Genomic DNA, 56,959 nt, shown 5'->3' on the forward strand with positions numbered 1-56,959 from the left:
GCGGCGAAGGCCGGACGCAAGGCCGTGCTGATGCAGATCACCCGCGACGACAACAATCGTTTCGTCGCGCTGCCTGTCGCCAAGGGCTGAGGTACGGCTCCGGAGCGTTCTTGCCTCTCCAGGCGGATGAGGACGCTCCGGCGGCAGGTTCGACTTTTCCAGTGCGGCGATTTCAAACACCCCCGAGCCGCCGCGCGGGAAAGCAAGGAGGAGCGCGCGTTAGTCAGTCATCGTGCTCTCCCCCGGCGGCAGCGGGCTTCCCATCGCCCGCTGCCGCACACGCTGGCATGTCATCAAAAAGCGTTTGAGCGGTCTTGGCGCACGACATCGGGGACAAGGACTTTATCGCGCACGGCTTCGGATAATCTTCATCGCGATGCGCTTTGGCAAAGGCCACAATGCAGATGTCTGCCACTCAACCTTCCAGCGAAATCGCGTATAACAGTCCTATGAAGATTCTCGTCATAGAAGACGACCGCGAGGCTGCGGATTACTTGCAGAAAGCCTTCACCGAGGCCGGTCACACCGCGCATGTCGCCGGTGATGGCGAAACCGGCTTCGCGCTCGCCGATGCCGGTGACTACGACGTGATGGTCATCGACCGGATGATGCCGCGCCGCGACGGCCTGTCGGTGATCGCTGGTCTCAGGTCCAGGGGCAACACGACGCCGGTGCTGATCCTGTCGGCGCTCGGCGAAGTCGACGACCGGGTCACCGGCCTGCGTGCCGGCGGCGACGATTATCTGACCAAGCCCTATGCCTTCTCCGAACTTTTGGCTCGTGTCGAGGTGCTGAACCGGCGCGCCAGCGCCAAGGAAGCTGAAACCGTCTACCGCGTCGGCGATCTCGAACTCGACAGGCTGTCGCATTCAGTCCGCCGCGCGGCGCGCGAGATTACGCTGCAGCCGCGCGAATTCCGCCTGCTGGAGTATCTGATGCGCCATGCCGGCCAGGTGGTGACGCGCACCATGCTGCTGGAAAATGTCTGGGACTACCATTTCGATCCGCAGACCAATGTCATCGACGTCCATGTTTCGCGGCTGCGCGGCAAGATCGAAAAGGGCTTCGACAAGTCCATCCTGCATACGGTTCGTGGCGCCGGCTATATGCTGAAGAGCGGCTAGCAGCAGCATGGCTCTTTCCGTGCCAGCCATCATGAAGACGACGGCAGCGCGGCTTTCGGCGCTCTACCTCCTGCTCTTCGCGCTTTGCGCCGTGGCGCTCGTCTTCTACATGACCTCGCTGTCGGCGCGCATGCTGACCGCACAGACGCAGGAGACCATCAACGACGAGGTGCTCGGCCTTGCTCGCGCCTATCAGCGCGGTGGCCTGCCGGTGCTGGTCCGTGTTGTCGAGGCGCGCTCGCGCCAGCCGGGTGCAAACCTCTATCTGATCGCCGATGCCAACGGCCAGATCCTGACCGGCAATGTGCAGAGCCTGGAGCCGGGCGTCCTCGAAACCGAAGGCTGGACCAACAGCCCGTTCTCCTATCAGCGGTTTGGCGAGGGAGAACTCGAGCGGCAGCGCAATCTGCCGGCGGACCAGAGCACCACCCAATCCGACCAGAACGAACCGCAGGCGCAAGGCGAAAAGGGCCACAACGCCATCGCGCTGGTGCTTCGGCTGCCGAACCAGATGATCATGCTGGTCGGCCGCGACCTTGGCGAGCCGGAGCGGTTCCGCGCCGTCATCCGCCGCGCCCTGATGCTGGCGCTCGGCATGATGGGGCTTGGCGGACTGCTGATCTGGTTCTTTGTCGGCCGCGCGGCGCTGAAGCGCATCGACAGCGTGTCGGAAGCAAGCCGCCGCATCATGGGCGGCGATCTTTCCGGCCGGTTGCCGGTGACCGGCGCCGGGGACGAGTTCGACCGGCTCTCCGAAAATCTCAATGCCATGCTGGCCAGGATCGCCACGCTCAACGAAGGCCTGAAACAGGTTTCCGACAACATCGCGCATGATTTGAAGACGCCGTTGACCCGACTGCGCAACCGGGCCGAAGCGACGCTTTCCGGCAAGCACAAGCCCACCGACTACCGCCAGGCGCTGGAAGGCACCATTGCCGAGTCCGACCAGCTCATAAAAACCTTCAACGCCATCCTGATGATCTCCCGGCTGGAGGCAGGCTACTCCTCCGAAAACACCAACCGCGTCGATCTTGCGGAAGCCGTGCGCGATGTCGTTGAACTCTACGAACCGGTGGCGGAAGAGGCAGGCGTCTCGCTGGAGACAGACGTGCGGGAGGCAGCCTTCGTCAACGGCAACCGCGAACTGATCGGCCAGGCACTGTCGAACATCGTCGACAACGCCATCAAATATTCGACCGACGCCAGTGCCCAGCCGGCCGTGCGCGTGGCTGTCGAGCGCGTCGGCACGGACGTGCGGCTGTCTGTCGTCGACAATGGCCATGGCATTCCCGACGATGGCGACCGGGCCCGCGCGACGGAGCGTTTCGTGCGGCTGGAAAAGAGCCGTTCGCAGCCGGGTTCCGGTCTTGGCCTGAGCCTCGCAAAGGCGGTAATGACATTCCACAATGGCCGGCTTGATCTCTTGCCTGGCAATCCCGGATTATCCGTGGTCATGAGTTTCCCCTTATGGGAGGATCACTGATGAGCGCGGCTGCGAAGCAGGTGGAGACGGATTGGCTGCTGAAGCCGGTTGCCAGGCCTGCTCCGCTGGACGAAAACCGGGCGCGACAAGAGCTGACCGAGATCGCTTCCGCGGCGCGGGAAGAAGGGCTGGCGCGGCTGGCCAAATTCCTGGCCGGCAAGGGGTCAGGCCAGGATTTCCTGGCGGCGGTCTTCGATCTGTCGCCGTTCCTGCGCCATACGGCACGTCGCCGGCCGCAGATTTTGGACGGCCTGTTCGAGCAGACGGTCGAGGTGCGGCTGAAAGCGATTGGCGGCGCCATCGACCAGGCGCATTTGGCCGAGGCGGTCTCGGAATCCGGCCTGATGATGGACCTGCGCCAGTGGAAGGCCGAGGCGCATTTCCTAATCGCGCTGGCCGATCTTGCCGGCGAAGCCGAAACGGCGCTGACGGTACGGCGGTTGAGCGATCTCGCCGACGCTTGCGCCCGTGCTGCCGTCGACTTCCTGCTGCGCGACGCGCATGGCCAGGGCAAGCTCAAGCTGCCGGATCTCGACAATCCGTCGAAGCAATCGGGTTGGATCCTGCTCGGCATGGGCAAGCTTGGCGCGCACGAGCTGAATTTCTCCTCCGACATCGATCTTGTCGTCTTCTTCGATCCGGAAGCGCCCGCCGTCGTCGATCCGCTTGATGCCACAGAGCTGTTTTCACGCCTGACGCGCCGCCTGGTGCGCATCCTGCAGGACCGCACCGAGCACGGTTATGTCTTCCGCACCGATCTGAGGTTGCGCCCCGATCCCGGTTCGACACCGCTGGCGATCCCGGTCGAGGCCGCGTTGCGCTACTATGAGGCGCGTGGCCAGAACTGGGAGCGCGCCGCGATGATCAAGGCGCGTCCGGTGGCCGGTGATCTCGCCGCGGGGGCGGCCTTTCTCAAGGAGCTCCAGCCCTATATCTGGCGCAAATACATGGACTACGCGGCGATTGCCGACGTCCATTCAATCAAGCGCCAGATCCACGCCCACAAGGGCCATGGCGAGATCGCCGTGAAGGGTCACAACGTCAAGCTCGGGCGCGGCGGCATCCGCGAGATCGAGTTCTTCGTCCAGACCCAGCAACTCATCGCCGGCGGCCGTTTCCCGGAACTGCGCGGGCGCGAGACCGTGCCGATGCTCGGCCAGCTTGCGGCACGCAACTGGATCACATCAGACGCGCGCGACGCGCTGGCTCGTCAATACTGGTTCCTGCGGCGTGTCGAACATGCCGTGCAGATGGTTGCCGACGAGCAGACGCATACGCTGCCGGAAGACGATGAAGGGCTGGAGCGTATCGCCCGCATGCTCGGCTTTGCCGATGCGGCTGCCTTTTCCCAGGCGTTCCGCGCCTCGCTGCAACAGGTCGAACGCCACTACGCAGCACTGTTCGAAACCGCGCCGGAGCTTTCGACGGGCATCGGCAATCTGGTCTTCACCGGCGATGTCGACGATCCCGATACGTTGCAGACATTGCACGGCCTCGGCTTTCAGCGGCCGAGCGACATCTGCCGCGTCATCCGCGGCTGGCATTTCGGCCGCTATCGCGTCACCCAGTCGGCGGAAGCACGCGAGCGGCTGACGGAACTGACGCCGGCGCTGCTGCGGTCTTTCGGCCAGACGCGCCGGGCGGACGAAGCCTTGCTGCGCTTCGACGAGTTTCTCGCCGGCCTGCCGGCCGGCATCCAGCTGTTTTCCCTGCTGCAGTCCAATCCGGCCCTGTTGAAGCTTCTGGCGACGATCATGGGTGCGGCACCCCGGCTGGCGGCGATCATCACGCGCCGGCCGCATGTCTTCGATGGTCTGCTCGACCCGGCCCTGCTGACCGAACTGCCGGACCGAGCCTATCTGTCGGCGCGGCTTTCCGCCTTTGTCGAGGGGGATCGGCTTTACGAGGACGTACTCGACCGGCTGCGCATTTTCGCCTCCGAACAAAAGTTCCTTATCGGCGTCCGGCTGCTGGCCGGTTCGATCGATCCGGCTCGTGCCGGCCGCGCCTTTTCCGATCTGGCGGACCTCACCATCGAGGCGGCGTTGCAGGCGGTGACCGCCGAATTCGCGGCACGCCACGGCACGATTGCCGGCGGCGTGGTTTCCCTGCTCGGCATGGGCAAGCTCGGCAGCCGCGAGCTGACCGCCGGATCGGACGTCGACCTCATCCTGCTCTACGACCACGCGGCGGATGCAGAGGAATCCGATGGCGACAAGCCGCTGGCGCCTTCGCATTACTACACTCGCATGACGCAGCGGCTGATCGCGGCCGTGTCCGCGCCGACGGCGGAAGGCGTGCTCTACGAACTCGACCTGCGCCTGCGGCCATCCGGCAACAAGGGCCCGGTCGCCACCCACATCGATGCCTTCAAGAAGTACCAGCGCCAGGAGGCCTGGACGTGGGAGCACATGGCGCTGGTGCGGGCCCGCGCCATTGCCGGCGACGCCGGCCTGTGCAGCGAGGTTGAGGCGGAAGTGGCGGCAGTGCTTGGCCAGCCGCGCGAGGCGGCAAAAGTGATGGCCGAGGCCTCGGATATGCGCGCCATGATCGCAAAGGAAAAGCCGCCGCGCGACCTGTGGGACATCAAGCTGATCCCCGGCGGCCTGATCGATCTCGAATTCATCGCCCAGGTGGCCGTTCTCACCGCGCATGTCGAAGCCGGGCCGCGTGCCCTGGCCGTGCCAATTGCACGTGCCCCGGCCGTGCCAATTGCACGTGCGACCGGCACGGCGGAGATCCTGTCGCGCCTGGCGCCGGGCTTCGCCGATGCCGGTGTCAGGCAGGAGCTTGGCGATGCCTATGCGCTCTATCTGGCGCTGACCCAGATGACGCGGCTGTGCCTCACCGGGGCCTTCGAGCGCGACGATGTCCCGCCGGGGCTTTCGGATCTGCTTCTGGCGGTCACCGACCTGCCGGATTTCGGTGTGCTGGAAGCACACCTCAAGGAGACGTCGCAAAAGGTCAGGAAGGATTTTGACCTTTTGCTTCGTGCCGGACGATCGTGAATCCGTTGTCCGGCCGCATCGGGGGTGACGATGCAACAGGAGAAAGACCATGAGAACAACGACCAAACTTGCCCTTGCCTTCGTCGCCTTGGCCGGCGCCGTCGGCACCACGGCCTACGCCGAAAACAATGCCAGCGAAAAAATGCGCGAGGGCACGATGATGCGCCTCAGCAAGGCAATCCGCGATTCCAACGGCACCATCACCTTCGATCAGTTTTCCGGCGCCATGAACGCGCGGCTGAAGAAGCTCGTCGCCGACAATGGTGGCAAGCTGACCGTTGCCCAGGTCGCCGACGCGCTGGAGAAGGCGCGTTTTGAGCAGATGGCCAAGCGCATCATTGCCCGCTACGACACCAGGGGCGATGGCACGCTGACATCAGACGACATCACCAGTCGCCAGAAGAAGGTCTTCGCCATCCTCGACAGGAACAATGACGGCAAGATCGAAAAGAGCGAACTGCCGAAGGGCGGCCGATTTGGTCGTCATCACCAATGGGGTGGTGACGGCAACGACGGCGAAGACATGCAGTGAGGTTGTCGACGCAGGTTCCGGCGACTCAGCCGGAGCCTGTGGTTGCTAAGCCGCGACCTTGATCGCCGGTGCGGCCTTCTTGACCGGAATGCGCACCGACACGATCGTGCCGACACCTTCGGTCGAACGGATCTTCAGCGCGCCACCCTGGAGCTCCGCCAGCGAGCGCGAGATGGCGAGGCCAAGGCCGGACCCGGCATGGCTCTTGGAGAACTGGTTCTGCACCTGTTCGAAGGGACGGCCGAGCTTGCCGAGCGCATCCTTCGGGATGCCGCAGCCATTGTCCTCGATGGTCAGCACCAGCGCGCCGGAGGTGTTGCGGGCCCTGACTGATATATGGCCTCCCTGGCCGGTGAATTTCACCGCGTTCGACAAGAGATTGATGACGATCTGCTTGATCGCACGGCGATCGGCGAACAGCGTCAGCGCGTCGGCGATGCGCGTTTCCACGGTGATCGCCTTTTGCGCCGCCTGAAGCGAGACGACGCGAACCGTCTCGCTGATCAGCGGGCCGAGGTCGATCTGTTCCTGGTCGAGCGAGAACTGGCCAGCCTCGATCTTGGACATGTCGAGAATGTCGTTGATGACGCCCAGAAGATATTTGCCGCTGCTGTTGATGTCGGTGGCATATTCCTCGTAGCGCTCCGACCCCAGCGGACCGAACAGGCCCTGTTCCATCAGTTCGGAGAAGCCGATGATGGCGTTCAGCGGCGTGCGCAATTCGTGTGACATGTTGGCCAGGAATTCGGACTTTGCCCGGTTCGCCGCTTCGGCGCGTTCGGTTTCCTTCATGTATTTGCGGTTCAGGTCGACCAGTTCGCGCGACCGCTCTTCTTCTGCCCGGCGGGCGAGGCTCAGATCATGGATCGTCGCCATCAGCCGGCGCTCGCTGTCGACCAGCTTCTCCTGGTGCAGCTTGATCTGGGTGATGTCGGAGCCGACCGAGACGATGCCGCCGTCCCGGGTCTTCAGTTCGTTGACCTGCAGCCAGCGACCGTCGGCCAGCTGCCGCTCGAAGGTGGCGCCGCCCTGCAGTCCGCTGGTGTGGGCAAGCCGCCGTTCGGAAGCAAAGGCCAGCATCCGTTCTTCCAGCACAGCGCGCGCGGTGCCCGGCATCACGTCGCGGTCCGAAAGTCCATTGTCCTGCTGGTATTTGGAATTGCACATGATCAGACGCTGGGCCGAATCCCACAGCACGAAGGATTCGTTGATGTTTTCGATCGCCGTTCTGAGGCGAAGGTCGGCCGCCTCGGAACGCAGCGCCAGATGGCGCTGTTCGGTGACGTCGACGGCGATGCCGATCAGCTGGATCTCCGGCGCTTCCGGATCGATGACTTGGGCCCGTGCACGCATCCATACCCATTGGCCGTCGGCATGCCGCATGCGGAACACCTGGTCGATATGGTCGATCTCGCGGGCAACGATCCTGTTGGCGAGCTGGAACAGGTCGCCGTCCTCGGGATGGATGATCTCGTCGACCTCGCCGAAGGACAGCATCGTGTCGCAGGGCTTGTAGCCGAGCATGTCGTACATCGAGCGCGACCAGTACATCTTGCCGCGCACCATGTCCCAGTCCCACAGGCCGCAGCGGCCGCGGACCAGCGCCATGTCGATGCGCTGATGCGCTTCGAGGTAGATGCGATCGGCAGCCTGCGCCCGTGCCGCCTGGCCGAAATAGGCGTAGAGGATGATGATCAGCACGCTGGCCGTCAGCACGAACAGGGTGACGTTCAGCGAGACGGTCTTGCGCCAGGCGTCGAAAACCGCGTCCTGCGGTACCAGGGCTGCCGCGGCACCCTTTCGCCCATTCGCCAGGCTGACCGCCGCATACCAGTCCTGTCCGCCGATGTTGACCTCCATGACCCCGGCACGGTCGCCGAACATGAACAAGGGCTGCCCGCCCTCGACGAGGCCGTCGAGCAAATGGCCTTGCCATGGCATCGAGCGCGGCGTCACCGCGACGATCTTGAAGGCGCTGTCGGTGATGACGAGCACATGGCTGCGGCCCATCGCGCCCTGGCGGCTGGTGGTCTCCAGCAGATCCTGGACGGCGCCCGGCACCGTGTCCGAAGTGGTGGCGAGCGAACTCGCCAGCTGACCCGCCGCCAGCGTGAGGATCGCCTTGGCGTTGCGCTCGACATCGTCGCGCTCGTTCATCAGCGACAGGACCCGCAGCGCCGCGATGACGATCAGGAAGGTGATGATGAGGGCCGGTATCGATCGGCGCAGCAGCGGTTCGGCGGCCAGAAGCCGCCGGTAGGCCGGCTCGGCGATGAGCCGCGCATTGCCGGCAAGGCCATCGCTTCGCGTCTCGCGATGCGCAAAAGCCTTCCCTCCGGGCGCGCCCCACGCGTCCGCCTTCGCCATAAATGGCACTCCCCGAATTTGCCTATGCTGCTTGATCCGGCAAACGCCGCACATCCGAATCGTCAGTAAAGAATCAAAGGTGATTCGCCTTGTCCAGTGGCCCGGCGAAAAAAGATTAAAAATCGACTAAAATAATGCTGAAACGGCCGTTCCCGGACAAGAGTGCACGCCTACGCCAGCGTGCGCTCGACAATATCCCTCAGATCCGCCGACAGGTTCTCGGCATTGGCGATCGAAAGCAGCGCTTCCCTGGCCTTGGCTTGCCGGCCAGGTTCGAGCGAGCGCCACGATCTGAGTGCCGTTGCCAGCCTTGCCGCCACTTGCGGGTTGCGCTTTTCGACCTCGAGCACGGTCTGCGAGAAGAACCGGTAGCCCTCGCCGTCGGCACGGTGGAAGCCGGTCTGGTTGGCGCTGGAGAAGGTGCCGATCAGCGAGCGCACCCGGTTGGGATTGCCCATCGAGAAGGCCGGATGGCCGGTCAGGGCGCGCACAGTATCCACGGTCCGCGGCCCGGGCACGCTGGCCTGGATCTGGAACCATTTGTCCATGACCAGCGGGTCGGCCCCATAAGTCGTCTCGAAAGCCGCCAGCGCCTGGATAGCCTCGGGAGAACCGTGGTGGCGATAGGCAAGCACGGCAAGTGCTGCCGCGCGGTCGGTCATGTTGGTCGCCGACTGGAAATGCCTGACGGCCAGTGCCGCTCCGCCCGGCAGCAGCGAGAGATAGTCCAGCAGGGTGTTGCGCAAGGCGCGTCGTCCGGCGCTCGCCGCATCCGGACTGAACGCGGCCCTGTCGGCAAGGCGGTCGTAGAGGTCGGCAAAAATATCCCGGTTGGCCGTGGCGATCGCCAGGGCAAGCGCTTCGCGGGCAGCGTAGATGGCGTCGGGGTCGATGTTCCTGCCGATGTCGCGGGCAATGTCGGCTTCGCCGGGCAGCGCCAGCGCCAGCGCCCGGTAGGCCGGTTCCAGCGCCTCATCGCCGGCGATGCTGCCGGCGAGTTCGGTCAGCCGCGCAGCGAAAACTGGCTGCTTGCCGCCGAGGATCTCGCGGAAGGCGGCGATCAGCGCATCGGTCAAGATCGTGTTGAAGGCCTGCCAGCGCGAGAAGGCGTCGCTGTCATGGCGGGCGAGGAAGAACTGGTCGTCCGCCTTCTGCTCTACGGACAGCGTCACCGGTGCCGAAAAGCCGCGGTTGAGCGACACCGCCGGGCGTTCGGCAACACCTGAAAACCGCACCATGTGGCGGCGCTTGCGGACATGGATGACGCCGTCCTCGACGACAGCGCCCTCGACGCTGGTATAGTCGACCGGCTTGCCGCCAGCGCCGATCAGGCCGAAGGCGAGCGGGATGTGCATCAGCCGCTTGCGGCTTTCGGAAGGTGTCGGCGGCACCGACTGCTCGATTTCGAGTGTGAATTCCTGCGACGCCGGATTGTGCGTCGAACTGATGGTCAGGTTGGGCGTGCCGGCCTGATGGTACCAGAGCGCGAACTGCGACAGGTCGCGGCCGGACGCATCCTCGAACACCTTGATGAAATCCTCGATCGTCGCCGCGTCGCCGTCGTGCCGCTCGAAATAGAGGTCCATGCCGGCGCGAAAGGCATCGGTCCCGAGAATGGTGCGGATCATGCGCACCACTTCGGACCCCTTTTCGTAGACCGTTGCCGTGTAGAAATTGTTGATCTCGCGGTAGCGTCGTGGCCGCACCGGATGCGCCAGCGGGCCCTGGTCCTCAGGAAACTGGTGGGCGCGCAGCGTGCGCACTTCGGCGATGCGCTTGACCGCCCGCGAGCGCTGGTCGGCGGAGAATTCGTGGTCACGGAAAACCGTCAGGCCTTCCTTCAGGCAGAGCTGGAACCAGTCGCGGCAAGTGATTCTGTTGCCTGTCCAATTGTGGAAATACTCATGCGCGATGATCGCCTCGATATTGGCGAAATCGGCATCCGTCGCGGTCTCCTGATCGGCCAGCACATATTTGTCGTTGAAGATGTTGAGGCCCTTGTTCTCCATCGCGCCCATGTTGAAGTCGGACACCGCGACGATGTTGAAGACGTCAAGATCGTATTCGCGGCCAAACGCCTCCTCGTCCCATTTCATCGACCGCTTCAGGGCGTCCATCGCGTAGCCGGCCAGCGTCTCCTTGCCGGGCTCGACATAGATGCCGAGCTCGACCGTGCGGCCGGATAGGGTGACGAAACTGTCGGCGAGCTGGCCGAGATTGCCGGCCACCAGCGCGAACAGGTAGGACGGCTTGGGGAAGGGATCGTGCCATCTGGCATAGTGCCAGCCATCGCCGAGGTCGCCCGTGTCGACCGGGTTGCCGTTGGACAGAAGCAGCGGTGCCTCCTCGCGCAGGGCCTCGATCCGCACCGTGTAAACGGACAGGATGTCGGGCCGATCGAGGAAATAGGTGATGCGGCGAAAGCCCTCGGCCTCGCACTGCGTGCAGTAGACATGGTTCGAGCGGTAGAGGCCCATCAGGGCTTCGTTGCCTGCCGGCGCCAGCTCGGTCTCGATGAGCAACTGGAAGCGACGCGCCGCCGGCGGCTTGAGGATGGTCAGCTGGTCAGGCGTCGCCAGTATATCGGCCGGTTTCGCTTTCTTGCCGCCGATCTCGATGCGCTTGAGCGTCAGCCCGTCGCCGTCGAGCACCAACGGAGCCGACGCGGATACGCCGTCACGGCGCTCGACCGTGAGCACCGCGGTGACGCGGGTTGCATCTGGCGAAAGGCGGAAGGTGAGGTCGGTTTGCGGAATGAGGTAGTCGTTGGGGCGGTAGTCCTCGAGCTTGAAGACCTGGCCGGTGTCCGTGCGCATTCCGTGGGTTTTCCTGTCGATCGCGTTGGTGGCGGATGTTTCCGCTGGTCCAAGAAGTTTGAAGTCCGCGCTCTTTACACGAAACGGCCCCTCGACAAAACTGAGCCAATGCCTATTTCAGGCGTTCCTCCTCCAGGCATCATCACGAGGCATCCATGACCGTCGTCACGCCGAAATTCGGGATGGGCGCATCCGTGCTGCGGCGCGAGGATGCAGCCTTCATCCAGGGACAGGGCCGCTATACCGACGACATCCAGCCTGCCGGCGTCCTGCATGGCTATGTCCTGCGCTCGCCGGTCGCCAAGGCCAGCTTCACCATCGGTTCGACGGAGGCGGCCAAGGCAGCGCCCGGTGTGCATCTGGTGCTGACCGGCAAGGACCTTGCCCATCTCGGCGATCTCAGGTCCGGTGTCATGCAGCAACAGCCGGACGGCACCAAGGCGCCGACCCGCGACATTCCGATCCTGTGCCGTGACCGCGTCAACTATGTCGGCGACGCCGTTGCCTTCGTCGTCGCCGACAGCCGCGCTTTGGCGCAGGATGCCGTCGAACTGATCGACGTCGATTATGACAGCGAAGATGCTGCGTCCGGAACGGCGACGGCGCTTGCCGAAGGAACGCCGCTGGTCTGGCCGGAACTCGGCTCCAACCGGGCCTTCAGCTATCACATCGGCGACAAGAAGAAGACGGACGCGGCTTTCGCCAGGGCCGCCCATGTCACCCGCATTGAATTCGTCAACAACCGGCTGGTCTGCAACTACATGGAGCCGCGCTCGGCGATCGGCGAGTGGAACGTTGAGGAGAGCCGCTTCGTGCTGACCACGGGGTCGCAGGGCGTGCATTCCATGCAGTACATCCTCGCCAGCCTGTTCAAGATCAAGAAGGGCCAGCTGCGCGTCATCACCCCGGATGTCGGTGGCGGTTTCGGGCCGAAGAGCTTCGTCTACCGGGAATACCCGCTGGTGCTCGAAGCGGCGAAGCGGCTAGGCCGTCCGGTGAAACGGGCGGGCGACCGCACCGAACATTTCCTGACCGATGCACAAGGCCGCGACAATGTCGTGGCGGCCGAGATGGCGCTGGACAAGGATGGCCGCTTCCTTGGCATGAAAGTGGACCTGCTCGCCAATATGGGCGCCTATGTCTCGCAATACGGCCCCTATATTCCGTATATCGGCGTCACCATGTCGACCGGCGTCTACGATATCCAGGCGCTCGATGTTTCGGTCACCGGCCTCTACACCAACACCTGCCCGGTCGATGCCTATCGCGGCGCCGGCCGGCCGGAAGCGGCGTTCCTGCTGGAAAAGCTTGTCGACGCCTGCGCCCACGATCTTGGCCTGCCCGTCGAAGAGATCCGCCGCCGCAATTTCATCCGGCCCGAGCAATTTCCCTACCGAACCCAGACCGGCCGTCTCTACGACAATGGCGAGTTCGAAGGGCATATGGACCGCGCCATTGAACAGTCCGAATGGAAGGCGTTTCCGCAGCGGCTGTCGCAGTCGAAGGCCACCGGAAAGATCCGCGGCCTCGGCATGGCGACCTATATCGAGGCCTGCGCCTTCCCGGGCTCCGAGCCGGCCTTCGTCGAGCTCAACGGCGACGGCACGGTGACGTTGAAGATCGGCACCCAGACCAACGGCCAGGGGCACGCCACCGCCTATGCGCAATTCCTGTCCGAAAAACTCAATCTGGATATCGACAAGATCCATGTCCGCCAGGGCGACACCGACGAATTGAAGGCCGGCGGCGGCACCGGCGGCTCGCGCTCCATTCCGCTCGGCGGTGTTTCCGCGTCGCGCGCCGGTGAGGACCTGGCCAACAAGATCAAGCGCATCGCCGCCGACGAGCTGGAGGCTTCGGCCGGCGACATCGAACTGTCTGATGGCGTTGCCCGCATCGTCGGCACCGATCGCACGATCGATTTTTCCGCCATCGCCAAGGCCGCCAGGACGCCGGACGATCTCAAAGGGTTCGGCGAGTTCGTCCAGGACGAGTGCACCTATCCCAACGGCACCCATATCTGCGAGGTCGAGATCGATCCCGACACCGGCGCCACCGACATCGTCCGCTACACCATCGTCGACGATTTCGGCGTCACCGTGAACCCGATCCTGCTCGCCGGTCAGGTGCATGGCGGCGTGGTGCAAGGCATTGGCCAGGCGCTGACCGAGGACACCATCTATAGCGAAGACGGACAGCTGCTGACGGCGAGCTTCATGGACTACGCCATGCCGCGCGCCGACAATTTCCCGTTCTTCCATTTCGAGACCTGCAACGTGCCTTCGACCACCAATGCGCTCGGCATCAAGGGAGCGGGCGAAGCCGGCACCATCGGCTCGACACCGGCAGCACTCAATGCGGTGACTGACGCACTCTGGCGCGCTTATGGCATCCGCCACATCGACATGCCCGCAACACCGGCGCGCATCTGGGCAACGATCCGGGAAGCGGCTAGACCATGATCCCGAAAAGTGGGAACCGGTTTTCGGAAAAGATCATGGTCAGACAAGTAAACAGAGATCCATTCCGATCATATCGGGATGGATCAGACTCGTGACAGCAAAACCGGGTCAGGCCGTCGCGGCCAGCGACCATGCCGTCGGGCACAACACGCTCACCGGCATCACGCTCAAGATCATCTCTGTGGCGGTCTTCGTCGGCATGTCGACCTGCATCAAGGCGGCGGGCACCGTGCCGGCGGGCCAGATCGTCTTCTTCCGCTCCTTCTTCGCCATCTTTCCGATCATTGCCTTCCTCGCCTTCAAGGGAAAACTCGGCACTGCGTTTTCGACCAAGCGACCGCTCAACCACATCGCGCGCGGCATCGTCGGCGTCTGTGCCATGGGGCTTGGCTTTTTCGCGCTGACGCGGCTGCCGCTGCCGGAGGCGATCACGCTGAACTATGCGCAGCCGCTGCTGGTGGTGGTGTTCAGTTCGATCTTCCTCGGCGAAGCCATTCGCGTCTACCGATGGAGCGCGGTCGCCGTCGGCCTCGTCGGCGTGCTGATCATCTCCTGGCCGGAACTGACGCTGCTGAGTTCCGACGAGGCGCTCGACGACCAGGAAGTGCTCGGCGTCATCGCCGCTCTTGTCGCGGCGGCGATCTCGGCCGTCGCCATGCTGCTGGTGCGCAACCTCGTGCAAAGCGAGCGGACCGCGACCATCGTGCTGTGGTTTTCGGTGACGGCGAGCGTCATGTCGTTGCTGTCGCTGCCGTTCGGCTGGCAGGCGCTGACGCCGCTCCAGGTGGCTCTTCTGGTTGCCGCCGGCTTCTGCGGCGGCCTCGGCCAGATCCTGATGACTTCGGCCTATCGCCATGCCGAAGCCTCGGTCGTGGCGCCGTTCGAATACACCTCGATGATCCTGGGCGTCGTCGTCGGTTATCTCGTCTTTGGCGACGTTGCCACGCTCAACATGCTGGTCGGCGGCCTGATCGTCGTTGCCGCAGGCATCTTCATCATCTGGCGCGAGCGACAGCTTGGCCTGGAGCGCACCCGCACGCGGAAGGCGACTCTGCCTCAGGGGTGACTACGACCGTTCGGCCCGCTCCTTCGCCAGCCGCACCAGCACCGTCCTTGTCTGCTCATCGGCCGGGAAAAACGATTCGATCGCCAGTTCCGACAGCGTCACGTCGAGCGGTGTGCCGAACACGGTGATGGTGCTGATGAACGACAGCACCTGATCGCCATGCGCCAGCCTGAGCGGGTGCACGATGGCGTTCGGCTCGACCGGCGCCGGCCGGCTGCCTGTCAAGCCGGACGGATAAGTCCGCAGTTCGCGCTCCAGTTCGACCAGCACCGGGTCGCCGCTCGCGTCGTTCTGGTGTTTCAGACGCTCAAGCAGGTGTGTCCGCCATTCCTGGAGATTGACGATGCGCGGTGCGACGCCGCCCGGATGCAGGCTGAGGCGAAGCACGTTGACCGGCGGCGTCAGCAGCGAAGGCTCGCTGACATCGGCAAGGAAGGGAGCGATGGCGCTGTTGGCCGAAACCAGGTTCCAGTGCCGGTCGACGGCCAGTGCCGGGAACGGCTCATGCCCCTTGAGCACGATCTCGACCGCTGCCATCGCCGGCGCCAGCGTTGCGTCGCTCAGCGGTCGCTCGCCGAAGCTCGGCGCAAAGCCTGCGGCGAGCAGCAGCTGGTTGCGCTGCCGGAGCGGGATCGACAGCTGTTCGGCCAGATGCAGCACCATGTCGCGCGACGGCGCGGCACGCCCGCTCTCGACGAAGCTCAGATGCCGCTGCGAGATCTCGGCTTCCATGGCGAGGTCGAGCTGCGACATGCGGCGGCGCGTGCGCCATTCACGAATGAGGCTGCCGGCGGAATTTTGGGCTGCTGTCATGAACAAATGACTAGGGCGGAGAGAGGCGCATTTCAATTACCTGCGAAGTCATCGCTAGGTGAGCGCCCGCAGCTTCGCCTTCACTTCGAGGAAATCCCGCCATGCCAGCTTCTTGTGCGCAGGAGTCCGCAAGAGATAGGCAGGGTGCAGCGTCGGCATGGCGGGAATGGCGATGCCGGATGCCGTCGTGTGGACGCGCCAGTTGCCGCGCAGCCGCAAGATGCCTTCCGAGGTGTTGAGCAAGGTCTTGGCCGAGGGGCCGCCGAGATTGATCAGCACCTTCGGATTGACCAGCTCGATCTGTCGCTCGATGAACGGCCGGCAGATCTCGGTCTCGTGCGGCGTCGGCGTGCGATTGCCCGGCGGCCGCCACGGAATGACGTTGGCGATATAGACCGAAGTGCGGTCGAGCCCGATCGCCGCCAGCATGCGGTCGAGCAGCCGGCCGGAACGGCCGACGAAGGGCAGCCCCTCGATGTCCTCGTCGCGGCCGGGCGCTTCGCCAACCAGCATCACGGCGGCCTCCGGATTGCCGTCGGCGAACACCAGGTTCTTGGCGGTGGCCTTGAGATTGCAGCCGTCGAAGGACGCCATGTGCTGGCGAAGCTCGTCCAGGGTCGTTGCCGTCGTTGCCAATTGGCGCGCCAGCGCCGCCTGCGCCTCGTCGGGAACCGTAGCGGTCGTGGACGGTGCGCGCGCCACCGGCGGCACATTTGTTCTGTCGCCCGGCTCCGCGCGGGACACGCTCGTCGAGCGTGGCGGAGCCGCGTTGTCGACCAAAGGCGCTGCCATCGGCGCGCGTTCCGCCGGTTTGGGCGCCTCGGCAAACCGGTTCACCGGCTGGTCTTCAAGCGCCTCGTCGACGCCCGCGCTGGCGTAAAATGCCAGCAGGTCGGCAAGGTCCGGTCTGTTGTTTGGGGAAGCGGCAGTCATGGCGGCACATTCGTCCGCATGGCGGCAATTTGCAAGGCTGGCCGCTTGCTCTAACCCGTCGGTATGCGTGGATCCTGCACCAGATAGAAGGTCCAGCGCGGCGTATAATCGGTCATCAGGAATTCGAACCTGGCGGTTTTCAGCGGGTCGACCTTGCCGTTCTTGAAAAGCAGGCGATCATAAGGTTCAAAATCGCGATCGAAATCGGCGAAGTTGCTCGACCAGATATTGTCCGGCGTCTTGTTGCGCTGGTCGAACGAAAGTCCGTCGCCGAACACGCTCGGCTGGTTCAGGATTTCCTGCAGCTCGAACTGGAATTCGACCCAGGCCTGGCCGCTGTTGTTGAGCACGTCGATGCGCATATACATGATGCCATTGGCGAATTCGCCGGCCGGGCCGAAAGCCTGGATCGGCTTTGTCGTGCGGATGGTCAGCGTCACCGGCGTCGACGCATTCAGCTCTTCGGTGATGACCAGCGGGTCGTCCTTCGTTCCGATGCCGGAAGCGCCGGTGATGTGGAAGCCGCCGAGCTCGTCGGAGAAGGAGTAGGCGCCCGTCGCCCAGACTTTCACCTCGTCGGCGGCGGCATGATCCGGTGCCAGCATCAGAAGGGCCAAAAGGAGCGCCCGGCAGGCCCTGCCGGGCGTCGATGGAAAGCGCGTCAATGAGAAGCCGGCTGGCCCAGGAATGCGCATGGCGTGAAGTATGGCCGATAAGCAAGCCGTCGAACAATTAAAAACGTGCGCGTTGCGAGCAACATGGGGCGAAAGCAGTTGTCCTGCCTCGCGGTGCGCGACTTTTTGGCCAAAACGGCATTGTCACGTATGCGCCGGTTTCCTGTCGCCAATTGATGCGCTATGCAGCGCAAGAGCCAGCAAGATGCCCGAATGGGATAAGCCAGTGCGGAGGGGTAGATGAGCGACATCGAACGCGAAAGCATGGAATTCGACGTGGTTATCGTCGGCGCCGGCCCGGCCGGCCTTGCCGCCGCCATCCGCCTCAAGCAGGTCAATCCCGAGCTCTCGGTTGTCGTCCTGGAAAAGGGTGGCGAGGTCGGCGCCCATATCCTGTCCGGCGCCGTCGTCGATCCGATCGGCATCGACCGGCTGCTGCCGGGCTGGCGTGATGAGGAAGGCCATCCATTCAAGACGCCGGTCACGGCGGACCATTTCCTGGTGCTTGGTCCTGCCGGCTCCTTCCGTCTGCCCAACATCCTGATGCCGCCGCTGATGAACAATCACGGCAACTACATCGTCTCGCTTGGCAATGTTTGCCGTTGGCTGGCGACCAAGGCCGAGGCGCTTGGCGTCGAGATCTATCCGGGCTTTGCCGCAGCCGGCCTGCTCTACAATGAAGAAGGCGCCGTCACCGGCGTCTTCACCGGCGACATGGGCGTCGAGAAGGACGGCACGCACGGGCCGGGTTTTGCGCCCGGCATGGCGCTGATGGGCAAATATGTGCTGATCGGCGAGGGTGCGCGCGGCTCGCTCGCCAAGCAATTGATCGCCAAATACAAGCTTTCCGATGGCCGCGAGCCCGGCAAATACGGCATCGGCCTCAAGGAACTCTGGCAGGTCAAGCCGGAGAACCACCGGCCCGGCCTGGTCCAGCATTCCTTCGGCTGGCCGCTCGACATGAAGACCGGCGGCGGCTCCTTCCTCTACCATCTGGAGGACAACCAGGTGGCGGTCGGCTTCGTCCTCCACCTCAACTACAAGAACCCGTGGCTGTCGCCATTCGAGGAATTCCAGCGCTTCAAGACCCATCCGGCGATCAAGGGTACCTTCGAAGGTGCCAAGCGTCTGGGTTACGGCGCGCGTGCCATCACCGAGGGCGGTTGGCAGTCGGTGCCGAAGCTGTCCTTCCCCGGCGGCGCGCTGATGGGCTGCGCGGCCGGTTTCGTCAACGTGCCGCGCATCAAGGGCTCGCACAATGCCGTGCTGTCCGGCATGCTGGCGGCCGAACATGTCAATGACGCGATTGCCGCCGGCCGTGCCAATGACGAGCTTTCCTCCTACGAGGCGGCCTGGCGGGCGACCGACATCGGCAAGGACCTGAAGAAGGTGCGCAACGTCAAGCCGCTGTGGTCGCGCTTCGGCACCATCGTCGGCGTCGGCATTGGCGGGCTCGACATGTGGCTCAACACGCTGTTCGGTTTCTCACCCTTCGGCACGCTGAAGCATGGCAAGGCCGATTATGCAACGCTCGAGCCTGCCGCCCAGCACCAGAAGATCGCCTATCCCAAGCCCGATGGCGTGCTGACCTTCGACCGGCTGTCCTCGGTGTTCCTGTCCAATACCAACCACGAGGAAAACGAGCCGGTCCACCTGCTTGTCGGTGACATGGAACTGCAGAAGCGTTCCGAACACGATGTCTTTGCCGGGCCTTCGACACGCTACTGTCCGGCCGGCGTCTATGAGTGGGTCGATAAGGACGGCAATGCCGCCGCCGACCCCGCCGCCAAGGATGTGCGCTTCGTCATCAACGCGCAGAACTGCGTCCACTGCAAGACATGCGACATCAAGGATCCGAACCAGAACATCAACTGGGTGCCGCCGCAGGGCGGCGAGGGACCAGTCTACCAAGGCATGTGAACTGCCTCGAGCCGGTGGCACTCTGCCGCCGGTCCGCTCGTCGTCGTTGAAAGGAGCTGGATATGCGCTTGCTCACGCTTTCATGCCTGGCGATCATCGGTACCTTGTGCGGCTCCGCGACGGCCGCATCGGCGGGCGTCAAAGTCCTGGTCAAGACGCAGACTTATGCCATCTCCGGCAAGACTGGAGAGGCTCTGATCGAGTCCATGGACCGCAACGGGCCAAGGCATGGCTTCATGGCTCGGGCGATTGCACAGACCAGCTATACAAAGGGTTGGGACTTCGCCTTCGCTCAGGTCAAGGGCACTTGCCGCATCAGGCAGGCCAACGGAACGCTCAACCTGAATTTTATCTACCCCCGCGTCGCGTCCGCTCTCCCACCAGCCCTCGACAAGCGCTGGGCACGGTTCTTCGCCGGCGTTCGCACGCATGAGGAGACCCATGCTGAGATTGCCAGGCAGATGATGAGTGCGACCGAGAAATCGCTCAGGGGCCTGACAGTCACCAATGACTCCCAGTGTTCCAAGGCACGGCGTGAGGCGAGGCGGCGGATCGACGCGGTCTTCGTCGACTATGAAGCCAGGCAGAACGCCTTCGACGCGCGTGAACACCGGGAAGGCGGTCACGTGGAGTATCTGGTCGAGGCCCTGGAGCGGCCTTAGGGGCAAGACTCAATCGGCGGGAACGAGCACAGTGCGCCAGGCTTGACGTTCAAATGGTCCGTTCCATCAGGACGGAAGGCAACACCGGCCCAGGGCCGATGCGCACTTCGATCCGCCCCACCGACCTGAAGCCCAAGGCCGCATAGAATCCCTCTGCGTTGAGGCTCGCCTGGCATTCGAAACGGCGCACACCTGACGACCGTGCATCTTCTTCGCAACGCCGGTAAAGCTGGCGCCCGATCCCGCGGCCCAACCACTCGGGACGAGTGGCGAAATGTCGGATGTGCGCGAGTTCGAGCGTCACCTCGGAGCTTCCCGGCCGTTCGCGGGACCAGCCGCCGCAGCCGACAGCAAAGCCATTTTCATCTAGCGCGAGATAGTAGGTGCCGGCAGAAAGCAGCGCAGGGTTTGCGCGGGTGATCAAAGGCAGCGCGGCTTCAAGAATGGCCTGATCGTATACTGTGCGCATCAGGCCGGGGTAGGAAGCGAGAAGCAACTCGCTTACCCCAGACTCGTCCTCAGGCGTGGCGCGTCTGACGGTGAAGGTGGGGGACATGCACAGCGCCCCGTGTGTTGAGCTGGTCGATCTTCGGTGGACCACCCGGCCATGTCAAATAGAACACGCCAAGGGTCCGAACCCGGTCATTCGGCGGGGCGGGTTTTTGACCCTGGAGCATGATTCCGAAAAGTGGAATCCGGTTTTTCGGAAAGATCATGTTCAAACGAACAGGCTCTAACCTCGATAGCCGTTTGGCGTCTTTCCGGCCGATGTCAGCGACACGGTCGCGGTCTCGTGTTCGTCAGCGGGCTTTTGCTCGTTCAGCCTGAGCGAGAACTCCACCAGCACAGGCAGGTGGTCCGAGCCGGTTTCCTCCAGCCTTGTCGCGGAATGAATGGTCACCCCGCCCTTGCTGAAAACCTGGTCGATCGGCAGGCCGGCGAAGCGCCGCAGCAAGTCCGGCAACTTGATGTAGATCCAGGTTGGTCCGGCGGATGGCATGACGGTCAACCCGCCGAGAGCGGCGACGCGGCGCACGGCGGCACTCCATGGCACCGCGTTGCAGTCGCCCGCCATGATCGCCGTCTCGCCGAGCGAGGACAGTGATTCCGCAAGCTCGCCGATCTGCCAGTGCTGCTCGCGTGGCCAGGGCCAGCTGAGATGGATCGCGGCGACATCGACGTCAATGCCACCGAAGTCGACGGTCGCTGTGGCCATGGCGCCGCGGCGCTCGCAATGCGGCTCGGTGCCGGTGGCAAAGGGCCGCCGCGAGAGCAGTGCGACGCCGAATATGCCGTTGGGGTAGGGACAGAGGATCCGGTATGGATAGGCGCTGCTGATATAGCCAAGTTCGGTCGTCCACATCGCCGACACCTCGTCCAGGGTGATCACGTCGGGATTGGTCCGGCCGATCAGCGACAGCACCCTCTTCGGCGTCGGATTGTCGTAGCGCAGGTTCATCTGCAGCAGCTTGTAGACAGCGCGGTCTTCGTTCTTGGCTTCATAGGCCGCCTGAACCGGCCACAAACGAGAAAATGGCAGCGCGCTGGAGGTGGTGGCAAAGGCCGCCACGGCAAAAAGCAGCGCCGTGGCCGCTTGCAGGCGAAATGGCGTGGCCAGCAGCGGCAGCGCGCAAAGCGCCATCAGCACGGCGAGATGAACGCGGAAATGCGAGAAGGAATCGAAAGCCGGATGCACGGTGCCGAAGAACCCGGCGACCAGGGCAACCGAAAACAACACCATCGCGATGAATGCCAGTGAAGCCGCCATGTCTCGACTGCGTCTCATCGGGTCAGGTCTGCAAAGGGTTGCCAAAGTGGTGCTGGCACGGTTATCGGCAAAAATGCGGCCCAATCAAGATGACGATCCCCACGCGATGCGCGGATCGTCCTACTGGAACGCCGTCTCCGAAAAACTTCTGAGCTTGCGCGAATGCAGCCGCTCCATTGGCATTTCCGCAAGCTTCTCCATCGCCCTGATGCCGATGGTCAGGTGCTGCGCCACCTGGCGCTTGTAGAACTCGGTCGCCATGCCGGGCAGCTTCAGCTCACCGTGCAGTGGTTTGTCCGAAACGCACAGCAGCGTGCCGTAGGGCACGCGGAAGCGGAAACCGTTGGCGGCGATCGTCGCCGATTCCATGTCGAGTGCGATGGCGCGTGACTGCGAAAGACGCTGCACCGGTCCGCGCTGGTCGCGCAGTTCCCAGTTGCGGTTATCAATCGTGGCGACGGTACCGGTGCGCATGATGCGCTTGAGGTCATAGCCGGACAGGCCGGTGACTTCGGCAACCGCCTCCTGGAGCGCCACCTGGATCTCGGCCAGCGGCGGGATCGGCACCCAGACCGGCAGATCGTCGTCGAGCACGTGATCCTCGCGCACATAGGCATGCGCCAGCACGTAGTCGCCGAGCGCCTGGGTGTTGCGCAGCCCGGCGCAGTGGCCAAGCATCACCCAGGCATGCGGCCTCAGCACCGCGATATGGTCGGTGATCGTCTTGGCGTTGGAAGGCCCGACGCCGATATTGACCATGGTGATGCCACCATGGTTCCGCTTCTTCAGATGATAGGCCGGCATCTGTGGCAGGCGCGGCGGTGCGACGCCTTCGCTGGGTGCGCTTTGCCCAACCTTGGTGATGACATTGCCCGGCTCGACGAACTCGGTATATCCGCCGCCGCCATTGGCCATCAGGTCGCGCGCACGGGCGACGAATTCGTCGATGTAGAACTGATAATTGGTGAACAGCACGAAGTTCTGGAAATGCTGCGGCGTGGTCGCCGTATAGTGCGACAGGCGGTGCAGCGAATAGTCGATGCGCTGCGCCGTGAAGGGCGCCAATGGCCGAGGTTCGCCGAACGCCACTTCGAAAGTGCCGTTGGCGATCTGGTCGTCGGTGCCGTCGAGGTCCGGGACATCGAACAGGTCGCGGATCGGCCGCTTGATGCGTTCAGCCGCCGCGCCGTCGACATGGGTGCCTTCGAGAAAGGCGAAATGCAGTGGAATGGGGGTGGTCGATTCCGAAACGGTGACCGCAACCCCATGATTGCGCATGATCAGGCGCAGCTGCTCGACAAGATAGCTTTCGAACAGGCCCGGCTGGGTGATCGTGGTCGAAAAATGCCCCGGCGTCGGCATATGGCCGTAGGCCTGGCGCGAGTCGATCTGGGTGAATGAATTGGTGGTGACGCCGATCTCCGGGTAGAAGGCGCGGTAGCGCTTGCCGTTGTCGCCGCCCGCTGCCGCCAGCGCCGCAAAGGAGTCGCGCAGGAATTTGGTGTTGCGGTCGTAAAGCACCTGCAGTGCCGCGACCGCTTTTTCGGCGCGATCGAAGCTTTGCCGGCCAAACGGCTCGGGCATGACGACAGATTCGATGGCTTGTGGGTAGATTCGCTTTTCCATGGCTCAATATAGAGACTTGGATCGGCACTTGGGAGGGGTGTCGCGACCGAAGGCGGCCAAAGCGTCGTTTTTCTTCAACCGCGCTGCAGGCTGACCAGGAGCACGAAGCCGACGCCGGACTTCTTCAAGGCTGGCGCGTCGATCGTCGAGCCGGCATCGGCGCGCATCATCGGCACGGCCAGAACCGGAGCGGCCAGGACCATCAGGATAAGCGCCGCCCGCGGCAGAAGCCGAAGGGTCTTGAGAGTGTTGGCGGCGATGCGGTCCATGGTGTTCTGCTTTTCTTTTCGAGGTCTTGGTTTCTGTGTTCAGTTGCGAAGGTGGGTGGGGCAGGCGAGGCGGCAGGTTCTGGAATTGGCCTCGTCCCAGGCGCGGGCCGGACGGCCCGCTTCGGCGACGAGGATGGCGAAGAACATTCCAAACAGGCTCAGCAGCAGGCAGACGATGGTGAAGCGGCGAGCAAGCATTGGGTCGTGTCTCCTTCAACACGCAGGAGAATGCCCGAGCGCGACTGAACCGGCTCTGATGCCGGCGTTCATCTGCGGTTCAAATTGGTTGACGGGGTTTCGACGGCGCCGGCATCGGTTTGGATAGCCACTGGCGGGTATCGAGCATCACCGGCGCGGGATGTGTCGATGAGACGAAAACGGGGCCCGTCGAGGCCCCGTTGTCATGTCGCAAGGATACGATCGATCAGAGCTTGTGCCAGGTCTGGCTCTTGCAGATCAGTCCGCCAAGCACGCAGCCGCTCATCTTGAGCGAGGTGCCCGACAATGTCGCCTTGCCCGAATAGGTTTTGTCGTTTGCCGGGTCGGTGATGTTGCCGGCATATTTGTTGTCGCCGGCCGCCTTGAGCGAGCCGATGGTCTTGCCGGCATATTTGCCGGACTTGAGCGTGATGGAGAACGTGCCGCCGCCAACGATCGCTGCGGTGTCGCCGGCCTGGGTTTTCCAGTTGCCTTCGATCGGATCGGCCCACGCCGAGCCTGCCATGATCAATGTGGCCGCCAGGGCCAGGCTCACTTTTCGAAACATGCTCTTCCTCCCTTTGGATGTCCGGCCGGATGCTCCGCCTCGCCGGTCTGCCGCTTACGCAAACGTAAGCTAATCCAGCTCCCGGCAAAACAAAAGCGGTGCCGCAGCGGAAGACTTTTGGATTTTGAAAGGCGCCAATGCGGGCCTTGCGGGCAAGGAAAAGAAAGCATCGGCGGATCGTGTTTGTTTCCCGTGGTTAGCGGAGTCTTGATTCCCACTGCGAAAATTTTCGTCGAATTTGACGAAAACCAGCGCGATTGCTGGCTTTGTATCCTTAACGAATTTCCGCGTTTACCTCTTGTTTTAGCTTTGTTTTCCTCAAATTAAGCACGCCATTTAACGGCGGATTCAAGCCTCCACGGCATTCTCGAAAGCATCGGAAGAGCAGCCCGCAAGGACAAACGAAGGCAGCTCTCGGGAGCCGGACAGGGCCAGAACAGGGGATTGAAAATGGCACGTTTTGAAATGCTTGAAGCAGGCTTCGGCGCCATGGGGGCAACTGCCCAGGCCGACATTCTTTTCGAACTGGGCATGATGTATGCGACCGGCCGCGATTGCGAGACCGATGTCGTTGCCGCCCACAAATGGTTCAACATTGCCGCGATCAAGGGCTCGGCCCGCGCCGCAGAACTGCGCTCGGAACTGTCGGCGGCGATGTCGAAGGTCGAGATCGCCAAGGCGCTTCGTGAAGCCCGCGAATGGATGACCATGCACTGAGTTCTGCCAACCGCAGATAGAAGACAGGGAAGCCCCGGGTCATGACCGCACAGATGGCCAGACCCGGCGGAATGGAAGGCCGCGCAAGACGGTCGACGACCTAAAGAAAAAGAACGCGACAGGCCGCCAAGGCTAAGTCGCGCACGACATGGGGAAGGCGAGCGGGATTTCGGGGCGCGGGGGCGCTTGGGGACCGTTGGCGAGCAAAAAAGCCACGACCAGCCGGAACAAGGCTGGCGTGGCTTTTTTTCTTGGGTGACGTCTTGCAGGCCCAATCGAGTGCCGCCGATGCGCCTAGACAGGTCCGGTGAAGGATGAAATTGTCCCGCCTCTCTGGAAGAAGCGCGGCCGAGCGGCCGCGCGTGAGTGGAGGAGTTCTATTACCATGAAAAAAATCAGTATTTTGAGCGCGGCCGTTTTTGGCCTGATGATGAGTGCGCCGGTCGCATTCGCCGACGACATCACCTTTGCGGTGGTCGGTCCGATGACCGGCCAGCTCGCCACCATCGGCGATCAGTTCAAGCAGGGCGCACAGGCCGCTGCTGACGCGATCAATGCGGCGGGTGGTGTCGACGGTCGCCAGATCAAGCTGAGTATCCAGGATGACCAGTGCGATCCCAAGCAGGCCGTGTCGGTCGCCAACCGCATCGTCGCCGATGGCGTCAAGTTCATCGATGGCCACGCCTGTTCGGGTTCGAGCATTCCAGCCTCTGCCGTCTATGCCGAAGGCGGCGCCTTGATGATGAGCCCGGCCTCGTCCAACCCGGTGCTGACCGACGCGGCGGCCAAGGCCGGCTGGCCGACGATCATGCGCCTTTATACGCGTGACGATGCGCAGGGCGCCTTCATCGGCCCATGGATCGCCAAGAAGTTTGCCGGCAAGAACGTCGTCGTCCTGCACGACAAGAGCGCCTACGGACAGGGCGTGGCTGACGCCGTCAGGGCAACCATGAATGCCGGCGGCCTCAAGGAAGTGTATTATGACGGCATCAATGCCGGCGAGAAGGACTATTCGGCTCTCGTCACCAAGCTAAAGGACTTGAAGGCCGACGTGGTCTATTTCGGTGGTTACCATCCTGAAGCCGGTCTTATCCTGCGCCAGTCGGCGGAACAGAACCTGAAGTTCCAGCTGATCATGCCGGACTCCATCGCCTCGCCTGAATTCTGGCAGGTTGCCGGCCCGGCCGGCGAGGGCACCATGTTCGTCTTCCCGTCGGATCCGCAGGCAAAGCCTGAAGCCAAGGCAGCCGTCGAGAAGATCAAGGCGGGCGGCTTCGTACCGGAAGGCTTCACGCTGTTCTCCTACGCCGTGGTCCAGGCCTTCGCCGAAGGCGTCAAGCGCGCCGGCAGCGACGACCCGGCCAAGGTTGCCGAAGCGTTGAAGAATGGCACGCCGATCAGCACCGTTGTCGGCGATGTCACCTTCGACGAAAAGGGCGACCTCAAGAATGCCAGCTATGACATCAACCAGTGGCATGACGGCAAATACGCGCCGATCGCGCAGTAATCGCTGACGTCGCCTGGCGACCAACCAAAAGAAATGGCCGGGTTCGTTCCGGCCATTTTTCTTTTGCAATCCGTCGTCTGCTTTCGGCTGTCAGCTTGCGGCCGCAGTTGGCGTGTTCGGCTCTTCGACGAACCGCACCAGCACCGTCCCATCGGTGACCTGCGCGCCTTCGGTGGCGATCTCGGCGATCACCCCGTCATGCGGCGCGGCGATGGTGTGCTCCATCTTCATCGCTTCGAGGATCAGCAGCGGCTGGCCCTTGATCACGGCATCGCCTTTTGCCGCGCGCACCAGCTTGACCAGTCCCGGCATCGGCGCGCGCAGGCTGCCGGCGCCTGCCGCCGCTTCATCCGCCCGCGCCAGCGGGTCCTGCACGGCGAATGTATAGCCAACGGCGCCTTCGAACACGGTGATGTGGCCTGGCCAGCAGGCGAGGCGCGGTGTGGCGCGAAAATCATGCGAATTGGTGTTGTCATAAGGCTTGTCCAGCGCCACCTGGAACCGCCCGTCCGGCCGCATCGAAACCCTTGCCGCGATATCGTCTTCGCCGAACGTCAGCCGTGTGCGCCGCGCCACGCCGTGGAAATGCGCATAGCCGGCAAGCGACGACCATGGGTCATTCGATGACGGCAATGCTCCAGCACCTGAGGCCGCAAGGGCGGCTGCCGCAACGGTTTCGCCACTCGGCGGGGCGACATCGGTCAGTGCCGGTTGATGCCTGGCGATCAGGCTGGTGTCGACATCGCCCGCGGCAAAGTCCGGATCGGCGGCCAGCGCGGCAAGAAAGGCGGTGTTGACGGTCGAGCCGGCGATCTCGGTTTGCGACAGCGCCGCGCCGAGCGCTTCCAGTGCCGCCTGCCTGTCCTTTGCATGGACGACCAGCTTGGCGATCATCGGGTCATAGTAGGGTGATATGGCATCGCCGGCCCGCACGCCGGTCTCGATACGCATCGTGGCGCCTTCCGGGGCTGCGTCCGGAAACTTCAGATGATGCAAGGTGCCCGTCGCAGGCAAGAACCCCTTTGCCGCGTCCTCGGCATAGATGCGCGCCTCGAAAGTATGGCCGGCAAGCGTTATCTCGCTCTGCGCCTTGGGCAGCTTTTCGCCGCTGGCGACCCGCAACTGCCACTCGACCAGGTCGGTGCCGGTGACCATTTCGGTGACAGGGTGTTCGACCTGCAGGCGGGTGTTCATTTCCATGAACCAGAAGCGGTCGGCCTTCAGGCCTTGCGAGGCATCGACGATGAACTCGATGGTGCCGGCGCCGGAATAATTGATCGCCTTGGCGGCTTTCACCGCAGCATCCGTCATCGCCTTGCGCAGTGCCGGCGTCATGCCGGGAGCCGGGGCTTCCTCGATCACCTTCTGGTGGCGGCGCTGCGCCGAGCAGTCGCGCTCATAAAGATGCACCGCATTGCCGAAATTATCGCCGAACACCTGCACTTCGATGTGGCGCGGCTTGTCGACATATTTTTCGACCAGCACGCGATCGTCGCCGAAAGCGGCTTTCGCCTCGCGCCGCGCGCTGGACAGCGCCTCGGAAAACTCATCGGGATGCTCGACGCGGCGCATGCCCTTGCCGCCGCCGCCGGCGCGCGCCTTGATCAATACGGGATAGCCGATCTCGCGCGCCTTGGAGGCCAGCAGCACGATCTCCTGCGCTTCGCCATGGTAACCCGGCACCACCGGCACGCCGGCCTTTTCCATCAGCCGCTTGGCGGCGTCCTTCAGCCCCATGGCACGGATCGAGGCCGCCGACGGGCCGATGAAGGTGAGCCCTGCCGCCACCACCAGGTCGACGAAATCGGGATTTTCGGACAGGAAGCCGTAACCGGGATGGATCGCCTCCGCGCCCGTCGCCAAGGCCGCGGCGACAATCTTGTCGCCGCGCAGATAGCTTTCGCCAACGGGCGAGGCGCCGATATGCACGGCCTCGTCAGCCATCTCGACATGCAGGGATTTCGCGTCGGCATCCGAATAGACGGCGACGGTCCGCACGCCCAGTTTGCGCGCCGTGCGGATCACCCGGCAGGCGATCTCGCCGCGATTGGCGATCAGGATCTTGGCGAACATGGAGCCTCCCGGGTTTGCCTCGGGCGGCGCCAGTCTGGCCGCCGGCTTACTTCGACGCAGCGATCGCGCAGCCGCCGCTTGCGGTCTTGACCTTCCACCTGGAGAAGCCGCTTTGACAGGCGCGCAACGCAGTATCCTCCGCAGCCTTCTGCGAAGGTGCGTTCAGCTTCACGCTGCAGAAAATGTGGAGATCGACGACGCGCGAATAGAACGTCGTGGCGTAGGCTGAATGGCCGCTCGCCGCGATATAGGCGAGGTAGGATTTGTAGCAGGCTTCCTTCGGATCGAGCGACAAGGTCGGAGAAAACCGCTTGTCGCCCATCTTGCCCGCAAGCGATTCCGCCGAACCGGCGCCATGTGTTGCGAATATGAGCAAATTTGCAAGTATCGAAGCAGTCATCTTCCGGCAATATTTCAGTTTCATTTCCGCCCTGTCCACATTGCACTGTGCAGGATGAGCGGTAGCGAATATGTTGCCTCGACGCCAGTTCGCCGGTGGAGATTCGACGCTGCCTATGCTGATGAATCGACTGGTCCATACAGTTCAGCCTTTTCGCAGGGCAGCAACGGCCTGCCGGTATAGTTCCGCCATCTGCTCGTCGAAGCAGCAGAAAACGACGGTTTCCGGCAAATTTTTCCCTTCGATGAACCTGTTGACCGTGTCGACAGCGATCTGCGTCGCCTCATCTTTCGGGTAGCGGTAAACGCCAGTCGAGATCGCCGGGAACGCCACGGTGCGGCAGTCATTGCCGGCGGCGAGTTCGAGTGAACTGGTATAGCAGGAGGCCAGCAGTTCGGCTTCGCCTTTGCTGCCGCCTTGCCAGACCGGTCCGACTGTGTGGATGATGTGTCGCGCTGGCAGGTTATAGCCCTTGGTGATCTTGGCTTCGCCGACCTTGCATCCATTCAACATGCGGCATTCGAACTCGAGCTCGCGGCCGGCCGCGCGGTGAATGGCGCCATCGACCCCACCACCGCCGAGAAGCGAGGTGTTGGCGGCGTTGACGATGGCATCGACGGCCAGTTTTGTGATGTCGCCGGTGTGAACCTCAATCCGCGCACGGTCGTTCATGTCACATCCTGAACACGCCGAAGCGCGTCTCCTCGATCTCGGCGTTCAGCGCGGCGGACAGGCTCAGCGCCAGCACGTCGCGCGTCTTCGCCGGGTCGATGATACCGTCGTCCCAAAGGCGTGCGGACGAGTAGAGCGGGTGCCCTTCATGCTCGTATTTCATCAGGATCGGTTTCTTGAATTTTGCTTCCTCCTCGGCGCTCCATTCGCCGCCTTTACGTTCGATGCCTTCGCGCTTGACCATGGCCAGCACCGTTGCCGCCTGCTCGCCGCCCATCACCGAGATGCGGGCGTTCGGCCACATCCACAGGAAGCGCGGTGAATAGGCGCGGCCGCACATGCCGTAATTGCCGGCGCCGAACGAACCACCGATGATGACGGTCACCTTCGGCACCCTGGCGGTGGCCACCGCCATCACCAGCTTGGCGCCATCCTTGGCGATGCCGCCCGCTTCGTATTTTCTGCCGACCATGAAGCCGGTGATGTTCTGCAGGAAGACAAGCGGGATCTTGCGCTGGCAGCACAATTCGATGAAGTGCGCGCCTTTCAATGCGCTTTCGGAAAACAGCACGCCATTGTTGGCGATGATGCCGACCGGCATGCCATGGAGATAGGCAAAACCGGTGATCAGAGTGGTGCCGTAGTTCTGCTTGAACTCATCGAATTCGGAGCCGTCGACGATACGCGCGATCACCTCGCGCACGTCATAGGGCTGGCGCAGATCGGTCGGTACGATGCCGTAGAGTTCATCCGCCGGATGAAGCGGCGGAATCGATCTCTGTAAGTTCAGGCTTACGGTCTTGTTCCGATTCAGGTTTTTGACGATGCGACGACAGATGGCGAGGGCATGGTCGTCGTCCAGCGCATAGTGGTCGGCAACGCCGGACAGCCGCGTGTGTACATCCGCGCCGCCGAGGTCCTCGGCGCTGACGTCTTCACCGGTGGCCGCCTTCACCAGCGGCGGTCCGCCGAGGAAAATGGTCGCCTGATTGCGCACCATGATCGTCTCGTCCGACATCGCCGGTACATAAGCGCCGCCCGCCGTGCAGGACCCCATGACGCAGGCGATCTGCGGGATGCCGGCCGCCGACATGTTGGCCTGGTTGTAGAAGATGCGGCCGAAATGCTCGCGATCGGGAAACACTTCGTCCTGGTTGGGCAGATTGGCGCCGCCGCTGTCGACGAGATAGATGCAAGGCAAATTGTTCTGCAGCGCGATCTCCTGCGCCCGCAGATGCTTCTTCACGGTCAGCGGATAATAGGTGCCGCCCTTCACCGTGGCGTCGTTGACGACGACCATCACCTCGGTGCCTTCGACACGGCCGATGCCGGCGATCATGCCGGCCGACGAGATCTCCTCGCCATACATCGACCATGCCGCGAACTGGCCGATCTCGAGGAAGGGCGATCCGATGTCGAGCAGTTGGGCGAGGCGTTCGCGTGGCAACAGCTTGCCGCGCGAAACGTGGCGCTCACGCGCCTCATCCGAGCCGCCGCGCTCGACGCTTGCAGCCTTGTCCGCAATGTCGGCGACCAGTGCCCGCATGCGCTCGGCATTGGCGTGAAAGGTGTCGGAGGACGGGGAGATCTGGGACTGAAGCGTGGCCATTGGCGATCCTGTTACTCGGCCACGACTTGCAATTTGCCGTCTTGCCGCTCGAAGATGTCTTCGGAGAGAAGATCAGCTCCGTCTTTGAACGCCATATCGATTACCTTGCGGGCGATCTGGGTGGCGTCTGGTTGCCGTTTGTCGAAAACGAAAATGCAGTCGCGGCGAGGGATTGCAACAAATGCTCCTTCGGGAAAGCGAAAATTTACGCGAGACCAGAATTTTTCAGTGAGAATTAATGCCGGGGAAATCGCTTCGTCGCCCTCCATGATAAATGTAGATACCCCATCAGATAGTCTGTCTTCTCGGATGTTACTGAGTTTTCTGTTGATATTGTCGAGAGTGATCTGACGAAGTTTTTCGAGGGTGCGGCCTCCCCCGCTCGACCACAACATAGAACTAAGCGCATCCTTGCTGTTGATTTGATAAAAAATCACCAGATCGCCTACGAACTCTTCATACACCGGTCCTGAATCATCCTCTCCCTGGATTTGGTTGAGCGCGTCGATATATTCGCGCGGCCGAATATTTGCGATTAAGTCCGCTGGGTCAAAATTGCTTGCTGTGTTTGCAAACACAAGAGCGTTGATAAAGCGCTGGATTTGAGTCTCGGTGTCTGCTGCGGAAAGGCCGCGAATTCGACCAAGCAGATTTGTGACATCCAAAAGAATATCCGGCTTGTTCTCAGCTGCGATTGCTCTGACCACGTTGACGCGCGCCGGGTCGTTCGGATCGGGCACTGCTTCCCTGATGCGATGGTCCGCTTTTAGACGTGAAATGACTGCAGCGCGTAGCGCCGCAACATCTTCGAACTTGAGCTCCTCGGAATGCGCCGTCCCTGCCAATCCTGACAGCGAAACCAGCGCGACCATGGTTCGCGCCAACGTTCCAAGGTATTTCGCCAGGCGCCGCATTCGCTCACGCCCCCTCCGCCATGATCTCGCGTCCAATCAGCCAGCGGCGGATTTCGCTGGTACCGGCGCCGATCTCGTAGAGTTTTGCATCGCGCAAAAGCCGGCCGGTCGGATAGTCGTTGATGTAGCCATTGCCGCCCAGCAGCTGGAGGGCGTCGAGGGCCATCAGCGTTGCCTTTTCTGCGGCGAACAGCACGCAGCCGGCGGCATCCTTGCGGCTGGTCTGGCCGCGATCGCAGGCGGCGGCGACGGCATAGACATAGGCGCGCGCTGCATTCATCGTCGTGTACATGTCGGCAAGCTTGCCTTGCACCAGCTGGAACTCGCCGATCGGCTGGCCGAACTGCTTGCGCTCGTGCACATAGGGGATTGCCACGTCGAGACACGCCGCCATCAGGCCGATCGGCCCGCCGGCGAGCACGGTGCGTTCGTAGTCGAGGCCCGACATCAGCACCTCGACGCCGCGGCCTTCCTCGTGCAGCACATTTTCGAATGGCACTTCGACATTTTCGAACACAAGTTCGCCGGTGTTGGAGCCGCGCATGCCGAGCTTGTCGAGTTTCTGCGCCACGGAGAACCCGGCCATCGCCTTCTCGACGATGAAGGCGGTGATGCCGCGCGATTTCCGTTCCGGATCGGTCTTGGCATAGACGACCAGCGTCTCGGCGTCCGGCCCGTTTGTGATCCACATCTTGGTGCCGTTGAGCACATAGCGGTCATTTCGCTTTTCGGCGCGCAGCTTGAGCGAGACGACGTCCGAGCCGGCGCCGGATTCCGACATCGCCAGTGCGCCGACGCGCTCGCCGGAACAGAGTGGCGGCAGGAATTTCTCCTTCTGCGGCGTCGTCGCCCAACGATTGATCTGGTTGACGCAGAGATTGGAATGGGCGCCGTAGGAGAGGCCGACCGATGCCGAGGCGCGAGAGATTTCCTCGACCGCGATGACATGCGCAAGATAGCCCATGCCGCTGCCACCGAAATCGGGGTCGGCGGTGATGCCGAGCAGCCCGAGCGCGCCGAGTTCGCGCCACAGATGCGCCGGGAATTCGTTCGAGCGATCGATGTCGGCTGCGACCGGCGCGATCCTGTCCTGGGCGAAGCGCCGCACCATGTCGCGCAGCGCCTCGATATCCTCGTCATGCCCGAAGCTGAGCGTGTTCGTGTACATGCTTTTCCTCCTGGCGCATGACCCCGAAGATCCCTCTCGATCTTCGAAGGAGCATACGCGAAATCAAAGTGCCGCGGCGTCGCTTGTGCGTCCGAAGGCGCGCACGGTGCCATGGGTCGTCTCGCCGTCGGTTCCTGCTCCAACCAGGCGCATTGTCATCGAAAGATATGTTGCCGTCACTTCAGCGATCGATAGCCGCTCGCCGGGGCGAAACCAGACGATGACGCCGGTCATCATCTGGATCAGCGCCATGGCCGTCAGTCCGGTGTCGTCGATATTGAAGATGCCTGCCTCGGCGCCGTCGCGCAGGATCGCGCGCAGCTCCTTTTCGTAGGCCGTGCGCATCCGCAGGATCTGTGTCAGCCGATCGGGCGACAGGCTGCGCAATTCCATGTTCGACACATGCGTGGCGTGCCGACGCTCGATATGAAAAGCGATGTGGTTTTCGACATAGGCGCAGAGCCGCTGCACGGGATCCGCGCTGGCAGGGCGGGCTGTTTCCCAGGCGTCAGTCAGACCTTCCATATGCTCGCGCATAAGCGTGAACAGAAGCTCTTCCTTGGTCGGAAAATAGCGATAGAGCGCGGCTGCCTGCACGCCGACTTCGGCGGCAAGCTGACGCATCGACATCGCCTCGTAGCCAAAACGCGCGATCAGATTGACGGCCGCCTCGCGGGCGGCTGCTTCGGTCTTTTCGCCATCGGATCCGGTCGTGCGTGCCATATAAGCCCCTTTGCAGGACAATAATAAAACGAACGTTCAATTAATTCAAGGCACCAAAACCAAATCCATCGTCATGCAACAATCCTGAAGCCAACAAAAGTGTTTCCGGCTGCCAACTCCTCGACGTCGACTCTGGAAACCGAAGCCTCGGACGGCCCTTTCCAGAGGCGCCCGATCATTGTCGAGACCGCTTCATCGAGGCCTGCAATCTGGGTCGTCACAGACCCGTCGGCTTCATTGCGAACCCAGCCCGCAAGGCCAAGGCTGGTGGCCTCGCCCCGAGCCCAGATCCTGAAGCCGACGCCTTGCACATTGCCGTAGACGCGTGCCCGCACTTCCCTGCGATGACCAGCCATGAATCTCTCCTAGCCTGTCTCCGTGGAATCTGGCGCATGACGCAGGGAATGCAACCTGAGAACTGCATGCACGACACAATAGCTAAGCTTCTGGTTTTGAAATTTAATTGACTCAGTCCACTAATTTTTGGAAATTGGAACCAGCCCTGTCGGGAGTTGGATGCAGATGTCGGACGAACGAAACGCATTGGTGGCGCAGATCCGCCACTTCAACCGATTCTACACCCGCATCGTCGGCCTTCTCGACGAAACCCTGACGCAGAGCGCGTTCACCTTGACCGAGGCGCGCGTGCTGTTCGAGTTGGGTCACCACAGCAGCCCTGCTTCCGCCGCAATCGCCGGCGAACGCGGTTTCCTGGCCGGGGCTTTTCGGCTGGAGAACGGCCCGGCCGCCTCCGAAATCGCCAGGCAATTGCGTGTCGATGCCGCCTATCTGACGCGAATCCTGCGCAAGTTTGCCGGCGAGGGGCTGACCGAAGCCCGAACAGATCCGGCCGACCGGCGCCGAAGGGTTCTCTCGCTGACGCCGAGGGGCGAGGCCGCGCTTGCGAGGCTTCAGGCGGCGGCTGATCGGGACACGGCGCGGCTGATCGAAAGCGTCCCCGACGACAGGCTGCACGAACTGGGCAGCGCCTTGCGCAAGGCCGGGGAATTGCTGGGTGATCCCGCCAGTGAGAAAGACGCGGTGACGCTGCGGCCGCACCGCGTCGGCGACGTCGGCTGGGTCGTGCAGCGCCAGGCCCAGCTCTACACCGATGAATATGGCTGGAACATCGAGTTCGAAGCCATGCTCGCCGAAATCGGTGCCGATTTCATCCGCAATTTCCTGCCCGGCCGCGATTTCTGCTGGATCGCCGAACGCGGCAGCGAGCCGGTTGGCGCGGTGTTCCTGGTTCACCTGGACGACAAGGTGGCAAAGCTGAGGATGCTGCATGTCGAGGCGACTGCGCGCGGCCTGGGCATCGGCAAGCGCCTGGTCGCGGAGTGCGTGAGCCAGGCCCGCGCCTGCGGCTACATCAGGCTGGTGCTGTGGACCAACGACATTCTCGTCGCGGCGCGCGCGATCTACGAGCGCGCCGGCTTCAGGCTGATCTCGGAGGAGCACCACCACAGTTTCGGCAAAGAATTGACCGGCCAGACCTGGGAACTGGATTTGTAGGCGCGGTCCGGCCCCAGGGCATGATCCCGAAATGAGGGTGTCGGTTTTCTCGGACAACCGGAAACCGTTTGTCCAGAGATCATGCTCAAACAAAGAGATAGAGCCCATCCCGATTCCATCGGGATGGAACAGGCTCTAATTCCCTCGCGCCGCCGCCAGCGCGCCGGGCAGTTCCTCGGCGAAAATGTCCAGCTCGTGATCGAGGCCGACGCTGACGCGAATGCAGCGGTCGAGCACTGGCACCATCGGTTTGCGGATGAAGACGTCGCGTGACAGCAGGCCCTGCAGCACCTTCAGCGCGAAGGCGCCATCGCGGCCGCAGTCGATGGTGACGAAGTTGGTTGCCGATGCCAGCGGCTTCAGCCCGTTCGCCTCGGCAATGCCGGCGATGCGTCGGCGGCCGGCCGCGACTCTGGCCACCACGCTTTGCAGATAGTCCTGATCGGCAAGCGCCTCGACGCCGGCGATCTGCGCCATGCGGCTGACGCCGTAATGGTTGCGGATCTTCTCGAAATCGCGGATCACCTGCGCCTCGGCCACCGCATAGCCGCAGCGTATGCCGGCCAGTCCGTAAGCCTTCGAGAAGGTGCGCATGCGGATGACGTTCGGCCTGGAGATATCGATCGGCGGCAGCGCCGAGGCTGGTCCGAGTTCGCCATAGGCCTCGTCGAGCACCAGCATCGTGGTTTCCGGCAACGCCTCGATGAAGCGGATGAGCTCGCTTGCCTCCCACCAGCTGCCCATCGGGTTGTCCGGGTTGGACAGATAGACCAGCGGCGCCTTTTCCTTGCGCACGGCAGTGAGCAGGCCGTCCAGGCTTTCCCGGTCGTTCTCATAGGGAACCGTGACCAGCCGCCCGCCGACACCGGCAATATGGAAGTTGAAGGTCGGATAGGCGCCGAGCGACGTGACCACGGCATCGCCGGGCGCCACATACATGCGCGCCACCAGGCCGAGCAACCCGTCTATGCCTTCGCCGACCACGACGTTTTCGACCTTCACGCCGTGGTGCGCGGCGGCCGCCACCTTCAGGTCGTGATTGTCGGGATCGCAATACATCCACATGTCGCGGGCAATTCCGGCCATGCGCTCGATGACGCGCGGCGAAGGGCCAAAGCTGCTCTCATTGGCGCCGATGCGCGCACGAAAAGCACGGCCGCGCTCGCGCTCCTGCGCTTCGGGGCCGACAAAAGGTACGGTCGAGGGAAGCGCTGCGACAAGCGGCGTGAGGGGAGGGCGTTGGTGCATGGCGGAAGCTCGTTTGAAAAGGGCCTTCTTGCTAGCGCGCCCGCATGGTCGGTGCAAGTTGCCGCGGCCTGCAACCGTAATGCTGGATTCCTGCGTCTCTTTTTGCTAGCGAGGCGCAATGAACAATCGTCTGCCGCCAGCCTGGTCCAAGCACCTGAAGGTCCAAACCGGGCCCAAACCCAAATTCCCGCAGCCAAATCTGCCGAAAATGAGTTCGCTTTCGCGTGCACAGGCAGACGACGCGTTGCTGCAGCAGGCATATCAGTTTCAGCAGGCCAAACGGCTGGACGAAGCCCAGGACCTATGCCTTCAGGTTCTGGCGCGCACGCCTAACCATCCACTCGCCCTGTATATTTTGGGGACCGTGTGCGTGGGCTACGACGATGAGGCGGCCTTGCGATATTTCGCGCGGGCGGTCGGGGCGGAACCAAAGAACCCCTACTACCACCTTGGCCTGGCCTCGGCCTATGTGAAGGTCAGTGAATTTTCACCAGCAATCGAGCATATGCAATATGCCTTGGAGCTGCAGCCAGACCTGGTCGAAGCACTTTGTGCATTGGGGGACGCTTATATCCAGTTTGATAAACCCGACATGGCTTTGCCGCTTTACGAAAAGGCGCTGAAGATCAACCGCGATCATCTCAAGGTGCGGACAGGACTGGCCCGCGCGCTCAGCAGCCTGGGGCGCATGGACGAGGCCGCCGTCTATCTCAAGGAAGCAATCGAACGTCGCATCGCAATGCCGACTGCCTTCAACGATTTTGTACAGACGCAAAAGTTCATCGAAGAGCCAAAGGAACTCCAATCCATTCTTCGTGAACTCGGCAATCCCAAGCTTGATCCGGACGGTGCTCAGAAGCTGCATTTCGCTGCCGGCAAGGTGCTGAACGACCTGGGTCGCTATGGCGATGCATTCGACCATTTCAACAAGGCGAAGCAGGCTTCCGGCCATAAGTTCGATATCGACTTGTATCGTCGCTGGGTCGACTCGATGATTGAAGGCTTCACGTCGGACGTGCTGGCTGCCAGGGCCGGCTATGGAAATCCTTCCGAAGTGCCTGTGTTCGTGGTTGGCATGCCTCGCTCGGGAACGACGCTCACGGAACAGATCTGCGCCAGCCATCCCGACGTTCATGGCGCAGGAGAGTTGAGCAAACTGAGGCGTGTCGCGAATGCGATTGGCCTCAAGACATCATCGGCTGGAGATTTGAACCAGCCGATCACGTCGATTACGGAGGATCTGTCCAGAACGCTGTCCGAAGAGCACCTGTCCTATCTGCGGGAGCGGGCGCCTGCCGCACTTCGAATAGTGGATAAAATGCCACATAATTTTGAATTGATCGGGCTGATCGGGCTACTCTTTCCCAACGCGCGCATCATTCATTGCCGTCGTGACGCCATCGACAATTGTGTCTCTTGTTTTGTCCAGAACTTCAGCGAGGGACACAGCTACAACACCGACCTGAAGACGCTCGGCCTGTACTATCGCGAATATGACCGCCTGATGCAGCATTGGAACGAGGTTTTCCCCGGCCTGATCTTCGAAAATCAGTACGAAACGCTGGTCGAGGATCAGGAAGCACAGTCGCGCCGCCTCATAGATTATCTCGGGCTGCCCTGGGACGACGCCTGCCTGCGCTTTTTTGACAGGGATGGTTCGGTCAACACGCCAAGCCGCTGGCAGGTTCGTCAACCGATCTACAGATCATCCGTCAAGCGCTGGAAGAATTATGAAGGCGAAATACGGCCACTGATCGATGCGTTGGGCGACCTGGCGGACAAATAGTTCAGTCTCCAATTTGCTGACGGAGTTTGCGGTCGGTGCAAGTTGCAGCGAGGCGGACCCTGTGATGCGCTGGATTCCTTCGGCTCTTTTTGCTAGCCAGATACGATGAACAATCGACTGCCTCCCGCCTGGTCCAAACATCTGAAAACGTCCTCTGGACCGAAAATCCCGCAGCCGAAAATCGTCCAGTCGAAAGCGAAGCCGCTGTCGCGCGCGCAGGCCGATGACGCGCTTCTCAGGCAGGCACTCGAACTTCAGCAAGCGAATAGGTTGCCGGAGGCGGAGGCGCTGTGTCAGCGCGTATTGGCTCATACTCCTCGACATTCCCTTGCTTTGTATTTGCTGGGAACCTTCGCGCTCGATTTGGATGACGAGATGGCGATTGGCCATTTTTCGCAGGCGGTGAGGGAAGCACCTCAAAATCCGCACTATCGGCTGACGTTGGCCCAAGCCTATTTGAAAGTCGGTGAACATTCGGATGCAATCAGACATTTTGAGCTTGCCTGTGAACTGAAGGCGGACTGGATCGAGGCGCTGTGCGCCCTTGGCCGCGCCTACACCGAATTCGGCAAGACCGATCTCGCGGTGCCGCTTTATGAGAAGGCGCTCAAAATCAATGGCAGCCATCCTCTTGTCCGAATGGGGCTGGCCAATGCCCTTGTAAGCCTCGGCCGCATGGATGAGGCGACAACGTATTTGAATGAGGCGATCAGCCATCGCCTGGGTATCGCAGCAGCCTACAACGGCCTTGTTAGCATACGAAAATTCGCCGAAGAGCCGGCGGAACTGAAATCCATTCTGACTGAGTTGAAAAATCCCACACTCGATAGGAAAAGCATACAGCAACTCCATCATGCGGCGGGGAAGGTCCTCAATGATGTCAGGCGCTATGACGAAGCGATGGATCACTTCCGGCAGGCAAAGGAACTTTCAACCCGCCGTTTCGATATGGAGTCCTACCGCCGCAGCATCGATTTTATGATCGAGCTGTTCAGTCCGCAGATGCTGGCTGCCAAGGCGGGACATGGAAGCTCTTCGGAAGTGCCTGTCTTCGTGCTTGGCATGCCGCGTTCGGGCACCACTTTGACCGAGCAGATCTGTGCGAGCCACCCCGACGTATATGGAGCCGGCGAGCTGACAAAGCTGCGGCGGATCACGAACAGGCTCGCGCCCAAAACGCACTCGCCGGAGGAACTGCGAAGATCGATCCTGGAAATGACGGTTGATCAGTCGAAATCGTTGGCCGAAGAATATCTCACCCATATCAGGCAAAGATCGCCCGATGCTCGGCGAATCGTCGACAAGCTACCCCACAATTTTGAGCTTATTGGCCTCATAAGAGTGTTGTTTCCCAACGCTCGTATCATTCATTGCCGCCGCGATGCAGTTGACAATTGCCTCTCGTGTTATTTTCTAAATTTCAATGAGGACAACGTTTATAACGCCGATCTACATACACTCGGATTGTATTATCGCGAGTACGACCGGCTTATGCGTCATTGGGACAGGGTTTTTCCCGGGCAAATCCTGCGGAACCGCTATGAGGACATGGTCGCCGACCAGGAAGGGCAATCGCGCCGGTTGGTAGACCATTTGGGTCTGCCTTGGGACGACGCCTGCTTGCGATTCTTTGACAAAGGCGGTTCGGTGAACACGTTCAGCCGCTGGCAGGTTCGACAACCGATCTACACCTCGTCCGTCAATCGCTGGAAGAGTTATGGCAGCGCAATCCAGCCGCTGATCGATGCCTTGGGTGATTTGGCTGGGAATTGACCCAGGCACGCTTGTGCTGGACGCCGTCAGGATTGCGTAGAGTGCCCCGTCCGCTTTGACAAATTCCTGCCTCCCGGTGCTGCAGCCGGGGAGCGGCTCGTCGCGGCGACAAACCTGGATTCTGCAGTGCGGCTGTTCATCCCGGCACCAAGGTCTCAGCCTCGCATCAGGGGACGCATTTCCGCGGGCAACTCAATAGAAAAACCCGGCGGTTGCCCGCCGGGTTTCGATTTCGACAAGTCGAACGCTGTTAGAACGAGCGCTGGAAGCGGAGGAGACCGCCAACGTTGTCCTTCTTGGTCGCGGCGACCCACACCGAGTTGTTGTCGATGGCGCCTTGACCGACGCGCTGCCAGTCGACTTCGGCCGTGACCGTGAAGCCGGGAACGATGTCATAGGCGACGTTCGCAGCGACGCCGATGTCCTTCCAGTCGTCATACGACGCCTGGACGTTGAACGAGGTCTTCTGGTTGAACTTGTAGGTGCCACCGCCCCACACCGCCCAGTTGCCGCCCCACTGCTTGTAGAAGCCGCGGCCGTGCGCGTCGATGTTGTTGTTCGGGTCGTTGAGGTTGTCATTCGAGCCGTAGCCGGCCATGGCAAAGAACGACAGGTCGCTGGTGGCGTTGAGGTCCAGGCGGACCTTGCCGGCGACTTCTTCGTAGTTGCTGTCATAAGCAACGACACCGGAGATGCCACCCCAGCCCTGCGTGTACTTCACGCCGCCGACGACATGCGGAACATAGCTGTCGATGGTGCCAACCTCACCGGAGCCTTCTTCCAGAGAGGCCACCGCCGAGAAGCCGTTGCCGGCGTCGAAGTAGTACTGGATGACGTTGGACTGGAAACCACCGTACGGGACGATCGTGTCGTTGATGACGTTGCCGGCGTAGCCGATGAACGTATTGAAGGCCGATTCGTCAGCACCGACGCGCAGGCCACCAAGCTGGATATAGGCGAATTCCAAGGCATAGGATTTGTTACCCGCCTGCCAGCCGCTGCCGTTGCGGTTGGGGTTCGTCGTACCATCGGGCCCGGAGTTATCGCCAAAGTCGCCGTAGTTGTTGCCGAAGTTGAAGCGGAGCTCGGTGTAGGTCTTCAAGGTGCCGAGTTCGGTTTCCTGACCGGTCCAGGTCTTCAGCGTAAAGCGGGTCTGCTTCCAGTAGCTCGAGTGGTCGTCGCCGGTCATGTGGTCAGTAACGTGGTTGACGCCATCGAACGAGCCGGCATCGCCCACACCGATGTCCTCACGGATAAAGCCGCCGATGCGCAGGCAGGTTTCGGTGCCGGGGATGTAGAAGTAGCCAGCGCCGTAGACGTCGCAGATCTTGACGTATTCAGCGGGTTCCGGCTCGGCGACGACGACGGCGTCGGCGGCGCGCGCACCGGAAACTGCGACGAGCGCCGCAGCGGAGCCGAGGAGAAGGCTCTTAATGTTCATTTTCTGACCTCCAGTCAGAATCGAACAAAACAGCGGTGTTCTCAGTGCATTTTGGCGCCGAATCGCGCGACGCCGGCAGCCAGATATCCGGCTATCCATCTGTTTTTATGGGATAATTCTAGGAAGCTCGCCTTCGAAGCGGGCAGAAGTGGCGGAGAGGATGGGATTCGAACCCACGAGAAGCTTTTGACCTCTACTCCCTTAGCAGGGGAGCGCCTTCGACCACTCGGCCACCTCTCCGTTGCGCCGGTGGATAAAGAAAAGCGCCGGCACAATCAACAAGCCCGCGTCATTATATGGAAAAATAACAACGCACCGAACCGCGGCTTTCCATGGATGCGGCGGTACTGCGGCGGTTTCCTGGCGGGCGACTCGGGGCCTTGCCTTGATTCCGTCGGCCGATCGCCGGATTCGCCAGCAAACAAGGGGTTGCAAAGGGGCGGAAGGTTAACGAGAGCTTTCTGAGTGAGGCCAAATCGTGTCATTTGTGCAACAACGCCAGGGGATAGCAGCCGAACAGCCCTTTCGCCGGTACGATCGTGGTTGAACGCCGCCGGCTCATGGGTAATGTCGATTTCGAAGGAGCGGCGCGGTGCGCATCTTTTTCGGTAGTGGGGATGGGGCAGGGAACGCTGTCCTTCAGCAAAGAATACCCAGACCCGTTTTTTAACTTTTGACTGGAGGTCAGAAAATGAACATTAAGAGCCTTCTCCTCGGCTCCGCTGCGGCTCTGCTCGCAGTTTCCGGTGCGCGCGCCGCCGACGCCGTCGTCGTCGCCGAGCCGGAACCCGCTGAATACGTCAAGATTTGCGACGTCTACGGCGCTGGCTACTTCTATATCCCCGGCACCGAAACCTGCCTGCGCATCGGCGGCTATGTCCGTTACGACATCAGCGGCGGCGACATCGGCTCGTTCGATGGCGCGAGAAGCGCAGATCATATGGACGTCGACAGCAACGACACCTGGCGCAAGCGGGCCCGCTTCACGCTGAAGACCTGGACCGGCCAGGAAACCGAACTCGGCACCTTGAAGACCTTCACCGAGACGCGCTTCAATTTCAGCAACCACGGCGCTGATACGAGCCCCTACATCAATGAAGCTGGCAGCGAGGCTGTTTCGCTGAACTTCGCCTGGATCCAGCTCGGTGGTCTCCGCGTCGGTAAGGACGAATCGGCCTTCAATACGTTCATCGGTTATGCCGGCAACGTCATCCAGGATACGCTCGTTCCTTACGGCGGCTTCGACACCAACGTCATCCAGTACTACTTCGATGCTGGCAACGGCTTCTCCGCCGTCGTCTCGCTCGAAGAAGGCTACGGCTTCCACACGATCGACAGCTACGTTCCGCATGTCGTCGGCGGCGTGAAGTGGACGCAGGGCTGGGGTGCGATCACCGGCGTTGTGTCGTATGACAGCAACTACGAAGAAGTCGCCACCAAGGTTCGCTTGGACGTGAACGCCACTGCCGAACTGTCGCTGTTCATCATGGGCGGTTACGGCACTGACGACAACCTGACCGACGGGACCTTGAATTTCCCGGCTGGCGGCCGCGGCTTCTACAAGCAGTGGGGCGGCAACTGGGCATTGTGGGGCGGTGCTACCTACAAGGTCAACGAGAAGACCTCGCTCAACGCTCAGGTGTCGTATGACGAGGACAAGAACCTCGGCGTCGCGGCGAACATCGCCTACGACATCGTCCCGGGCCTCACGGTCACGGCCGAAGTCGACTACGTCAATGCAGGCGACTCCAACTGGACGGGTATCCCGGCTGGCAACGACGACGCCATCGGCGGTATCCTCCGCTTCCAGCGCTCGTTCTAAGGGCTGGTTCCTTAGAGGTGAAATCCAGCCCGGGCGCACAAACGCCCGGGCTGTTTTTGTTTCGTGACTGGGTCAAGGCAAACAGAAGGAACAGGGGGAATCGGTAGCTGAATAGATCCGTGGGATGATTTCGTGGGATCCGTTGATGGGCGGGTGAAATCACAACCGCGTGATTAAAATCTCTTGAAAGGACGCTTCCAAGCGGGTAGGGCTGATCTATCCCACTCGGGGGTGTGGCAAATGATGACGACCGAAGCGATTCAAGAGGGTGAGCCCTCCGATCAATTTTCGATGTTTTCTTCTCAGAATTCCAAGATACGATATAGTTACAACAAGATCAGAGAAGTAAAGTCGTACCGGGTCGGAGAGCTTTTTTTAGCGTACCGGGACATATTGTGGGATGATGGGCGGCATAAATACAATGTCAGCTCTTTCATCGGCGAGATAGATGAGCTTCTCCTTGGGGAGCGATTCAGCGCCTTTGACCAGAGTACCCTGGATAGCCTTATTGGTACCTTGCGCCAGCGCGGCAACAGCAACGCAACCATCAATCGAAAGATGGCTGCCCTCAGCAAACTGCTGCGCAAGGCTCATAAGATGGGAGATATCCACAGCCTGCCCGAGTTCCGCCGCCAGAAGGAGCGGGCGGGGCGGATTCGTTTCCTCGAGAGGGACGAAGAGGCACGGCTGTTTGCTGCCATCAGGAGCCGTAGCGAGGATGCCTACAGGCTTTCAGTCTTCCTGGTCGATAGCGGATGCCGTCTCGGTGAGGCGCTTGGGCTGATCTGGAACGACATCCAGGAGCATCGCGTCAGTTTCTGGATCACCAAATCCGGCCGCAGCCGCACCATTCCGATGACCGAGCGGGTCAAGGAGGTCATCAAGCTGCCAGCCACTGAAGGCCGCCGGCCCAAGGGCCCGTTCACCAAGCTCAGCCAGGCACAGTTCCGCGCCATCTGGAACGATGCGAAGGCCGAAGTTGGCCTTGGCGCCGACGATCAGGTGGTGCCGCACATATTGCGCCACACCTGCGCCTCTCGTCTCGTTCAGGGCGGCATCGACATCCGCCGTGTGCAGATGTGGCTCGGCCACCAGACTCTGTCGATGACCATGCGTTATGCGCATCTGGCTACCAATGATCTCGACGGCTGTGTGGTTGTCCTGGAAACGCCTCGCAGCGATCAACCGGCAAGCGGCGGCGAAGCCTCCGTGTTTTCGTCGCCCGTGACCGCGCCTTCATCCCCGACGGCGGTACGGAAACAGAGGGACGAAGCAGCTGCGGCCTCGCCGAAAGCGCCTCGGAAAAATTCAAAAGCCAAGTAGGCCGGAAGGCTGGCTTATACTGTTGCGACGACCCCAGGACCTTGTTTGGTCTTGGGGTTTACTTTTGACTGTACTGTCGCTCGGCGCGATCAAAAAAAGCGGCGATGTCGTGGGGCAGGCTGCCGGTCTCGAGGAATGGCGCATGGCTCTGGCCCTCGACTGTGATCGTCTCCATCATGGAATGATGCTCGCGCATCTGCTGCAACGTGTCTGTGGAGAGCAATCTCGAATTGGCGCCGCGTATGGCGAGCAACGGGATTGCGCCCAACGTGTCGAATTGCGGCCATAGCGACGGCAAAGGCTGCGTCAGGTCGAGACCTGCAACGGTGTCGACCAGCTTCGGGTCGAAATCCGGCACCAGGCCTTGACCCGTCTCACGGTTGAGCGCCCGTACCATCCGTGCCCAATCCGCGTCGGTGAGTGCCGAAAAATCATGGCCGTGAACGCCGCGCTGGGCATCCATTGCCTCGGTGAAGGTCTTGGGCTTCGGCGCGCGTTCGAGATAGGACTTGATATGGGCGAGGCCGGCTGGCTCGAGCACCGGCCCGATGTCGTTGAAAACAATGGCTTTCAGCATAGCCGGTTGCATCATGCCGAGCACATGGATGATCAGCCCGCCACGTGATGTGCCGATGAAGGCGGCCGCCTCTATTTCCAATGCCGCAAGCCCGGCGAGAATGTCGCCGGCTTCGACGCCGACATTGTAGTGACCGATGTCGAGATCGTAGGCCGACTGTCCGCGCCCGCGATAGTCGAAGGCAACCACTTTGCGCGGAGCCGCAGCTCGAGCCGAAAGATAGAGCGCCAGCTCATGAAAATCCCGGGCGTTGCGAGTCAGGCCGGGCAGGCAGACGACTGGCCAGTGTCCGGAATTTGCTTCACCATAGACTCGCGCGTGAAGTTTTAGCCCGTCCGGCACGCTGTAGAAAAAGTCGGAAAAGCCTTCAGTGCTCGCCATCTGGATTCTGTCCCTTCCCGTCGCCGAATTGTTTCTCGACAGCTACAGCTGAGGGAAGGTGGGGTCAAATTGGGCTTTGTTGGTGAGGCGGCCAATCTCGTGCACAGGGCGAAATTGACAGCTTCGGGGAAGTCGCCTCTCGAGCGGTCTGCTTCGGTCAGCTACGCCCGTTCACAAGGTCCCCGACGATGTCGTATTTGCCGGAAATACGCATCTTGTAGACCTCGTAATTCTCCATCACGCGCTGCACGTAACTTCTTGTTTCCGTGTAGGGAATCCGCTCGATCCAGTCGACGACGGCGTCGATGCCCTTGCCGCGTGGGTCACCGTACTTCGCGACCCACTGGCTGGCACGGTTGGGACCGGCATTGTAGCCGGCTAAGGTCAGCACATAGGAGCCGTTGAAGCGATCGAGCTGCTCGCCAAGGAAGGCCGAACCCAGCGTGGCGTTGTAACCGGCGTCGGTGGTCAGTCGTGTCTGCGAGAATTGCAATCCGGCTTTCTTCGCCAATTGCTTGGCGGTGCCCGGCATCAGCTGCAGCAACCCGCGCGCGCCTGCGCTGGACACGGCGCCGATGTTGAACTCGCTTTCCTGGCGGGCGATCGCATAGGCCAGCGCCTTGCCCGAACCGGAAATGTTGGCCGAATCGGGAATGACGCCGAGCGGATGCGACAGCGCGCCGACATCGATGCCGCGCGCCCCGGCGATCTTGCCGACTTTCAGCGCCATGAAATGGTTGCCTTGCTTTTCCGCAAGGACGGCGAGCAGCGCCAGTTCGCCAGGGCTGGTCAACTGCCCGGCAAGGTCGCGATAGAGCGTTTCGGCAAAACGGTCGAAGCCGGCCTCCTGCAGCCGCTTGATGGCGCTGACGGCCTCGCGGCCGGCAAAATTCTGCCGGTCGGCGGCGTCAGGCTGCGGGTAGGCGATGTTGAGCGCCTGCCGGCCGACGCGTTCGGCGGCAAGCTGGCCGTAGAATGTCGTGCCGTAGGCAGCAGCGCGCGCAAAATAGTCCTTGGCATTGCCCGGGCCACCGACTTCCGCCGCACGGCCGAGCCAGTAATAGGCGCGCGACAGGGTCATCGGTCCCTGGGCGAGGTCGGCGATGCGCGCGAAATGCATTGCCGCGGTTTTTGGGTCGTTCAGGCCACGCAGCGCATACCAGCCGGCATGGAACTCGGCCTCCGCCGCATTGGTGGCACTTTCGGCGGCATGCGTGGCGACGATCCGGTATGCCGTTTTCATGTCGCCCTGGTCGACCAGTTCGCGCGACAATACCCGGCGCTCGACCCACCAGGCATCCGGATCGACCAGAGCTTCGCGATCGGTTGGTGCCTGCATCACGACAGCCGCGGCGTCGGCAAAATTCTCTTGCTTGCGCAGATATTCGGCCTGCGCGAAGAAGTAGCCGGCCGAACGTTGCGCCGCCGGCACCGCCTTCAGCAGTTTGGGTGCGTTCTTGTCGCCACGGGAGGCTGCCGCCCAGGCATCGGCAAGCTGCTGGGCACCGGCGAGGCCAGCGACGCGCTGTGCGGAATTCACCCGATCGGCATAGAACATGCGCTCCATGCGAAAACGGTGGTCGGCGGGCGGGATCAGGCTGCTGAATTCCTTGAGCAACGCCGTCTCGTCCTTGGCCTCGAGGATCGCGGTGCGCCAGAATGGCGACAGCACCGAACGCGCCGCCTTGGCATTGCCCGACGCCACATAGGCGCGGGCGAGAACCATCACGCCTTCGAATGTCTGCGGTTGGCTGCCGTCGAACGCTCGAATGACGGTATCGGGGGCAGGGTTCTCCCGATAGAGCGCGCGCTCGCTGTTCTTGCGCAAGGCGACGGTGCCCGGCCAGTTGGGCAGCATCTTCGCGGCAGCGGCAATATCGCCGCTCGGAACCTTGTCGCCGCCATAAAGCGCGATCGCCCAGGCAAGGATATGCTGGTCGAGCGAGTGGCCGGGAAGGGCATCACGCACGGTACGGGCGCCAGGAATGTCGCCGGCCGCCAGCGCATCCAGCCCGCTCTTCAGCAGCGCGACGCTGGGCGAGGCATCCTGTTGCGTCCTGTCCTGCAGGCCTGGCATCGGCAGGGCCGAGGTGACCTGCACATCGACGCTGCCGCCAATCGCCATGCCCGGCATCAACGCGAGCGTGGCGCCAAGCAGCGCGAAGAGGTGAGGCCGACTGGCCGACATGGTCCTATGTCTTTCCTTGTCCTGGCATTCTACCAGCAGGCGCGGAGGCCTCGAAGCCTAAACTTAGGTCGTGAAGAGCCCGTAAACAAAGAGTTAGCGCGGTCGTTCGAATTGCGCTTGCTGGCACCATGGCAATGCTTGCCGCGCAACAATGTCGAGACTATGGTGCGCCGCTTCGCTTTCGGCTAGAAGGCGCGCACAACAAAAACCAGAAGTGCCAAGGAGTTGGACGACATGCTGAGAGGCTCGCTTACTGCGCTCGTGACACCGTTCGAAAAGAGCGGGCGTTTCGACGAGAAAGCCTTTCGTGCGTTCGTCGAGTGGCAGATCGGCGAGGGCACGACGGGCCTGGTCCCGGTCGGCACCACCGGCGAGTCGCCGACGCTGTCGCATGACGAGCACCGCCATGTCGTCAAGGTGTGCATCGAGGTGGCCAGGGGCCGAGCTCCAGTCGTTGCCGGCGCCGGCTCCAACAACACCGAGGAAGCGGTCGGGCTGGTGCAATATGCCGAGAAGGCCGGCGCGGACGCAGCACTCGTCGTCACGCCCTATTACAACAAGCCGACCCAGCGCGGCCTCTACGCGCATTTCGCCGCCGTCGCCAAGGCAACCAGCCTGCCGATCATCATCTACAACATCCCGCCGCGCTCGGTCATTGACATGAGCCCGGAGACGATGGGCCAGCTGGTGCACGACTTCAAGAACATCATCGGCGTCAAGGATGCCACCGGCAAGGTCGAGCGGGTTTCCGAGCAGCGCGCCACGTGCGGCAAGGATTTCATCCAGCTTTCGGGTGAGGACGCTTCGGCGCTCGGCTTCAACGCGCATGGCGGCGTCGGCTGCATTTCGGTGACGTCGAATGTCGCGCCGCGGCTCTGCGCCGAATTCCAGGAAGCAACGCTTTCCGGCGACAGCGCCAAGGCGCTGGAATTGCAGGACCGCCTGCTGCCGCTGCACAAGGCGATCTTCCTCGAGCCCGGCGTTTCCGGCGCAAAATATGCGCTGTCGAAGCTGGGCAAGGTCGAGAACGTGCTGCGTTCACCGCTAATGACGGTCGAACAGTTGACCGCCGACAAGATCGATGCGGCGATGAAGCACGCCGGCTTGATAAACTAGGGATGAGGCGCCACCTCTCCACATCATGAATCAAGTCAGAAAAGCCGATCCCAACAACAAGACCGTTGCGGAAAACCGCAAGGCGCGGTTTTCCTATGAGGTGCTCGATACGATCGAGACCGGCCTGGTGCTGACCGGCACCGAGGTCAAGTCGCTGCGCCAGGGCCAGGCCAACATCCAGGACAGCTATGCCTCGGTGGAAGGAGGCGAGATCTGGCTGATCAACTCCTATTTGCCGGAATATCTGCAGGCCAACCGCTTCAACCACGAACCGCGACGGCGCCGCAAACTCCTGCTCAACAAGCGCGAGATGGCCAAGCTGGCGCAGAGCGTCGACCGCGAAGGCATGACGCTGGTGCCGCTGAAGATCTATTTCAACGATCAGGGCCGTGCCAAGCTGCTGCTCGCCGTCGGCCGCGGCAAGAAGCTGCACGACAAGCGCGAGACCGAGAAACAGCGCGACTGGTCGCGCGAAAAAGGCCGGCTGATGAAGGAGCGTGGGTAGGCTGGGGGCCATTGGTTTGAAGAACCGGATTGTCCTTTTGGGATTGGCCAGCCTGGTTTTGGTGAGCCTCGTCGCTGCGGGGGGCTATCTCTATTTCAGGGCATTCTCGCCGGACCGTAGCAAATATCCGGTCAGGGGCATCGACGTGTCCCACCATCAAGGCCAGATCGACTGGCGCCGCGTTGCCGCCGACGATGTCGCCTTCGCCGTGATCAAGGCGACCGAAGGCGGCGATCATGTCGACGATGCCTTCTCCACCAATCTGCGTGAGGCCCGCGCCGCCGGGCTTGCCGTCGGCGCCTATCATTTCTTCACCTTCTGCCGGCCTGGCGCCGACCAGGCGAAGAATTTCATCTCGGTGGTGCCACACGACCAGCCGTTGCTGCCGCCGGTTGTCGACATCGAGTTCGGCGGCAATTGTCCACAGCGGCCAACGCCCGAGCAACTGAGCGCCGAACTCGCCGCGTTCCTCGCTCCGGTCGAGGCCGCATTCGGCAAGCCTGCGATTGTCTACCTGACCGACGAGGCTGAGCAGGCCTATGCCGGGCGCATCGCTGCCCGGCCGCTCTGGCTTCGCTCTTTGCTGCTGCAGCCTGACCGCGACGACTGGGTCTACTGGCAGTACCATAACAAAGGACGCGTCGATGGCATCAACGGCGATGTCGATCTCAACGTGCTGCAGGGTGGACCGGCTGTGTTGGCAGCGCTGTCTGCAGCATCGCCGGGACCGATCTCACCGGAAACGCCGCCATCGCGGTGACCCCATTCAGGGACATCGCTCGCCGCAGCTTCATGCGGCGGCCTGGGAAACCTCCGGCGCGAGCGTCACATTCGCATCGCCCCAGATTTTCAGGGCGGTGATCACCGGTTCCAGGCTTCTGCCGCGCGGGGTCAGGCTGTATTCCACCTTCGGCGGCACTTCCGGATAGATCTTGCGGGCAATCAGCCCATCGGCTTCCAGTTCGCGGAGCTGGTTGGTCAGCATGCGCTGCGTGCAGTTCGGAATGCGCCGGCGTATCTCGTTGAAGCGCAGCGTGCCCTCGAACAGATGGTAGAGCACGACGCCTTTCCACTTTCCGTCGATGTAGCGGAGCGTTCCCTCGACGGTGCAACCGGGGCTGCAATCGAATCGCTCATGGCGAATGCGCGGCATGACGGTATCCTTTTCGACATTATGTGCTTTATATGTGCATTCTTGCGCTTGCGGCACATAATCCGCATCTCTGCTCCGAACAATGCTCAACAGCAAACGCGGAGACCCGAAAATGCGCGCCGTCGGCTATCAAATCCCAGCCCCCATCACCGATCAGGCCTCCCTGGTCGACATCGACTTGCCCAAGCCGGAACCGAAAGGCCGTGAGCTGCTGGTCGAGGTGAAGGCAATCTCTGTCAATCCGGTCGACACCAAGGTGCGGCAGAGCGCCAGGCCCGAAGCCGGAGCGTGGCGTGTGCTCGGCTGGGACGCAGCCGGCCGGGTCGTCGCGGTCGGCCCGGACGCCAGCCTGTTCAAGGCGGGCGACGATGTCTTCTATTCCGGCGCCCTGGCGCCGCAAGGCACCAATGCCGAGTTCCACCGTGTCGACGAGCGCCTTGTCGGCCGCAAGCTCGGCTCGCTCGGCTATGCGCAGGCAGCGGCGCTGCCGCTGACAGCGGTCACCGCCTGGGAGGCTCTGTTCGACCGCCTCGATGTCAGGAAGCCTGTCATGGGCGCGGCAAAGGCCATCCTGATCATTGGTGGCGCCGGCGGAGTCGGTTCGATCGCGGTGCAGCTAGAGCAGTTTCTGGATAATCACGGTTAGGCATCGTAGCCGGCGTGGGCGAACAGGTTTTCGCATTCTTTGGGGTGGAAACGATCGATGGCGACGGCCACGGCGTCCCATAATTCCGGGATGGACCGGGCTGCTGCCTTTCGCAGTAAAGCCTTCAGCTTGGCGAAGGCCATCTCAATGGGGTTAAAGTCCGGGGAGTAGGGCGGAAGATAGCGAAGGGAAGCCCCCGCAGCCTCGATGATTTCGCGGACACCGACCACTTTATGAGCAGGCAGGTTGTCCATCACGACGACATCGTCGGGTTGAAGCGTCGGCACGAGGACGCGGCGCAAGTAGACCAGGAATGCTTCGCCATCCATGGCGCCGTCCAGGAGCCAGGGCGCGACGATCCCGTCGAGGCGCAGGCCGGCCGTGAAGGTCGTGGATTTCCAGTGCCCATGAGGAACAGCCGCCCGGCAACGCTGTCCACGCGCAGAGCGGCCTCGTAGCCGGGCCATCTTGGTATTGAGGCCACTTTCGTCGATGAAGATCAGGCGGCTCGGATCGAGATCGAGTTGGCCTTCGAACCACTCTTCCCGCGCTGCCAAAACATCCGGTCGCTGCTGTTCGGCCGCGTGCGCTGTCTTTTTTTGTACGTGATGCCACGCTTTGCGAAGAACGCATGGACCGTCGTCAGGCTGGCTTTGACCCCGCGCTCTGCCGCAAGGCGATCGACGATCTCGGCAAGCGTGATGTCCCGCTCATCGGTCTCGACCAAGGCGAGAATGAAAGTCTCGTGCGCGTCCAGCTTCGATACCTTCGGCTTGCCCTGCCGCCCAGGTTCCAGATTGCCGCTCGAACGCCAGGCCCGATACCATGCACCAGACGTCGATATCCCGATGGCAAACCGCCGTGCCGCTTCTCGGGTCGACAGGCCTGCCTCTATCGCCTCGATAACACGCGTCCGCAAATCCAGGCTGTAAGCTCGTGCCATGCCGCTGCTCCTTCCGCAAATCACTTCGATCAGGGAATCAGAACAAGCCGTTCACTGCAAACAAACGACTCCGATTAAGGGAAAACCGCTCTAGCGCGCCAACTGACCGATCTGACGGTGATCGCCACTGCATCGAGGCCCGAGACGCGCGACTGGGCACTTGGGCTCGGCGCTCATCATGTCGTCGATCATTCCAGGCCGCTCGCTGCTGAAGTCGCAGCCCTCGGCATCGGCGCACCAGCCTTTGTGTTCTCGACAACCAACACCGACCGGCACCTGGCCGAGATCGCCGAACTGATCGCGCCGCAAGGCCGTTTCGGACTGATCGACGATCCCAAATCGCTCGACGTCAATCCGTTCAAGCGCAAGAGCGTCTCTGTGCATTGGGAGTTCATGTTCACCCGCTCGATGTTCGAGACTCAGGATATGGCCGCGCAGGGTGAGTTCCTCAACGAATTGGCCCGGCTTGTCGATGCCGGGACCATCCGCACCACACTGGGCGAGACCTTCGGTCCTATCAATGCCGTCAATCTGAAGCGCGCCCATGCGCTCATCGAGACCGGCAGGGCCAAGGGCAAGATCGTGCTGGAAGGGTTCTGAAGGGCGGCGTTATTTCTGCAGGAACGCCGCGATTTCGCTGAAGACGCTGACGAACATCGCCTCGGTCAGCACACCGGTGTTGGTATTGTAGCGCGAGCAGTGATAGCTCGAAAACAGCGTGATGCCGCCGGCCGGCAGCTGCCCGCCATGCTTGAACGGATAGGCGGCGATGCGCGCACCCAGCGCGCGCACGGTCGACTGGTGCGCGATCGATCCCAGCGCCAGCACGGCGCGCAAATTGGGAAACTGGGCGATCGTCGGCACCAGGAACGTCCGGCAGGTGGCGATCTCGGCGCCCACCGGCTTGTTCTCCGGCGGCACGCAGCGCACCGCATTGGTGATCGCCGTGCCGACCAGCTCCAGCCCGTCATCGGGCCGCGCCTTGAACTCACCGCGCGCAAAACCATGCGAAATCAGCGTCGAGTAGAGCAGGTCGCCGGCGTAGTCGCCGGTGAAGGGCCGTCCGGTGCGGTTGGCGCCGCGCAGGCCGGGCGCCAGCCCGACGATCAGAAGCCGGACGGCATCGTCGCCATCAGGTGGCAGGAAGGTCGGCACCGGCGCGTTGAACCAGGACGGCTCGCGTTGCCGCCATTCGGCGATGAAGTCATGCAGCCGCGGGCAGAGCGGGCAGTCGCGGCCGGGTTCGGAGCGGGAGAGGGCGGTCAAGGCGACCGGCCTCAGTAGTCGTCCTCGTCGACTTCGGCCGGCTCGGGCCGACGCACCGGCCGCTCGGACGGATCGCGGCCGACTTCGTTCTTCAGCGTTGTCAGGTCGATGAAATGGTCGGCCTGCCGGCGCAGATCATCGGAGATCATCGGTGGCTGCGAGGCCATGGTCGAGACGATGGACACCTTGCGGCCGCGCCGCTGCAGCGCCTCGACCAGCGTGCGGAAATCGCCGTCGCCGGAAAAGATGACGTAGTGATCGACGACATCGGCGAGTTCCAGCGCATCGACGGTAAGCTCGATGTCCATATTGCCCTTGATCTTGCGGCGGCCGGTCGAGTCGGTGAATTCCTTGGCCGGCTTGGTCACCACCTTGAAGCCGTTGTAGTCGAGCCAGTCGATCAACGGACGGATCGAGGAGTATTCCTGATCCTCGACCAGCGCCGTGTAGTAGTAAGCGCGCAGCAGATAGCCACGCTTCTGGAAGCTCGACAGAAGCTTGCGATAGTCGATGTCGAAGCCGAGCGCGCGCGAGGTGGCGTAAAGATTGGCGCCGTCGATGAATAGGGCGATTTTTTCACGAGGGTCGAACATGGAAAATAGTCCTTTCGAAATAAGCGGCCGTCTAAACGAAATGCGCTGGCGACTATCGGTCAGGCTCATAATAAACCGGCTGACCGTTACCCTATCCGAGATAACGCCAGTTTCGCGGCAATCCAAGGGCGGTTGCCGCACTGCAAGCAATTGTGATCGGGACGCCGAACCCATGGATGCAGCCTGGTTCTGCCGAATCGGGTGTCTAAACGAAGGATTGGGCGCCCTGCGACCCGGCCATTGCCATGATGCTTGTATTTTGGCGGCGTTCGGGTTAAGGACCGCGCCTGTTTTCCATTAAATCCATCGCATGAAAGGGGCAATCCATGGCCCGCGTAACCGTTGAAGATTGCATCGACAAGGTCGACAACCGCTTCGAGCTGGTGCTCCTTGCCGGCCACCGCGCCCGCCAGATCAGCCAGGGCGCGCCGATCACCGTGCCGCGTGACAACGACAAGAACCCGGTCGTGGCGCTGCGCGAGATCGCCGACGAGACACTGTCGCCCGACGACCTCAAGGAAGACCTGATCCACTCGCTGCAGAAGCACGTCGAGGTTGACGAGCCCGAGGCCGATGGCGAGGCGATTGCCGACCAGACCGGCGCCGCAGTCGCGGCCACCGACGCCGATGACGTCGAAGAGAACATCACCTTCGACCGGATGACCGAGGAAGATCTCCTCGCCGGCATCGAAGGCCTGGTGCCCCCGGAAAAGAGCGACGACTACTAAGCGAACCTCTGTTGCGAAGGTCGCTGGAATAATCGTCCGGCACTTCCGTATCGGCAGTTTCGTGGCTATCTATGACATGCGCCGTACAGCAGTGCGGCGCATGATTCATTTCACCGCTGCGAGATCCCGCCCATGATGCGTCAGTATGAGCTTGTCGAGCGCGTTCAGCGCTACAAGCCTGACGTCAACGAGGCGTTGCTCAACAAGGCCTATGTCTATGCCATGCAGAAGCATGGCCACCAGAAGCGCGCTTCCGGCGATCCCTATTTCTCGCATCCGCTCGAAGTCGCCGCCATCCTCACTGAAATGCATATGGACGAGGCGACGATCGCGGTCGCCCTGTTGCACGACACCATCGAGGACACCACGGCGACGCGGGCCGAGATCGACGAGCTGTTCGGGCCCGAAATGGGCAAGCTGGTCGAGGGGCTGACCAAGCTCAAGAAGCTCGACCTCGTCTCGAAGAAGGCCGAGCAGGCGGAAAACCTGCGCAAGCTGTTGCTGGCGATTTCGGAAGACGTCCGCGTGCTTCTGGTCAAGCTCGCCGACCGCCTGCACAACATGCGCACCCTCGACCATATGCCGGAGGCCAAGCGCCTGCGCATCGCCGAGGAGACGATGGACATCTACGCGCCGCTGGCCGGGCGCATGGGCATGCAAGGCATGCGCGAGGAGCTGGAGGAGATCGCCTTCCGCTACATCAATCCGGAAGCCTATCGCGCCGTCACCGCCCGCCTCGCCGAAATCTTCGAGCGCAACAAGGATGTGTTGTCCGAGATCGAGAAGGCGCTGTCCACGCTGTTCGAAAAGCATGCGATCAAGGCTGGCGTGAAAAGCCGCCAGAAGAAGCCGTGGTCGGTGTTTCGCAAGATGGAGGCCAAGGCGCTGTCCTTCGAGCAGCTGTCCGACATTTTCGGCTTCCGCGTCGTCGTCGAGACGGTCGAGGACTGCTACCGGGCGCTTGGCGCCATCCACACGACGTGGTCGATGGTGCCCGGCCGCTTCAAGGATTACATCTCGACGCCGAAGCAGAACGACTACCGGTCGATCCACACCACCATTGTCGGGCCGTCGCGCCAGCGCGTCGAGCTGCAGATCCGCACCCACCAGATGAACAAGATCGCCGAATACGGCGTCGCCGCGCATTCGATCTACAAGGATACCGGCGGCAAGACGAACGGTGCCGCCCACGCGATCTCGAAGGAAACCAACGCCTATGCCTGGCTGCGGCGCACCATCGAGCAGCTTGCCGAGGGTGATAATCCCGAAGACTTTCTCGAAAACACCAAGCTGGAATTGTTCCAGGACCAGGTGTTCTGCTTCACCCCGAAAGGCATGCTGATTGCCTTGCCGCGAGGTGCCACGCCCATCGACTTTGCCTATGCGGTGCACACCGATGTCGGCGACACCTGCGTCGGTGCCAAGGTCAATGGCCGCATCATGCCGCTGATGACAGAACTGAAGAACGGCGACGAGGTCGAGATCATCCGCTCCAAGGCGCAGGTGCCGCCGGCGGCGTGGGAATCGGTCGTCGTCACCGGCAAGGCGCGCTCGGCCATTCGCCGTGCCACCAAGAATGCCATCCGCAAGCAATATTCTGGCCTCGGCATTCGCATCCTGGAACGCGCCTTCGAACGCGCCGGCAAGACCTTCACCAAGGAAAGCCTGAAGCAGGTGCTGCACCGGCTGGCGCGCAAGGACATCGAGGACGTGCTGGCCTCGGTCGGCCGTGGCGAGCTCGCCTCCACCGATGTCATGAAGGCGGTGTTTCCCGACTACAAGGACGAGCGGGTCACCACGGCAGCACCCAAGCAGCGCGAGGAGGGCTGGTCGAAGATCCGCAACGCCGCCGGCATGCTGTTCCAGATTCCGGGCCGTGCCGC

The 56,959-nt window shown here is 62.2% G+C and carries 48 protein-coding genes, 1 tRNA gene and 2 pseudogenes (2 of these 51 only partly in view); 23 read left to right on the forward strand and 28 right to left on the reverse strand.

Annotation, left to right across the window (positions count from 1 at the left end):
- The 5 genes from ACFSOZ_RS35670 to ACFSOZ_RS35690 all read left to right on the forward strand — a co-directional run.
- Nucleotides 1–90, forward strand: the final stretch of a protein-coding gene (locus ACFSOZ_RS35670) for a Do family serine endopeptidase (RefSeq protein ID WP_379106043.1). 1,464 nt of this gene lie to the left of the window's left edge; the window shows 90 of its 1,554 coding nt (coding positions 1,465–1,554); the start codon falls outside the window, past its left edge; its stop codon occupies nt 88–90.
- A gap of 359 nt (nt 91–449) precedes the next feature.
- The gene (locus ACFSOZ_RS35675) at nt 450–1,124 is read left to right on the forward strand and encodes a response regulator transcription factor (protein ID WP_379106045.1); all 675 of its coding nucleotides are present in this window, start codon (nt 450–452) and stop codon (nt 1,122–1,124) included.
- Between the two features lie 7 nt (nt 1,125–1,131).
- Nucleotides 1,132–2,607: a sensor histidine kinase gene (locus ACFSOZ_RS35680; protein ID WP_379106047.1), complete on the forward strand. Its 1,476-nt coding sequence runs from the start codon at nt 1,132–1,134 to the stop codon at nt 2,605–2,607.
- A complete protein-coding gene (locus tag ACFSOZ_RS35685; RefSeq protein WP_379106049.1) occupies nt 2,607–5,615 on the forward strand; it encodes a bifunctional [glutamine synthetase] adenylyltransferase/[glutamine synthetase]-adenylyl-L-tyrosine phosphorylase in 3,009 nt (1,002 codons plus the stop codon). The genes ACFSOZ_RS35680 and ACFSOZ_RS35685 overlap by 1 nt, the downstream gene beginning before the upstream one ends.
- Nucleotides 5,616–5,664: 49 nt before the next feature.
- Nucleotides 5,665–6,147 carry an EF-hand domain-containing protein gene (locus tag ACFSOZ_RS35690; RefSeq protein ID WP_379106051.1) on the forward strand — a complete coding sequence of 161 codons (483 nt, stop codon included), beginning with the start codon at nt 5,665–5,667 and terminating at the stop codon, nt 6,145–6,147.
- Nucleotides 6,148–6,192: 45 nt separating this feature from the next.
- Here ACFSOZ_RS35690 and ACFSOZ_RS35695 read toward each other — a convergent pair whose 3' ends face one another.
- Nucleotides 6,193–8,514: a PAS domain-containing sensor histidine kinase gene (locus ACFSOZ_RS35695; RefSeq protein ID WP_379106053.1), complete on the reverse strand. Its 2,322-nt coding sequence runs from the start codon at nt 8,512–8,514 to the stop codon at nt 6,193–6,195.
- A gap of 170 nt (nt 8,515–8,684) precedes the next feature.
- A complete protein-coding gene (pepN, locus tag ACFSOZ_RS35700; protein WP_379106056.1) occupies nt 8,685–11,330 on the reverse strand; it encodes an aminopeptidase N in 2,646 nt (881 codons plus the stop codon).
- Nucleotides 11,331–11,485: 155 nt separating this feature from the next.
- Here pepN and ACFSOZ_RS35705 point away from each other — a divergent pair, with 155 nt between their 5' ends.
- Both ACFSOZ_RS35705 and ACFSOZ_RS35710 read left to right on the forward strand, forming a co-directional pair.
- On the forward strand, nt 11,486–13,792 hold the full coding sequence (locus tag ACFSOZ_RS35705; RefSeq protein WP_379106058.1) for a xanthine dehydrogenase family protein molybdopterin-binding subunit: 2,307 nt from the start codon (nt 11,486–11,488) through the stop codon (nt 13,790–13,792).
- 91 nt (nt 13,793–13,883) lie between these two features.
- Nucleotides 13,884–14,858, forward strand: a complete 975-nt coding sequence (locus ACFSOZ_RS35710) for a DMT family transporter (RefSeq protein WP_379106059.1) — start codon at nt 13,884–13,886, stop codon at nt 14,856–14,858.
- On the opposite strand, the gene ACFSOZ_RS35715 is transcribed toward ACFSOZ_RS35710, so the two are convergent.
- Genes ACFSOZ_RS35715 through ACFSOZ_RS35725 form a run of 3 tightly spaced genes read right to left on the reverse strand, consistent with a single transcriptional unit; the run spans nt 14,859 to nt 17,299 of the window.
- Entirely contained in the window at nt 14,859–15,671 is an 813-nt protein-coding gene (locus ACFSOZ_RS35715; RefSeq protein WP_379106061.1) for a helix-turn-helix domain-containing protein, read from the reverse strand.
- A gap of 54 nt (nt 15,672–15,725) precedes the next feature.
- On the reverse strand, nt 15,726–16,604 hold the full coding sequence (locus ACFSOZ_RS35720) for a uracil-DNA glycosylase (RefSeq protein ID WP_379106063.1): 879 nt from the start codon (nt 16,602–16,604) through the stop codon (nt 15,726–15,728).
- Nucleotides 16,605–16,654: 50 nt separating this feature from the next.
- Nucleotides 16,655–17,299 carry a hypothetical protein gene (locus tag ACFSOZ_RS35725; RefSeq protein ID WP_379106065.1) on the reverse strand — a complete coding sequence of 215 codons (645 nt, stop codon included), beginning with the start codon at nt 17,297–17,299 and terminating at the stop codon, nt 16,655–16,657.
- 219 nt (nt 17,300–17,518) lie between these two features.
- On the opposite strand from ACFSOZ_RS35725, the gene ACFSOZ_RS35730 reads away from it, so the two are divergent.
- A complete protein-coding gene (locus ACFSOZ_RS35730) occupies nt 17,519–19,198 on the forward strand; it encodes an electron transfer flavoprotein-ubiquinone oxidoreductase (RefSeq protein WP_379106067.1) in 1,680 nt (559 codons plus the stop codon).
- A gap of 62 nt (nt 19,199–19,260) precedes the next feature.
- Nucleotides 19,261–19,860: a DUF922 domain-containing protein gene (locus ACFSOZ_RS35735; protein WP_379106069.1), complete on the forward strand. Its 600-nt coding sequence runs from the start codon at nt 19,261–19,263 to the stop codon at nt 19,858–19,860.
- A gap of 49 nt (nt 19,861–19,909) precedes the next feature.
- On the opposite strand, the gene ACFSOZ_RS35740 is transcribed toward ACFSOZ_RS35735, so the two are convergent.
- From ACFSOZ_RS35740 to ACFSOZ_RS35765, 6 genes are all read right to left on the reverse strand, one after another.
- A complete protein-coding gene (locus tag ACFSOZ_RS35740) occupies nt 19,910–20,416 on the reverse strand; it encodes a GNAT family N-acetyltransferase (protein WP_379106071.1) in 507 nt (168 codons plus the stop codon).
- A 177-nt stretch (nt 20,417–20,593) separates the two neighbouring features.
- Entirely contained in the window at nt 20,594–21,646 is a 1,053-nt protein-coding gene (locus ACFSOZ_RS35745; protein WP_379106073.1) for an endonuclease/exonuclease/phosphatase family protein, read from the reverse strand.
- A gap of 102 nt (nt 21,647–21,748) precedes the next feature.
- Nucleotides 21,749–23,212 (reverse strand): AMP nucleosidase, encoded by a 1,464-nt coding sequence (locus tag ACFSOZ_RS35750; protein WP_465264479.1) that lies wholly within the window; start codon nt 23,210–23,212, stop codon nt 21,749–21,751.
- Nucleotides 23,213–23,328: 116 nt separating this feature from the next.
- Complete coding sequence (locus tag ACFSOZ_RS35755) at nt 23,329–23,523, reverse strand: hypothetical protein (RefSeq protein WP_379106077.1); 195 nt, start codon at nt 23,521–23,523, stop codon at nt 23,329–23,331.
- A gap of 39 nt (nt 23,524–23,562) precedes the next feature.
- Nucleotides 23,563–23,721: a hypothetical protein gene (locus tag ACFSOZ_RS35760; protein ID WP_379106079.1), complete on the reverse strand. Its 159-nt coding sequence runs from the start codon at nt 23,719–23,721 to the stop codon at nt 23,563–23,565.
- A 226-nt stretch (nt 23,722–23,947) separates the two neighbouring features.
- Complete coding sequence (locus tag ACFSOZ_RS35765; protein ID WP_379106081.1) at nt 23,948–24,289, reverse strand: DUF2147 domain-containing protein; 342 nt, start codon at nt 24,287–24,289, stop codon at nt 23,948–23,950.
- A gap of 450 nt (nt 24,290–24,739) precedes the next feature.
- Here ACFSOZ_RS35765 and ACFSOZ_RS35770 point away from each other — a divergent pair, with 450 nt between their 5' ends.
- Entirely contained in the window at nt 24,740–25,006 is a 267-nt protein-coding gene (locus tag ACFSOZ_RS35770) for an SEL1-like repeat protein (protein ID WP_010915070.1), read from the forward strand.
- Nucleotides 25,007–25,391: 385 nt separating this feature from the next.
- Complete coding sequence (locus ACFSOZ_RS35775; protein WP_379106083.1) at nt 25,392–26,513, forward strand: ABC transporter substrate-binding protein; 1,122 nt, start codon at nt 25,392–25,394, stop codon at nt 26,511–26,513.
- Between the two features lie 90 nt (nt 26,514–26,603).
- Here ACFSOZ_RS35775 and ACFSOZ_RS35780 read toward each other — a convergent pair whose 3' ends face one another.
- The 8 genes from ACFSOZ_RS35780 to ACFSOZ_RS35815 form a co-directional block, all read right to left on the reverse strand.
- A complete protein-coding gene (locus tag ACFSOZ_RS35780; RefSeq protein WP_379106084.1) occupies nt 26,604–28,586 on the reverse strand; it encodes an acetyl/propionyl/methylcrotonyl-CoA carboxylase subunit alpha in 1,983 nt (660 codons plus the stop codon).
- A 46-nt stretch (nt 28,587–28,632) separates the two neighbouring features.
- A complete protein-coding gene (locus tag ACFSOZ_RS35785) occupies nt 28,633–29,010 on the reverse strand; it encodes a hypothetical protein (RefSeq protein ID WP_379106087.1) in 378 nt (125 codons plus the stop codon).
- A 120-nt stretch (nt 29,011–29,130) separates the two neighbouring features.
- Nucleotides 29,131–29,658 carry an O-acetyl-ADP-ribose deacetylase gene (locus ACFSOZ_RS35790; RefSeq protein WP_379106090.1) on the reverse strand — a complete coding sequence of 176 codons (528 nt, stop codon included), beginning with the start codon at nt 29,656–29,658 and terminating at the stop codon, nt 29,131–29,133.
- A 1-nt stretch (nt 29,659) separates the two neighbouring features.
- Nucleotides 29,660–31,267: a carboxyl transferase domain-containing protein gene (locus tag ACFSOZ_RS35795; RefSeq protein ID WP_379106092.1), complete on the reverse strand. Its 1,608-nt coding sequence runs from the start codon at nt 31,265–31,267 to the stop codon at nt 29,660–29,662.
- Between the two features lie 11 nt (nt 31,268–31,278).
- Nucleotides 31,279–32,139, reverse strand: a complete 861-nt coding sequence (locus ACFSOZ_RS35800; RefSeq protein ID WP_379106094.1) for a DUF1444 domain-containing protein — start codon at nt 32,137–32,139, stop codon at nt 31,279–31,281.
- A gap of 46 nt (nt 32,140–32,185) precedes the next feature.
- Complete coding sequence (locus ACFSOZ_RS35805) at nt 32,186–33,349, reverse strand: isovaleryl-CoA dehydrogenase (protein WP_379106096.1); 1,164 nt, start codon at nt 33,347–33,349, stop codon at nt 32,186–32,188.
- Nucleotides 33,350–33,412: 63 nt separating this feature from the next.
- The gene (locus ACFSOZ_RS35810) at nt 33,413–34,072 is read right to left on the reverse strand and encodes a TetR/AcrR family transcriptional regulator (protein WP_379106098.1); all 660 of its coding nucleotides are present in this window, start codon (nt 34,070–34,072) and stop codon (nt 33,413–33,415) included.
- Nucleotides 34,073–34,143: 71 nt separating this feature from the next.
- Entirely contained in the window at nt 34,144–34,428 is a 285-nt protein-coding gene (locus ACFSOZ_RS35815; RefSeq protein WP_379106100.1) for an acylphosphatase, read from the reverse strand.
- Between the two features lie 166 nt (nt 34,429–34,594).
- On the opposite strand from ACFSOZ_RS35815, the gene ACFSOZ_RS35820 reads away from it, so the two are divergent.
- On the forward strand, nt 34,595–35,587 hold the full coding sequence (locus tag ACFSOZ_RS35820) for a bifunctional helix-turn-helix transcriptional regulator/GNAT family N-acetyltransferase (protein ID WP_379106102.1): 993 nt from the start codon (nt 34,595–34,597) through the stop codon (nt 35,585–35,587).
- 135 nt (nt 35,588–35,722) lie between these two features.
- Here ACFSOZ_RS35820 and ACFSOZ_RS35825 read toward each other — a convergent pair whose 3' ends face one another.
- Nucleotides 35,723–36,835 (reverse strand): pyridoxal phosphate-dependent aminotransferase, encoded by a 1,113-nt coding sequence (locus ACFSOZ_RS35825; RefSeq protein WP_379106104.1) that lies wholly within the window; start codon nt 36,833–36,835, stop codon nt 35,723–35,725.
- 118 nt (nt 36,836–36,953) lie between these two features.
- Here ACFSOZ_RS35825 and ACFSOZ_RS35830 point away from each other — a divergent pair, with 118 nt between their 5' ends.
- Together ACFSOZ_RS35830 and ACFSOZ_RS35835 are read left to right on the forward strand one after the other, a co-directional pair.
- The gene (locus ACFSOZ_RS35830; RefSeq protein ID WP_379106106.1) at nt 36,954–38,621 is read left to right on the forward strand and encodes a tetratricopeptide repeat-containing sulfotransferase family protein; all 1,668 of its coding nucleotides are present in this window, start codon (nt 36,954–36,956) and stop codon (nt 38,619–38,621) included.
- 105 nt (nt 38,622–38,726) lie between these two features.
- Entirely contained in the window at nt 38,727–40,394 is a 1,668-nt protein-coding gene (locus ACFSOZ_RS35835) for a tetratricopeptide repeat-containing sulfotransferase family protein (protein WP_379106108.1), read from the forward strand.
- 250 nt (nt 40,395–40,644) lie between these two features.
- Here ACFSOZ_RS35835 and ACFSOZ_RS35840 read toward each other — a convergent pair whose 3' ends face one another.
- Together ACFSOZ_RS35840 and ACFSOZ_RS35845 are read right to left on the reverse strand one after the other, a co-directional pair.
- A complete protein-coding gene (locus ACFSOZ_RS35840) occupies nt 40,645–41,835 on the reverse strand; it encodes a porin (protein WP_379106110.1) in 1,191 nt (396 codons plus the stop codon).
- A 149-nt stretch (nt 41,836–41,984) separates the two neighbouring features.
- Nucleotides 41,985–42,075, reverse strand: a tRNA-Ser gene (locus ACFSOZ_RS35845).
- Nucleotides 42,076–42,526: 451 nt separating this feature from the next.
- On the opposite strand from ACFSOZ_RS35845, the gene ACFSOZ_RS35850 reads away from it, so the two are divergent.
- Both ACFSOZ_RS35850 and ACFSOZ_RS35855 read left to right on the forward strand, forming a co-directional pair.
- Nucleotides 42,527–43,657, forward strand: a complete 1,131-nt coding sequence (locus tag ACFSOZ_RS35850; protein ID WP_379106111.1) for a porin — start codon at nt 42,527–42,529, stop codon at nt 43,655–43,657.
- A gap of 240 nt (nt 43,658–43,897) precedes the next feature.
- On the forward strand, nt 43,898–44,980 hold the full coding sequence (locus tag ACFSOZ_RS35855) for a tyrosine-type recombinase/integrase (RefSeq protein WP_379106113.1): 1,083 nt from the start codon (nt 43,898–43,900) through the stop codon (nt 44,978–44,980).
- Nucleotides 44,981–45,038: 58 nt separating this feature from the next.
- Here ACFSOZ_RS35855 and ACFSOZ_RS35860 read toward each other — a convergent pair whose 3' ends face one another.
- Nucleotides 45,039–45,938, reverse strand: a complete 900-nt coding sequence (locus ACFSOZ_RS35860) for an alpha/beta fold hydrolase (RefSeq protein ID WP_379106115.1) — start codon at nt 45,936–45,938, stop codon at nt 45,039–45,041.
- A gap of 157 nt (nt 45,939–46,095) precedes the next feature.
- A complete protein-coding gene (locus ACFSOZ_RS35865) occupies nt 46,096–48,126 on the reverse strand; it encodes a lytic transglycosylase domain-containing protein (protein ID WP_379106116.1) in 2,031 nt (676 codons plus the stop codon).
- 234 nt (nt 48,127–48,360) lie between these two features.
- On the opposite strand from ACFSOZ_RS35865, the gene dapA reads away from it, so the two are divergent.
- From dapA to ACFSOZ_RS35880, 3 genes are read left to right on the forward strand one after another with little or no spacing between them, the layout of a single operon-like run.
- The gene (dapA, locus tag ACFSOZ_RS35870) at nt 48,361–49,242 is read left to right on the forward strand and encodes a 4-hydroxy-tetrahydrodipicolinate synthase (RefSeq protein ID WP_379106118.1); all 882 of its coding nucleotides are present in this window, start codon (nt 48,361–48,363) and stop codon (nt 49,240–49,242) included.
- A 25-nt stretch (nt 49,243–49,267) separates the two neighbouring features.
- A complete protein-coding gene (gene smpB, locus ACFSOZ_RS35875) occupies nt 49,268–49,747 on the forward strand; it encodes an SsrA-binding protein SmpB (RefSeq protein WP_111549164.1) in 480 nt (159 codons plus the stop codon).
- 16 nt (nt 49,748–49,763) lie between these two features.
- Complete coding sequence (locus ACFSOZ_RS35880) at nt 49,764–50,507, forward strand: glycoside hydrolase family 25 protein (protein WP_379106120.1); 744 nt, start codon at nt 49,764–49,766, stop codon at nt 50,505–50,507.
- Between the two features lie 30 nt (nt 50,508–50,537).
- Here ACFSOZ_RS35880 and ACFSOZ_RS35885 read toward each other — a convergent pair whose 3' ends face one another.
- Nucleotides 50,538–50,900 carry a winged helix-turn-helix transcriptional regulator gene (locus ACFSOZ_RS35885; RefSeq protein WP_379106123.1) on the reverse strand — a complete coding sequence of 121 codons (363 nt, stop codon included), beginning with the start codon at nt 50,898–50,900 and terminating at the stop codon, nt 50,538–50,540.
- A gap of 112 nt (nt 50,901–51,012) precedes the next feature.
- Here ACFSOZ_RS35885 and ACFSOZ_RS35890 point away from each other — a divergent pair.
- Nucleotides 51,013–51,531: pseudogene (locus ACFSOZ_RS35890) on the forward strand (alcohol dehydrogenase catalytic domain-containing protein); the annotation flags it as partial.
- 11 nt (nt 51,532–51,542) lie between these two features.
- Here the strand turns inward: ACFSOZ_RS35890 and ACFSOZ_RS35895 are convergent.
- Nucleotides 51,543–52,489, reverse strand: a protein-coding gene (locus tag ACFSOZ_RS35895; RefSeq protein WP_417568608.1) for an IS630 family transposase whose coding sequence is annotated in 2 segments (ribosomal slippage) — nt 51,543–52,145 and nt 52,148–52,489 — 945 coding nt in all. Because the reading frame shifts where the segments join, the coding sequence is not laid out codon by codon here.
- A 90-nt stretch (nt 52,490–52,579) separates the two neighbouring features.
- On the opposite strand from ACFSOZ_RS35895, the pseudogene ACFSOZ_RS35900 reads away from it, so the two are divergent.
- A pseudogene (locus ACFSOZ_RS35900) lies at nt 52,580–53,089 on the forward strand (zinc-binding dehydrogenase); the annotation flags it as partial.
- Nucleotides 53,090–53,098: 9 nt separating this feature from the next.
- On the opposite strand, the gene ACFSOZ_RS35905 reads toward ACFSOZ_RS35900, so the two are convergent.
- Both ACFSOZ_RS35905 and ACFSOZ_RS35910 read right to left on the reverse strand, forming a co-directional pair.
- The gene (locus tag ACFSOZ_RS35905; RefSeq protein WP_379106124.1) at nt 53,099–53,755 is read right to left on the reverse strand and encodes a uracil-DNA glycosylase; all 657 of its coding nucleotides are present in this window, start codon (nt 53,753–53,755) and stop codon (nt 53,099–53,101) included.
- 11 nt (nt 53,756–53,766) lie between these two features.
- Complete coding sequence (locus tag ACFSOZ_RS35910; protein WP_010915096.1) at nt 53,767–54,348, reverse strand: LabA-like NYN domain-containing protein; 582 nt, start codon at nt 54,346–54,348, stop codon at nt 53,767–53,769.
- Nucleotides 54,349–54,674: 326 nt separating this feature from the next.
- Between ACFSOZ_RS35910 and rpoZ the strand changes: the two genes are divergently transcribed.
- Nucleotides 54,675–55,076: a DNA-directed RNA polymerase subunit omega gene (rpoZ, locus tag ACFSOZ_RS35915; RefSeq protein WP_379106126.1), complete on the forward strand. Its 402-nt coding sequence runs from the start codon at nt 54,675–54,677 to the stop codon at nt 55,074–55,076.
- Nucleotides 55,077–55,208: 132 nt separating this feature from the next.
- Nucleotides 55,209–56,959, forward strand: partial view of a RelA/SpoT family protein gene (locus ACFSOZ_RS35920; RefSeq protein WP_379106128.1) — the 5' portion only. The gene runs 478 nt beyond the window's last position; 1,751 of the gene's 2,229 nt are visible here — the first part of the coding sequence; its start codon is at nt 55,209–55,211; its stop codon lies off the right edge, out of view.

This window comes from Mesorhizobium newzealandense (assembly GCF_042682145.1).
In the GTDB taxonomy this organism is placed as follows: domain Bacteria; phylum Pseudomonadota; class Alphaproteobacteria; order Rhizobiales; family Rhizobiaceae; genus Mesorhizobium; species Mesorhizobium newzealandense.

Bases quoted from the DNA above. Each gene is read 5' to 3' on its own strand.
- ACFSOZ_RS35675 (WP_379106045.1), top strand. From the start codon at position 450: ATGAAGATTCTCGTCATAGAAGACGACCGCGAGGCTGCGGATTACTTG.
- ACFSOZ_RS35680 (WP_379106047.1), top strand. From the start codon at position 1,132: ATGGCTCTTTCCGTGCCAGCCATCATGAAGACGACGGCAGCGCGGCTT.
- ACFSOZ_RS35685 (WP_379106049.1), top strand. From the start codon at position 2,607: ATGAGCGCGGCTGCGAAGCAGGTGGAGACGGATTGGCTGCTGAAGCCG.
- ACFSOZ_RS35690 (WP_379106051.1), top strand. From the start codon at position 5,665: ATGAGAACAACGACCAAACTTGCCCTTGCCTTCGTCGCCTTGGCCGGC.
- ACFSOZ_RS35695 (WP_379106053.1), bottom strand. From the start codon at position 8,514: ATGGCGAAGGCGGACGCGTGGGGCGCGCCCGGAGGGAAGGCTTTTGCG.
- pepN (WP_379106056.1), bottom strand. From the start codon at position 11,330: ATGCGCACGGACACCGGCCAGGTCTTCAAGCTCGAGGACTACCGCCCC.
- ACFSOZ_RS35705 (WP_379106058.1), top strand. From the start codon at position 11,486: ATGACCGTCGTCACGCCGAAATTCGGGATGGGCGCATCCGTGCTGCGG.
- ACFSOZ_RS35715 (WP_379106061.1), bottom strand. From the start codon at position 15,671: ATGACAGCAGCCCAAAATTCCGCCGGCAGCCTCATTCGTGAATGGCGC.
- ACFSOZ_RS35720 (WP_379106063.1), bottom strand. From the start codon at position 16,604: ATGACTGCCGCTTCCCCAAACAACAGACCGGACCTTGCCGACCTGCTG.
- ACFSOZ_RS35725 (WP_379106065.1), bottom strand. From the start codon at position 17,299: ATGCGCATTCCTGGGCCAGCCGGCTTCTCATTGACGCGCTTTCCATCG.
- ACFSOZ_RS35730 (WP_379106067.1), top strand. From the start codon at position 17,519: ATGAGCGACATCGAACGCGAAAGCATGGAATTCGACGTGGTTATCGTC.
- ACFSOZ_RS35735 (WP_379106069.1), top strand. From the start codon at position 19,261: ATGCGCTTGCTCACGCTTTCATGCCTGGCGATCATCGGTACCTTGTGC.
- ACFSOZ_RS35740 (WP_379106071.1), bottom strand. From the start codon at position 20,416: ATGTCCCCCACCTTCACCGTCAGACGCGCCACGCCTGAGGACGAGTCT.
- ACFSOZ_RS35745 (WP_379106073.1), bottom strand. From the start codon at position 21,646: ATGAGACGCAGTCGAGACATGGCGGCTTCACTGGCATTCATCGCGATG.
- ACFSOZ_RS35750 (WP_465264479.1), bottom strand. From the start codon at position 23,212: ATGCCCGAGCCGTTTGGCCGGCAAAGCTTCGATCGCGCCGAAAAAGCG.
- ACFSOZ_RS35755 (WP_379106077.1), bottom strand. From the start codon at position 23,523: ATGGACCGCATCGCCGCCAACACTCTCAAGACCCTTCGGCTTCTGCCG.
- ACFSOZ_RS35760 (WP_379106079.1), bottom strand. From the start codon at position 23,721: ATGCTTGCTCGCCGCTTCACCATCGTCTGCCTGCTGCTGAGCCTGTTT.
- ACFSOZ_RS35765 (WP_379106081.1), bottom strand. From the start codon at position 24,289: ATGTTTCGAAAAGTGAGCCTGGCCCTGGCGGCCACATTGATCATGGCA.
- ACFSOZ_RS35770 (WP_010915070.1), top strand. From the start codon at position 24,740: ATGGCACGTTTTGAAATGCTTGAAGCAGGCTTCGGCGCCATGGGGGCA.
- ACFSOZ_RS35775 (WP_379106083.1), top strand. From the start codon at position 25,392: ATGAAAAAAATCAGTATTTTGAGCGCGGCCGTTTTTGGCCTGATGATG.
- ACFSOZ_RS35780 (WP_379106084.1), bottom strand. From the start codon at position 28,586: ATGTTCGCCAAGATCCTGATCGCCAATCGCGGCGAGATCGCCTGCCGG.
- ACFSOZ_RS35785 (WP_379106087.1), bottom strand. From the start codon at position 29,010: ATGAAACTGAAATATTGCCGGAAGATGACTGCTTCGATACTTGCAAAT.
- ACFSOZ_RS35790 (WP_379106090.1), bottom strand. From the start codon at position 29,658: ATGAACGACCGTGCGCGGATTGAGGTTCACACCGGCGACATCACAAAA.
- ACFSOZ_RS35795 (WP_379106092.1), bottom strand. From the start codon at position 31,267: ATGGCCACGCTTCAGTCCCAGATCTCCCCGTCCTCCGACACCTTTCAC.
- ACFSOZ_RS35800 (WP_379106094.1), bottom strand. From the start codon at position 32,139: ATGGTCGCGCTGGTTTCGCTGTCAGGATTGGCAGGGACGGCGCATTCC.
- ACFSOZ_RS35805 (WP_379106096.1), bottom strand. From the start codon at position 33,349: ATGTACACGAACACGCTCAGCTTCGGGCATGACGAGGATATCGAGGCG.
- ACFSOZ_RS35810 (WP_379106098.1), bottom strand. From the start codon at position 34,072: ATGGCACGCACGACCGGATCCGATGGCGAAAAGACCGAAGCAGCCGCC.
- ACFSOZ_RS35815 (WP_379106100.1), bottom strand. From the start codon at position 34,428: ATGGCTGGTCATCGCAGGGAAGTGCGGGCACGCGTCTACGGCAATGTG.
- ACFSOZ_RS35820 (WP_379106102.1), top strand. From the start codon at position 34,595: ATGTCGGACGAACGAAACGCATTGGTGGCGCAGATCCGCCACTTCAAC.
- ACFSOZ_RS35825 (WP_379106104.1), bottom strand. From the start codon at position 36,835: ATGCACCAACGCCCTCCCCTCACGCCGCTTGTCGCAGCGCTTCCCTCG.
- ACFSOZ_RS35830 (WP_379106106.1), top strand. From the start codon at position 36,954: ATGAACAATCGTCTGCCGCCAGCCTGGTCCAAGCACCTGAAGGTCCAA.
- ACFSOZ_RS35835 (WP_379106108.1), top strand. From the start codon at position 38,727: ATGAACAATCGACTGCCTCCCGCCTGGTCCAAACATCTGAAAACGTCC.
- ACFSOZ_RS35840 (WP_379106110.1), bottom strand. From the start codon at position 41,835: ATGAACATTAAGAGCCTTCTCCTCGGCTCCGCTGCGGCGCTCGTCGCA.
- ACFSOZ_RS35850 (WP_379106111.1), top strand. From the start codon at position 42,527: ATGAACATTAAGAGCCTTCTCCTCGGCTCCGCTGCGGCTCTGCTCGCA.
- ACFSOZ_RS35855 (WP_379106113.1), top strand. From the start codon at position 43,898: ATGATGACGACCGAAGCGATTCAAGAGGGTGAGCCCTCCGATCAATTT.
- ACFSOZ_RS35860 (WP_379106115.1), bottom strand. From the start codon at position 45,938: ATGGCGAGCACTGAAGGCTTTTCCGACTTTTTCTACAGCGTGCCGGAC.
- ACFSOZ_RS35865 (WP_379106116.1), bottom strand. From the start codon at position 48,126: ATGTCGGCCAGTCGGCCTCACCTCTTCGCGCTGCTTGGCGCCACGCTC.
- dapA (WP_379106118.1), top strand. From the start codon at position 48,361: ATGCTGAGAGGCTCGCTTACTGCGCTCGTGACACCGTTCGAAAAGAGC.
- smpB (WP_111549164.1), top strand. From the start codon at position 49,268: ATGAATCAAGTCAGAAAAGCCGATCCCAACAACAAGACCGTTGCGGAA.
- ACFSOZ_RS35885 (WP_379106123.1), bottom strand. From the start codon at position 50,900: ATGCCGCGCATTCGCCATGAGCGATTCGATTGCAGCCCCGGTTGCACC.
- ACFSOZ_RS35910 (WP_010915096.1), bottom strand. From the start codon at position 54,348: ATGTTCGACCCTCGTGAAAAAATCGCCCTATTCATCGACGGCGCCAAT.
- rpoZ (WP_379106126.1), top strand. From the start codon at position 54,675: ATGGCCCGCGTAACCGTTGAAGATTGCATCGACAAGGTCGACAACCGC.